Consider the following 57,348-nt stretch of genomic DNA (forward strand, 5'->3'; position numbering starts at 1 on the left):
CGCTCGCCACCGTCGAAGACGTCGGCGTAGTCCTTGGTGAACATCTCCTGCGTGATCGCGGCGTCGATCGTCTGCTGGATCTCCTGCGACGTCGGCCAGATGTCGCGCAGGAACACGTCGTTGCCGTCGGTGTCCTGCCCGAGGGGCTGCTCGTCGAAGTCGAAGTCCATCGTCCCGGCGAGCGCGTAGGCGATGACCAGCGGCGGCGAGGCCAGGTAGTTCATCTTCACGTCGGGGTTGATGCGACCCTCGAAGTTGCGGTTGCCCGACAGCACCGACACGACCGTGAGGTCGTTCTCCTGCACCGCGGCGGAGATCTCCTCGGGCAGCGGGCCCGAGTTGCCGATGCAGGTGGTGCAGCCGTAGCCGACCAGGTGGTAGCCCAGCTTCTCGAGGTAGGGCCAGAGACCGGCCTTCTCGTAGTAGTTGGTCACGACCTGCGAACCGGGCGCCATCGAGGTCTTGACCCACGGCTTGACCGACAGGCCCTTCTCGACCGCGTTGCGGGCGAGCAGCGCGGCGCCGAGCATCACCGACGGGTTCGACGTGTTGGTGCACGAGGTGATCGAGGAGATCACGACGGCACCGTGGTCGAGCACGAACTCGCCGCGGCCCTCGGCCGTCACGGTGACCGGCTTGGTCGGGCGGCCGGAGGAGCCGTTGGCTGCCGACTGCACGGGCACGGAGCCCTCGTCCGCGAAGGACAGGGTGGCCGGGTCGCTGGCCGGGAACGACTCCTCGACGGCCTCGTCCACCTTGGTGTGCGGCGTCGGGTACTGCTCCTCGACGTAGTCGTGCACCGACTTGCGGAACGACGACTTGGCGTCGGTGAGCTCGATGCGGTCCTGCGGCCGCTTCGGGCCCGCGATCGACGGCACCACGGTGGACAGGTCCAGCTCGAGGTACTCGGAGAACACCGGCTCGTGGCTCGGGTCGTGCCAGAGGCCCTGCTCCTTGGCGTAGGCCTCGACGAGCGCGAGCTGCTCGGGGGAGCGGCCGGTGAGCTTGAGGTAGCGCAGCGTCTCGTCGTCGATCGGGAAGATCGCGGCGGTGGAGCCGAACTCGGGGCTCATGTTGCCGATGGTGGCGCGGTTGGCGAGCGGCACCTGGGCGACGCTCTCGCCGTAGAACTCGACGAACTTGCCGACCACGCCGTGGCGGCGCAGCTGCTCGGTGATCGTCAGCACGACGTCGGTGGCGGTCACGCCGGTGGGGATCTCGCCGGTCAGCTTGAAACCGACGACGCGCGGGATCAGCATCGACACGGGCTGGCCGAGCATCGCGGCCTCGGCCTCGATGCCGCCGACGCCCCAGCCGAGCACGCCGAGCCCGTTCACCATGGTGGTGTGTGAGTCGGTGCCCACACAGGTGTCGGGGTAGGCCTGGCCGTTGCGGGCCATGATCGTGCGGGCCAGGTACTCGATGTTGACCTGGTGGACGATGCCGGTGCCGGGCGGGACGACCTTGAACTCGTCGAAGGCGCCCTGTCCCCAGCGCAGGAACTGGTAGCGCTCCTTGTTGCGGCCGTACTCGATCTCGACGTTGCGCTCGAAGGCGTCGGCCGTGCCGAAGATGTCGATGATGACCGAGTGGTCGATGACGAGTTCGGCGGGCGCGAGCGGATTGACCTTGTCGGGGTCGCCACCGAGTTCGGTGACGGCCTCGCGCATCGTGGCGAGGTCGACCACGCACGGCACACCGGTGAAGTCCTGCATGATCACGCGGGCCGGGGTGAACTGGATCTCGGTGGACGGATCCGCTTCCGGGTCCCAGTTGCCGAGCGCACGGATGTGGTCGGCGGTGATGTTGGCGCCGTCCTCCGTCCGCAGCAGGTTCTCGAGCAGGATCTTGAGGCTGTACGGAAGGCGCTGCGAGCCCTCGACCTTGTTGAGGCGGAACACCTCGTAGGAGGCGTCACCGACCTTCAGCGTGTCGCGAGCCCCGAAGCTGTCCTTGCTGGCAGGTGCAGTCACGTCTAACTCCATGCGGCGGTCTGTTCGGGTACGCAGGCCGAGTCTTGCGCACCCCCGTCGCGCCCGCAGGAGGTGGGCTCGATGACGCCCTGCTCGTGCAAACAGTACGCGTGTCCTGTTTTCGATACAAGGGGAGGTGGCCAGGGGGCCCGGCACCACGACGTGATACCGGGCCCCCTGGCCGTGCGTCAGTTCGCGTTCGCGATGAGCGTCCGCAGGTCCTCGGGCGACATGCTGCGCAGGAACGTCATCCCCAGCTCGGTCATGGTCCGGATGGGGCTGACGTAGTGCTTGCCGTCGACCTCGGTGGTGACCACGCCGAGGCCCTGGTCCATGATCCCGCCGCCGATGTTGGTGAGGATCTGTTGCAGCTCGGGCGGCAGCTGTTCACCGGCCTCGTCCGCGGCCAGTTCGCCGAGCTGGTCGGCGCACAGGCTCTCGGTGCGGCCGTCGGCGCTCATCTCGTAGCAGTCGCCGTTCTTGGTCAGCGACAGCGTTCCCCTGCCCTCGGCCGTGAGCTCCAGTGCCGTGAGCGTGGCGCGGGTGCCCCCGGCGACCTCGCTGGTCTCGGTCTCGAGCTTGGTGATCTCGACCCCGGAGGGGGCCGGGGTGCCGAGCTGGTCGAGCAGCACGGGGCCCACGTCGTGCAGCACGCCCATCTCGTCGGGCGGCAGCAGCTCGATGACCCGCTCGAGCTGGCCGTCAAGCGCGGCCTGCACCGTCTGCTTGACCGCCTCGTTCGGGGAGTCCGCGCCGTTGGCGGCGATCGGCTGCTGCGGCCACTGCTCACCGGCGTCGAGCAGCGCGTAGTCGGCGATGCTGTAGAGCAGGCTCGGGTACCACTCGTCGTCGACCTTGACGGTGGCGATCCGGATCGGCTCTCCGGTCTGCTGGACCACCTCGGCGATGTCGATCGTCTCGGTCTCGCGCTGCGCCGGCGCGTCCGTGCCCTCGAGTGCGAGGTCGCGGTACTCGGCCGCGAGCGGGATGTTGCCGACGTCCGAGGTGAGGGTGAGCGTGCCGCCCGTGAGCTTGGTGATCGTCAGGTGATCGTTGACGCGTTCGGCCTGCGAGTCGTCGAACGTGAGGTTCTCGGTCTTGATCTCGAGGCCCGTGAGCTGCTGGGGGTCGGCGCTCTGCTCGAGCACGCCGAGCCGCTTGAGCTCCTCGGTCGCCTCGTTGAGCGGGTCGGTGAACAGCGACACCTCGGCGGGCGTCAGCGTGCCCAGCAGGCCCACGACGTCACCGCTGCCCAGCGCGTTGGCGAAGTTCATCGCCGCGTCGCCCGGCGTGGCCGCGCCCGCGGCCACCGAGTCGCTCTGCCAGAAGGCGAAGTAGCTCGCCACACCGCCGGCCGCGACGACCAGTGCCACGACGAGTCCGATGATCAGCCCGCGCTTGCGCTTCGGAGGAGGGCCCTGCGGGGCGGGATACGCGCCCTGCGGCTGCTGGTACTGGTGCTGCTGCTGGCCCTGCGCCGCACCGAACTGCTGCGCGTACTGCTGCTGCGGATACTGCTGTTGCTGGTACGGCTGCTGGGGGTACTGCTGCTGGTAGGGCTGCTGCGGATAGGCCCCCTGCTGCGGTTGCTGCGGTTGTTGTGGGTACTGCTGCCCGCCGTACGGCTGGCCTCCGGGTTGCTGGGGCCACTGGTCCCCAGGGCCTGGACTGGTCACGGTCGGACACCTTCTCTTTCCTGTTGTGCGCTGAGCTGGTGCGGCGTCCGCGGTGGAGTCCCCGTGCGGGTCCTCCGTGCCGTGAAGGCCACGCCGAGCGCCCCTGCCAGCGCGATGGCCATGCCTGTGGTGGTGAGCAGCGGCCCCGTCGTCGTCACCCCGATGACCCGCTCCGGCTCGCCGGCTTGGACGGTCGCGAGCAGGGCCACGGTTCCCACGACGAGGGAGACGAGCGCGGCGAGTGCGGCGCCGGTGCGGGCGGCGCCCAGCGCCACGAGCCCGGCGGCCGTGGCCGACAGCAGCGGCACCGCGATCCACCCGGTGAGCACCGCGGTGATGACGGCGTTGTCGAGCAGCTTCAAGTGCTCCACCAGGCCGAGCGCCTGGTAGCTGCTGCGCTCGACCGAGCCCGAGCGGAACCACGGCAGGAACGTGCCCGCGACGGCCAGCGCGAGGCCCAGAGAGCAGAGCACCGCCCACACGGTCGTGGCGGCCGGGCGAGCGGGCACGGTGTTTCCCCCTTGGTGAGCTGAACGGTTCGCAAGGTGAGACGTCGCAGGTGGCCTAGCCGTTTCGTCCGGACTGGCCCGGTTTCATCACGACTTGGCCACGTCCGTTATCCCCCGTTATGGGGAAATGTGGCGCGAGATGACGATGTTTCGGATGAGGAGTTTGGTGAGGCTGTGCTCCAAGTGGCACAGTTTCCTTGCACCGAAGGGGAGGTGAAGGCTGTGCCGAATGGGCTCACGCGGTCACGAGGCGGGCGGGGGACCGGCGTTCGCCGGGGCGCCGTCGTCGGCGCGCTGGCGCTGGTCACGCTGATCGGCACGGCCGGTGGCGGGCTCGCGGTGCCGCCTCCGCCGCCGAACCCGAGTGACTCGGAGCTCGACTCGAGCCGCGGCGACCGCAACGCCAGAGCCGGTGAGGTCGGGCAGCTCACCAACCAGCTCGCCGAGGCCGAGTCGCGGCTCAGCTCGCTGCAGGCCGATGTCGAGCTCAAGATGGAGCAGGCCAACAAGGCCCGTGTGGACATGCAGATGGCGCGCGAGACGGCCGACCAGGCCGAACGCGACGCCGTCGCCGCCCGCACCGAGGCCGACGCCGCGTCGGGCGCCATTGAGCAGGCCCGCACCGACCTCGACAGTTTCGTGGCCGGCAGCTACCGGCAGGGCAGCACGATCGGCTCGATCGGCGCCTACCTCGGGTCCGATTCCCCCGACGACCTCCTCGCCCGCGCGCAGCTGCTGGAGGCCGTCAGCGGTAGCCAGCTCGACGCGCTGGAGGGCATGCACCAGGCACAGGTCGAGAAGTCCAACAAGGACGCCGCCGCACGCCAGGCGCTGGAAGAGGCGCGACAGCGCCGCACCGAGGCCGAGCAGGCGAGGGTCGCCGCGGACGAGGCCCAGGCGGCCGCCGTCGAGGCGCAGCAGGGCCAGGCCGCGCGCAACAGCGAGATCGAGTCCGAGAAGTCGCGGGTCGAGCAGCTGCTCTACGCCGCGCAGTCCGAGGTCGACGGTCTCGAGGGGCAGCGCGCCCGCTACAACGACTGGGTCGCCCAGAAGCAGGCGGAAGAAGAGGAACGGGCTCGCGAGGCCGCGCTGGCCGCGAGCAGCAACAGCAGTGGCAGCAGCGGCTCGTCGGCGCCGGTGGCCTCCCCGCCGTCCGCGCCGGCGGGTGCCTCCGTCGAGGCGGCCGTCGCGCGGGCGATGTCGCAGCTGGGAGTGCAGTACGCCTGGGGCGGCGGCAACACGGCCGGACCGACCTACGGCATCCGCGACGGTGGCGTCGCCGACAGCTACGGCGACTACAACAAGATCGGTTTCGACTGCTCGGGCCTGATGATCTACGCGTTCGCGGGCGTGACGTCGCTGCCGCACTACAGCGGCTACCAGTACGAGGCGGGCTACCAGGTGCCGCTGTCGCAGATGCGCCGTGGCGACATGCTGTTCTGGGGAACCAGCGGCATCCATCACGTCGCCATGTACCTGGGCGGCGGGCAGATGATCGAGGCGCCGTACTCCGGTGGGTACGTCCGGGTCGTCCCGGTACGCTACGGCGACATCATGCCGTACGCGACGCGCCTCATCGGGTGAGCCGGACCCCGCCGCCCCTGGCCGGCGTCGTGCTCGCGGGCGGAGCCGCGCGCAGGCTCGGCGGTGTGGACAAGCCGATGCTCGAGGTCGGCGGGATGCCGTTGCTCCTGCGCGTCGTCGCCGCGCTGCACGAGGCCGACCCCGTCGTGGTCGTGGGACCACGCCGCGAGGGTGTGCCCGGAGTGCTCTGGACCAGGGAGGAGCCCGCGGGCTCCGGCCCGGTCGCCGCGCTCGCCGCGGGCCTGAGCCTGGTCGAGCGGGACGCCGAACGAGACGTTGTCGCCGTGCTGGCCGCCGATCTCGCCGCCGTGACGTCCAGGACGGTGGGCCGCCTGCGATCGGCGCTCGGGGAGCACGCCGACGGCGCGGTGCTGGTCGACGACGAGGGCCGGCGGCAGTGGTTGCTCGGCGTCTGGCGGACGCCCGCGCTGCGGGCGGCACTGCCCGCCGACCCGGCCGGGGCGTCGGTGCGCCGCACGCTCGGGGGGTTGTCCATAGTGGACGTCCCGGCGCTGCCGGGGGAGTCCGCCGACGTGGACACTCCCGAGGACCTGTCCTCGCCTTAGAGCTTCACAGCCGTCATACCGGGCACCCGGTTTGCTGGGCGGATACGGTCGCGAACAACCGTGTCCTCCCTGGGGGGTACGGTCACACGGCGTAGAGCGAAGATCACCAGCGAGGAGGTTAGGTGTGACCGAGCCCGGCTACTCCGACGGCGCGGCCCCGGCCCAGCCCGGGACCCCGGCACGGGATGCGCAGTTGTTGGAGCGCACCGTGTTCGAGGTCAAACGCGTGATCGTCGGCCAGGACCGGCTCGTGGAGCGCATGCTGGTGGGCCTGCTCGCCAAGGGGCATCTGCTCCTGGAGGGCGTGCCCGGTGTCGCGAAGACACTCGCGGTCGAGACGTTCGCCCGGGTCCTGGGCGGCTCCTTCTCCCGCGTGCAGTTCACGCCCGACCTCGTGCCCGCCGACATCCTCGGCACCCGGATCTACCGCCAGTCGAGCGAGAAGTTCGACGTCGAGCTCGGCCCCGTCGTGGCCAACTTCGTGCTCGCCGACGAGATCAACCGCGCTCCGGCCAAGGTGCAGTCGGCGATGCTCGAGGTGATGGCCGAGCGGCACGTCTCGCTCGGCGGCCAGACCTTCCCGATGCCCGACCCGTTCCTGGTGCTCGCCACGCAGAACCCCATCGAGAACGAGGGCGTCTATCCGCTGCCCGAGGCCCAGCGCGACCGGTTCCTCTTCAAGATCGTGGTCGAGTACCCGACCGCTGAGGAAGAGCGCGAGATCGTCTACCGCATGGGCGTGACGCCGCCCGAACCCCACGAGGTGCTCAGCCCCGCGGAGCTGGTGCGGCTGCAGGGCGTGGCCTCCCAGGTGTTCGTCCACCACGCACTCGTCGACTACGTGGTGCGGCTCGTGCTCGCCACGCGCACGCCGGCCGAGCACGGTCTCGCCGACGTCGCCGGCTGGGTCTCCTACGGTGCCTCGCCGCGCGCGAGCCTCGGCATCATCGCCGCGGCTCGGGCGCTCGCGCTCGTCCGCGGGCGGGACTACGTGCTGCCGCAGGACGTCGTCGACGTGGTGCCGGACGTGCTGCGCCACCGGCTCGTGCTGTCCTACGACGCGCTCGCCGACGGTGTGCCGCTGGACCACATCGTCACGCGCATCCTCCAGACCGTCCCGCTGCCGCAGGTTTCGGCCCGGCCTCAGGGTGGTCCGGGTCAGCCCCTCGCGGCGGGTGTGCCCGGCAGGTAGCGCGCGGTCATGGGTGCCATCAACGACGACCAGGGCGGCAGGCCCGACTGGGCGCCGCCGATCCTGCGGGGCGACCGGCTCGAGGCCGGGCTGCGCACCCTGGAGCTCGACGTGCGCCGTCGTCTCGACGGGCTGCTCCAGGGCAACCACCTCGGCCTGGTGCCGGGGCCTGGTTCCGAGCCGGGAGAGGCGCGCCCGTACCAGCCCGGCGACGACGTGCGCCGCATGGACTGGGCGGTCACGGCGCGTACGACCACGCCGCACATCCGGGAGAGCATCGCCGACCGTGAGCTGGAGACCTGGGTGGTCGCGGACCTGTCCGCGAGTCTCGACTTCGGCACCGCGGTGTGCGAGAAGCGCGACCTCGTGGTGTGCGCGACGGCCGCGATCGCGCACCTGACGCGCGGCGGTGGCAACCGCATCGGCGCGTTGCTGTCCAACGGCGCCGAGACCGTCCGCATCCCGCCGCGAGGAGGGCTCGCCCACGCCCGCAACCTCGTCCGCAAGGTCGCCGAGCTGCCGCGCGCGACCGAGGGCACGCGTGGCGACCTGGCCCAGCTGGTCGAGCAGCTGCGCAGGCCGCCCCGGCGCAGGGGCCTCGCCGTGGTGATCTCCGACTTCCTCGGTGACCCGGACTGGGAGCGCCCGCTGCGGGCACTCTCGGCGCGCCACGACCTGGTGGGCATCGAGGTGCTCGACCCGCGCGACATCGACCTGCCCGAGGTCGGCACCGTGGTGCTCGCCGATCCCGAGACGGGTCGGCAGCGGGAGGTCAACGCCTCGGCGTTGCTGCGCAAGGAGTTCGCCGCAGCCGCGCACGCCCACCGCGGCCAGGTGGCCCGCGCGCTGCGCCAGGCCGGCGCGGGGCATCTGCTGCTGCGCACCGACTCCGACTGGATCGCCGACGTCGTCCGGTTCGTGGTCGCGCGCAAGCGCGGCTGGTCGGGAGCCGCCTCGTGAGCCTGACCGGATTCGCGTCCCCCTGGTGGTTCCTGCTGCTGATCGTGGCCGCCGCCGTCGTGGTGGGCTACGTCTACGCGATGCGCGCCCGCCGCAGGCGGACCATGCGCTTCTCCAACCTGGCGTTGCTGGAGCGGGTCGCCCCGCGCGGCGAGGGCTGGACGCGGCACGTGCCCGCCGCTCTGCTCGTGGTGTCGCTGATCCTGCTCACGTTCTCGCTCGCGGGCCCGACGGCCGAGCAGAAGGTGCCGCGCAACCGCGCGACGGTGATGCTCGTGATCGACGTGTCGCTGTCGATGGAGGCCACCGATGTCGAGCCGACAAGGCTCAAGGCCGCCCAGGACGCGGCCCGCTCGTTCGCCGAGGGCCTCACGCCGGGTGTGAACCTGGGCCTGATCTCGTTCGCGGGCACCGCGACCGTCCTCGTGGCGCCCACCACCGAACGCGACGGCGTCACACACGCCATCGACAACCTCAAGCTGGCGCAGTCCACCGCCACGGGCGAGGGCATCTTCGCGGCCCTGCAGTCGGTGGAGAGCTTCTCCGCGGTGGTCGGCGGTGCCGACGGTCCGCCACCAGCCCGGGTCGTGCTGATGACCGACGGCAAGCAGACCGTGCCGCAGGACGAGTACGCGCCCCGGGGAGCGTTCACCGCGGCCGGCGTCGCCAAGCAGAAGGACATCCCGGTCACCACGATCTCGTTCGGCACCTCGAACGGCTCGGTGGAGATCGAGGGCAAGGAGGTCCCCGTCGAGGTGGACGACTCGTCAATGCGCGAGATCGCCCGGCTCTCCGGTGGCGACTTCTACAAGGCGGCCACGGCCGACGAGCTCAAGCAGGTCTACGACAGCCTCGGCGAGCAGATCGGCTACGAGACCAAGGACGTCGACGCCAGCAAGCCGTGGGTGGTACTCGGGACCATCGTGCTCATCGGCGCCGCGGGCAGCTCGCTGTTCCTCGGCCAGCGGCTGCCCTGACGCGCGACGTCAGGAACCGGCGAACCCCAGCTGCCGCCACGCCTCGTACACCACGATCGACGCCGTGTTGGTGAGGTTGAGCGAGCGTGACGACGGCAGCATCGGCAGGCGCAGCCGCTCGGTCACCGCCGGATCGGCGAGCACCTCGTCCGGCAGGCCCACGGATTCGGGGCCGAACAGCAGCACGTCACCCTCGGCGTAGGTGACGTCGGTGTGCCGCCGCGTCGCCTTGGTGGTGAAGGCGTAGACCGCGCCGGGCGACAGCGCCCGCCACGCGCTGGGCAGGTCGGCGTGCACGTGCACGTCGGCCAGGTCGTGGTAGTCCAGGCCGGCGCGGCGCAGGTACTTGTCCTCCAGCGAGAAGCCGAGCGGCTCGACCAGGTGCAGCTCGCAGCCCGTGTTGGCGGCGAGCCGGATGGCGTTGCCGGTGTTGGGCGGGATCTCGGGATGGTAGAAGACGATCCTGAACACAGTTGGTGATCTTCTCCCGTTCACTCACGCGTCGGACACGCGCCCTGCGGTGGCCATGTCGGCGAACCACGATTCTGCCGATCCCGATTCCCCACCACAGGAGGACCCCATGGTCTCGCGCCACCACGTGTCCCGGCGGCGGTTCCTCGGCTACGGCGGCGCCGGAGCCGCGGCCGTGCTGCTCGGCACCGGCGCCTGGACGGCGTCGAGCTCCTACGCCGCGCCCGCGCTGCGCGGCAACCCGTTCTCGCTCGGCGTCGCCTCGGGTGACCCGCTGCCCGGCGGTGTCGTGCTCTGGACCCGCGTCGCTCCCGACCCGTTCGCGGCGGACGGCTCCGGCGGGATGCCCGCCAAGCCCGTGCGCGTCGAGTACGAGGTGGCGGTGGACGAGCGCTTCCGGGGTGTCGTGCGCCGGGGCAGTGTCGTCGCCACGCCCGAGCTGGGGCACTCGGTGCACCCCGAGGTCAACGGCCTCGCGCCCGGCCGCGAGTACTTCTACCGCTTCCGCACGGGCGGGGAGATCTCGATGGTGGGCCGCACCAAGACGACGCCCGCCGCGTGGTCCAGCCCGCGCGAGCTGAACTTCGCGTTCGCCTCCTGCCAGGCGTGGCAGGACGGCTACTTCACCGCCTACGAGCACCTGGCCCGCGAGGACCTCGACCTCGTGGTGCACCTCGGCGACTACCTCTACGAGTACGGCGTCGCGAACAACCGGCGGGGCGTGGCCACCGACCCGAAGTTCCACACCGAGACCATCGACCTCGCGCGCTACCGCCTGCAGTACGGGCTCTACAAGGCCGAGGCCCCGCTGCAGGAGGCCCACGCCCGCTTCCCGTGGATCATGACGATCGACGACCACGAGGTGGAGAACAACTGGGCAGGCGACATCTCGGAGAACAACGAGGACCCCGTGACGTTCCGCGCTCGCCGGGCCGCCGCGTTCCAGGCGATGTACGAGAACATGCCGTTCCGCACGGCACAGCTGCCGTCGGGGCCCGAGGTGCACCTGCACCGCAGGCTCGCCTACGGCAGGCTCGCCGACTTCACGATGCTCGACACGCGTCAGTACCGCGACGACCAGCCGTGCGGTGACGGCGCGTCCGCGACCTGCACCGACCGCTTCGACCCGGCCCGGACCATCCTCGGCGAGCCCCAGCGCGACTGGGTGCTCGACGGCTTCAGCTCGTCGCGGGCCCGGTGGCAGGTGCTCGGCAACCAGGCCCCGATGGGGCAGACCGACCGCGACCCCGGCCCGGCCACCGAGGTCTGGATGGACCCGTGGGACGGCTACGCCGCCGAGCGCGACCGCGTGCTCGCCGAGGCGCAGGACCGCGGTGTGCGCAACCTCGTGGTGATCACCGGCGACCGGCACCAGAACTACGCGTGGGACCTCAAGCGCGACTTCACCGACCCCGCCTCGGCGACGGTGGGCAGCGAGTTCGTCGGCACCTCGATCACCAGTGGCGGCAACGGCTCCGATCTCGGCACCGACGGGGCGAACTTCCTCGCCGCCAACCCGCACATGAAGTTCTTCAACTCCCAGCGCGGCTACGTGCGCGTGAACGTGAACCGGCGGCGCTGGCGCAGCGACTTCCGCGTGCTGCCCTACGTCACGACGCCCGGCGCGCCGGTGAGCACCCGCGCGACCTACGTGGTGGAGGACGGCAGGCCGGGCGTGCAGGAGGGCTAGCTCGCCGCGGCGTCCAGCAGCGAACGGACGTCCCCGGGCGGGGGCGTCGGCCGGTGGTAGGCCACGTCCACCCACACGTAGCGGTTGACGCCCTCGAGGACGAGCTCGTCGTCCCGGTGGATCCGGATGCCGATCAGGAGCGAGGTGGTGCCGATGCGCTCGATGCTCAGGCCGACCACGAGCTCGTCCTCGAACCGCGCGGAGCGGCGGTACACCAGGTTGGTCTCGGCGACGACCAGGTCCACGCCGCGGTCGGTGATGTAGGAGGTGGACCCGAACACGACCTTGTAGAACTCGAACGCGGCCATGTCGGCGTAGGCGAGGTAGTTGGCGTTGAAGACGATGCCCTGCTGGTCGCACTCGTGGTAGCGCACGCGCAGCGGCATCCGGACGACCGGGTCGTGGTGAAGATCAACCATGCGGGCACCGTAGCCGCTGTGGCCAACGCCATGCCGGGTTACCAGGCGGTATCGGCGCTGCCCCCGAGACCTGCCCCGCGGCGACCGGATAACCTCACGGCGTCATCAGGCAACATGCTCGCACACGAGGAGTGCTACGTGGGACGGTCCGTACTGGTCACCGGAGGCAATCGCGGCATCGGGCTGGCGATCGCGCGCGGCCTCGCCGACGCCGGGCACAAGGTGGCCGTGACCCACCGCGGCTCAGGCGCTCCCGAGGGGCTGTTCGGCGTGCAGGCCGACGTGACCGACGCCGAGCAGATCGATGCCGCGTTCAAGCAGGTCGAACAGCACCAGGGGCCGGTCGAGGTGCTGGTCTCCAACGCGGGCATCAACGACGACACGCTGCTCATGCGGATGAGCGAGGAGCAGTTCACGCGTGTCGTCGACGCCAATCTCACCGGCGCCTACCGGGTCGCCAAGCGCGCCTCGCGGAACATGCTGCGCGGCAAGTGGGGGCGCTTCATCTTCGTCTCGTCGGTGATCGGCCTGTCCGGCGGCGCGGGCCAGGTCAACTACGCGGCCAGCAAGGCGGGCCTCGTCGGTGTCGCGCGGTCGCTGACCCGCGAACTCGGCTCCCGCAACATCACGGCCAACGTCGTGGCGCCCGGGTTCATCGTCACCGACATGACCAACGAGCTCACCGAGGACCAGCGCAAGGCCGCGCTCGCCCAGATCCCGTCGGGCCGCTACGGCGAGGCCGCCGAGGTCGCGGGCGTGGTGCGCTTCCTGGCCTCCGACGACGCCGCCTACGTCAACGGCGCGGTGCTGCCCGTCGACGGCGGCCTCGGCATGGGCCACTGAGCTCTCGCGGCCCTCGCCGCTGTTTTCCTTACCCACGAACGTTTTCCGCGAACTGGAGGACTCCTTGTCCGGACTGCTCGAAGGCAAGAGGCTGCTCATCACCGGCGTGATCACCGACGCGTCGATCGCGTTCCACGCGGCGAAGGTCGCGCAGGAGCAGGGCGCGAAGGTGGTGCTCACCGGCTTCGGGCGGCTCTCGCTCGTCGAGCGCATCGCCAAGCGACTGCCCGAGCCCGCGCCCGTGATCGAGCTGGACGTGCAGAACCAGGAGCACCTGGACACGCTGGCCGACCGCGTGCGGGAGCACGTCGACGGGCTCGACGGCGTGCTGCACTCCATCGCCTTCGCTCCGGCGAGCTGCCTCGGCGCGCCGTTCATGGACGCACCGTCCGAGGACGTCGCCAAGGCGGTGGACGTCTCGGCGTACTCGTACAAGGCGCTCACCGGCGCGGTGCTGCCGCTGCTCAGCCGCGGCAGCTCGGTCGTCGGCATGGACTTCGACGCGCGCGTCGCGTGGCCCGCCTACAACTGGATGGGCGTCGCCAAGGCCGCGCTGGAGTCGGTGAACCGCTACCTCGCCCGGGACCTCGGTGAGCGCGGCATCCGCGTGAACCTCGTGTCCGCGGGCCCGGTGAAGACGATGGCCGCGAAGTCGATCCCCGGCTTCAGCGAGCTCGAGGACGGCTGGGGCGACCGCGCGCCGCTCGGCTGGGACACCACCGACCCGACGCCGGTCGCCAAGAGCATCTGCGCGGTGCTCTCGGACTGGCTGCCCGCCACCACGGGCTCGATGGTCATGGTCGACGGCGGAGTCCACGCCACCGGTCAATAGCACCACCGGTCCTGCTTCGAAGGCCGCCACGCCACCGGGCGCGGCGGCCTTCGCCGTGTGGGGCAACCACGACCCGGTCCTGCGTGGGGGCGGCCACAGCGGGAAGATGAACCTCGTGAACTACGACGCGCTGCTGTGGTTGTCCTTCGGCGGGCCGGAGGGGCCCGATGACGTCCTGCCCTTCCTCGAGAACGTCACCAGGGGCCGGGGCGTGCCTCCCGAGCGGCTCGCCGAGGTCGCCGAGCACTACCAGCACTTCGGTGGCGTGTCGCCGATCAACCGGCTCAACCTCGAGGCCATCGCGGCGGTCGAGAAGGAACTCGCCGCGCAGGGCGTCGACCTGCCCGTGTACTTCGGCAACCGCAACTGGCACCCGATGGCCGAGGACACGCTCGCGCGCATGAGCGCCGACGGCGTGCGCCGCGCGCTCGTGTTCCCGACCAGTGCCTACGGCGGCTACTCGGCGTGCCGTCAGTACGACGAGGACATCGAGCGCGCCCGCGCCGCGGTGGGCGAGGACGCGCCGGAACTCGTGAAGCTGCGGCAGTTCTTCGACCATCCGTTGTTCGTGCGCTCCTTCGCCGACGCGGTGCGCGCCGCGCACGCGGAGCTCGGCGACGTCGAGGGCACGCGCACGGTGTTCACCGCGCACTCGGTGCCACTCTCGGCCGACGCCGCGGCGGGACCGCCCTCCGAGGGCGGCAACCGCTACTCGCGCCAGGTGGCCGAGGCGGCCCGGCTCGTCGCTGCCGAGGCCGGCGTCGGCGAGTTCGACGTGGTCTGGCAGTCCCGTTCGGGCCCGCCGCGGGTGCCGTGGCTGGAGCCCGACATCGTCGACCACCTCGACACGGTGCACGCCCAGGGCGTCACTTCGGTGGTCGTGTGCCCGATCGGGTTCGTCTCCGACCACCTCGAGGTGATCTGGGACCTCGACAACGAGGCCGCCGAGCGGGCGGGGGAGCTCGGCATGGGCTTCGCCCGCGCCGCCACGCCCAACGCGGACCCGCGCTTCGCCGAACTGGTGGTGGAGCTGGTCACCGAGCACACCGCGAGCACGGCGCCCCGCAAGCTGTCGGACTTCCCGGCCGCGGGGTGCACCGTCAACGGCGCCCCGTGCGCGGTGCGGTGCTGCGAGCCCGTCACGCGGCCCGCGTCCCGAACCAGCTAGGGAATTTCTAGGAGCGGTTGGCCTGGTCGGCGAAGACGCGGACGGCCTCGTTCACGGCGGCGCAGCGCGCGGTGCGCACGGCCTCGGTGAGGGGCCGCAGCGCGTCGGCCCTGCGGGTGGCCGCCGAGGCCGACAGCGCCCCGCCGGGTTCGTCGGCGTGCGCCAGCGCGAGGATCGCGCCGATCTCCTCGGCGCGTTGCAGCACGCGCAGCGCGCGGCCGGGGGTGCCCGGCGGCCAGTCGGGCGCGGGCCGCGCGCGCAGCTTTGCCGACAGCTCTTCCCGCACGCCGGGCCGTTCGCTGGCGACGTCGAGCGACTGCAGGGCACCGGCGCTGTCGCGGATGGCGTCGGTGAGGCCGTGCTCGGCTTCGGCGATCCCGACGTGGGCGACCGGTGCGTCGGTGGCGACGGCGTGCACGGTCCAGCGCATCAGTCCCTCGGCGATCGCCTGCGGCACCACGCCGTAGCCCAGGCCGGGGAAGACGACGGCCTCGCCGGTGTGCAGGGCGGCATCGGTGAACGGGCCGCCTCCACCGAGGCCCCGCACGTCACCGGGAATGGGCAGGACGAGCCGCGCGTCGACGGCGCCGAGCTTGCGCAGCGAGGCGAGCAGCTGGGCGGGGTTCGCGGGAAAGCTTCCCGTCACGGGCAGGTCGAACACCTCGGCCACGGACTGCTCGGCGGCCACCACCTCGTGCGCCTCGCCCCACGCCAGCAGCGCGTCGAGGGCGTTGTCGGAGGCGGCGGCGCCGTGCAGCCACGCCGAGGACCAGACGGCAAGGGTCGCACTGGGACAACACACAGAGATCGAGAGTACCCGGGGCTGGAGCTGCTCCACGTCGACGGCAGGTGTGACCCGGCAGTAGCGTCGGTAGGCGTGACCCAGTCTCCACCCGAAGGCCTGCCCCGCACCGCAGGTGAGCTGCGCTCGGCCGGACACGAGCCGCGCGGCATCAAGACCGAGATCCACGACAATCTGCTGGCGGCCCTGCGCGACGGTACCGATCCGTGGCCGGGCATCGTCGGCTTCGATCGCACCGTGCTGCCCCAGCTCGAACGCGCGCTGCTCGCCGGGCACGACGTGGTGCTGCTCGGCGAGCGCGGTCAGGGCAAGACCCGGCTGCTGCGGACGCTGGCGGGCCTGCTCGACGAGTGGACGCCTGTGATCGAGGGTTCCGAGCTGGCCGAGCACCCGTTGCGGCCGATTACGCCCGCCTCGCAGCGCCGCGCCGCCGAGCTCGGCGACGACCTGCCCGTCGCCTGGTTGCACCGCAGCAGGCGCTACACCGAGAAGCTCGCCACGCCGGACACGTCGGTCGGCGACCTCATCGGCGACGTCGACCCGGTGAAGGTCGCCGAGGGCCGCAGCCTCGGTGACCCCGAGACCATCCACTTCGGGCTCGTGCCGCGCGCCCACCGCGGCGTCGTGGCGATCAACGAGCTGCCCGACCTCGCCGAGCGAATCCAGGTGGCGCTGCTCAACGTCATGGAGGAGCGCGACATCCAGGTCCGCGGCTACACGCTGCGCCTGCCGCTGGACGTCCTGCTGGTCGCCACGGCCAACCCCGAGGACTACACGAACCGCGGGCGGATCATCACGCCGCTCAAGGACCGCTTCGGGGCCGAGATCCGCACGCACTACCCGCTGGAGCTCGCCGCCGAGGTCGGTGTGGTCAAGCAGGAGGCGCGGCTGGTGGCCGAGGTGGGCGACCCGTTGCTGGAGGTGCTGGCGCGCTTCGTCCGGAACCTGCGCGAGTCCAGCGTCGTCGACCAGCGCTCGGGTGTCTCGGCCCGGTTCGCGGTGGCCGCGGCCGAAACGGTCGCCGCCGCGGCGCTGCGCCGGTCGGCGCTGACGGGCGAGCGCCCCGCCGTGGCCAGGCCGGTGGACCTCGACGCCGTGCCCGCCGTGTTGCGCGGCAAGATCGAGTTCGAGCCGGGGGAGGAGGGGCGCGAGACCGACCACCTCGTGCACCTGCTGCGGCTCGCGGTCGCCGAGACGGCCCGTGACCGCTTCGCCGGGCTCGACCTGCGCCCGCTCTCCGAGGCCGTCGCCGACGGGCACCTGGTGGCCACCGGCGAGCGCGTGCCAGGCAAGGACCTGCTCTCCGCGCTGCCGGAGCTGCCCGTGCTGCACGAGGTCGCCCAGCGCGCCGGGGTGTCCTCCGACGACGCGCCCGGCCGCATCGCCTCGGCGGTGGAACTCGCCCTCGAGTCGCTGTACCTCGCGCGCAGGCTCGCGAAGGACGCGGGGGAGACCACGACGGTGTACGGGCCATGACCGCCCCGCTGCCGGACAACTACGCGTACGGGCCGTACCACGACGGACCGGACCCGCTCGCGCCGCCGGTTGACCTGCGCGACGCGATGGACGAGATCGGCCGCGACGTCATGGCGGGCGCCTCGCCCCGTTCGGCGCTGGAGGAGCTGCTGCGCCGCGGCACGCCCCGCACCGCCGGTCTGGACGAGCTCACACGGCGCGTCTGGCAGCGGCGCGCGGAGATCCAGCGGCGCCATCGGCTCGACGGCACCCTGCAGGAGGTGCGGCGCCTGCTCGACGACGCCGTCGAGGCGGAACGCCGGGCGCTGTTTCCCGACCCGTCCGACGACGCGCGGTTCCGGGAGGCGCAGCTGGACGCGCTGCCGTCGGGCACCGCGGCGGCCGTGAGCGAGCTCGCCGACTACGAGTGGACCTCCGAGACCGGGCGGGACAACTACGAGCGGATCCGTGAGCTGCTCGGCCAGGAGCTGCTGGACTCGCGCTTCGAGGGCATGAAGGACGCGCTGCGCTCCACGAGCCCGGAGGACGTCGAGCGCGTCAACCAGATGCTGTCCGACCTCAACGCGCTGCTCTCGGCGCGCGCCCAGGGCTTTTCCGACATCGACGAACGCTTCGCGGAGTTCATGCGCAGGCACGGCGAGTTATTCCCGGAGAACCCGCGCGACGTCGACGAGCTGATCGACGTGCTCGCGGCGAGGGCCGCGGCCGCGCAGCGGATGCTCAACTCGATGTCCGCGGAGCAGCGGGCCGAGCTGGCCCAGCTGTCGCAGCAGGCGTTCGGCGACCCCCGGCTCGCGCAGCAACTGTCCACACTGGATCAGAACCTGCGCGGTCTGCGGCCGGGCGAGGACTGGACGTCCTCGGCGCGCTTCCGGGGCGAGGACCCGCTGGGCCTGGGCGAGGGCGTGCGGGCGATGACCGACCTCGCGGACCTGGACGCGCTCGCCGAGCAGCTCTCGCAGTCCTACCCGGGCGCGCGGCTGGAGGACATCGACCTCGAGGCGCTGGAACGTCAGCTCGGCGGCGACGCGGGTGTGGACGCGCGCAGGCTCGGCGAGCTGGAACGGGAACTGCGCGAGCAGGGACTGTTCGAGCGGGCGCCCGACGGGACGTTGCGCCTGTCGCCCAAGGCGTTGCGGCGGCTCGGCGAGACCGCGCTGGCCGACGTCGTGCGCGCGTTGCGCGGCCGCGGCGGCGAGCGGGAGACGACCTCGGCGGGTGCCGCGGGGGAGCCGGACGGCTCGACGCGGCACTGGCGCTTCGGGGACACGCAGCCGTGGGCGGTGTCGCGCACCGTGCGCAACGCCGTGCTGCGCACGGCCGCGAGCGGGCACTCCGGCGCGGTGCGGCTCGACGTCTCCGACGTGGAGGTGGTGGAGACCGAGCATCGCTCGCGTGCCGCCGTGGCCCTGTGCGTGGACACGTCGTGGTCGATGGTGCAGGAGGACCGGTGGCTGCCGATGAAGCGCACCGCGCTGGCGCTGCACCAGCTGATCTCCACCCGCTTCCGCAACGATGCCCTGCAGCTGATCACCTTCGGTCGCTACGCCGCGCCGGTGGAGCTCGCCGAGCTGGTGGGCCTGGAGGGTGCGTGGGAGCAGGGCACCAACGCCCACCACGCGCTGCTGCTGGCCGGCAGGCACCTGCGCAGGCACCCGGACGCCCAGCCCGTGGTGCTGATGGTGACCGACGGCGAGCCGACCGCGCACCTGGAACCCGACGGCATGGCCGAGTTCGACTACCCGCCGAGCCCGCGCACCCTGCTCAAGACACTGTCCGAAGTGGACAGGCTTGCCAAGCTCGGTACGGCCCTGTCGGTGTTCCGGCTCGGCGACGACCCGCGCCTGGGGGCGTTCGTCGACCTGCTGGCCCGCCGCGCGGGCGGGCGCGTGCTCGCGCCGGACCTCGACGGTCTCGGCGCCGCCGTGGTGGGGGACTACCTCCGCAACCGTCGCTAGCCCCGCGGTGCCCAAGGTGCCCGACTGCCTGCGGTGAAGGGCACCTTTACTGCATTGAACGCAGTAAAGGTGCCCTTCACCGCAATGGGCTCAGGAGGGCCGGACGTCGCGTTGGAGTTCGACGTCGGCCACGCCCGGCACGTCCTGCAGGGCGGCTAGGGCCGCAGGCTCCACGGAACCGGTGACGGTGCCGAGCAGCTCCTGCACGTCCTCGACGGCCATCCCGGCATCCCGCAGGTGCGACACCACGTCGTCCAGCGCGGCGAGTTGTTCGTCGGTCACCGACACGATCACCCGGGTCATGGGGCACCTCCCATCCACCGTCGGACGCGGAGGTCAGGGAGCCTGCACGAGTCCCGCGCCGACATCCGTCGAGGCTACCGGCAATCGGCGCGCGGACTGGCCCAGCCGGGCCCACAGTTCCCACCCGCGCGCCCCGTTCGCCTGCGCCAGCAGCGCCGCCACACCCGCCACGTGCGGTGTCGCCATGCTCGTCCCGCTGATCGTGGTGTAGCGATCGGGCATCGTCCAGCTGGAGTAGACGTCCACTCCCGGCCCCGCGAGGTCCACCGAGTTGTGCGGTTCGACGGTGCCGCAGGAGAAGCCGGCGACGGCCCCCTTCGCGTCGATCGCGCCCACAGCGAGGATCGACGGGCAGTTCGCGGGGTGCCCGACGGGTGCGATGTGACCGCTCGCGCGCTCGCTCTCGTTGCCCGCCGCCGCGACGATGAGCGTGCCCTGCCGCAGCGCGCGCGAGGCGACGGTCTCGAAAATTCGCGAGTGCGGGTCGCCGGGTCGCGTGGCCGCGCCCAGCGACATCGACACCACGGCGCACCGGTTGCTGATCGCCCACTGGAGCCCGGCGAGGATGCCGCCGTCGGTGCCGGACCCGGAGTTGCCGAGCACCTTGCCCGCGTAGATCTCGGCCCCGTGGGCGAGGCCGTAGCCGGGACCGGTCTCCGGCGTGCGCGGCCCGCACGCGGTGCCGATGCAGTGGGTGCCGTGGCCGTGCTCGTCGTCCACGGTCTCGCCGTCTACGAACGAGTTGGTGACCAGCGTCCGCCCGGCCAGGTCGGGGTGCGCCACGACGACGCCCGTGTCGAGCACGGCGACGCGGACGCCCGCGCCGGTCGCCGTGCTGTCCGGGGCGCCGACCGCCCGCAGGCCCCACGTGTAGGCCGTCTCGTCGACCTCGGCGGTCTGGACGGCGGGTGCGGTGTAGGCGTGCACGGTGCGTTCGGGTTCCACGAGCGCGAGGGGGCCGCGCTCGCCCGCCGCGCGGGTGAGCGCGTCGGCCTGGTCTGCCGCCGCCGTGACCACCGCCACGCCCAGGTCGTGCAGCAGCATCCCGTCCGGTGCGCTGAGCAGATTCACCGCCGTGGTGCCGAGCACGTCCGCGGTGCTCGCCGGGCGCAACCCGGCGACCCGTTCGAAGGTGCTCACCGCGGCGGCCGCGGAGTCTTCTTCGAGGAGTACGAGATACCGTCTAGGTCCACCATCGACGCCATTGGTCATGGCCGTCACCTTTTTCGGTTGGGGGATGGGGAAACCCCCTGATGTTACGAGTCAGGTACGAGGCGTGACAACGATCCTGGCGCCGTGTCCCGGGACCATCGTGATGTTGCGGGCTCTGGCCGGTTCGGGCCGCAGCCGAGCGGGCGTGAGATGGAACCGGGACAGCACCGCCTCGAGCACGATCGTGGCCTCCAGCAACGAGAATCCGGCCCCCAGACAGCGGCGGACGCCACCGCCGAACGGGAACCAGGTCCCGGTGGGCGGGCCGTCGCCGAGGAAGCGTTCGGGGCGGAACGCGGACGGGTCGTCGTGGTGGGCGGGATCGCCCTGCACGAGCGTGATCGAGGGCATCACCGTGTGGCCCTTCGGAATGCGGTAGCCGCCGACCTCGATGTCGCGGGTGAGCTTGCGGGCGACCTCGGAGATCACCGGGTGCAGCCGCATCGACTCCTTCGCCACGGCCTCGAGGTACTTCTCGTCGCCGTCGTCGGCGGCTGTGGTGGCGGCGGCCAGCTGTGCCGGGTCGCGCGTCAGCTCGTGGAACGCCCATGCCAGCGCGGTCGCCGTGGTCTCGTGCCCGGCGAGCAGCAGCGTGACCAGCTGGTCGCGCAGCTCGGCGTCGGTGAGCCCGTCGCCGGTGCCCTCGCCGACGGCCAGCAGCCGGGACAGCACGTCGTGACGCTCACCGAGGTCGTCGGCGAGCCGGCGTTCGGCGATCTCGGCGTAGAGCAGCGCGTCGACGCGGCGCTGGGCGTGTGCGTAGCGCTTCCACGGCCCGTAGCGCTGGAGTTTCGGGTTGTGCCAGCCGAGCAGGTCTACCGGACCGACGTCGACGATGCGCCCCAGCAACGTGCGCAGCTCGTCGAGCCGCTCACCCTCGGAGACGCCGAACACGACGCGCAGGATGATCTCCAGCGTCAGTACCTGCATGCGGCCGTGCGAGGAGAACGGGGTACCCGCGGGCCAGCGCCGCACCTCCCGCTCGGTCAGCTCGCTCACGAGCCCGCGGTAGCCGCGCAGCGCGGCGCCGTTGAACGCGGGCATCAGGAGCTTGCGGGCCCGCAGGTGCACGTCCTCGTCGGTGAGCAGCACCGAGTGCTCGCCCATGGCGGGCTTGAGGATCACGTTGCCCTCGCCCGCGTGGAAGACCGACGTGGGGCCGGCGAAGACGGCGCGGATGTGCTCGACGTCGGCGAGCTGGACGACCTGGCGCTCCGGGTAGATCCGCAGCCGCACCACGTCGCCGTAACGGCGGCGCAGCCGCGGCAGCCAGCGGTGCCGGTAGGAGCCGAACAGCATCGTCTGCAGCGCCAGCGGCAGGCGTGGCCCCGGCGGCGGGGCGGTGGCGGTGAGGTCGTCGACTCCCACGCCGGGCGTCGTGGCTTCGGTCGTCACAGGGGTGCTCCTTCGCCGGTGTGCTCCCGACCGATTTATACGCCCGTATAGATCGGGTGTCCAGCGTCACCGCGCCTCCCGGGTACGCTGCGGTCGTGGGCCATCGGCAGGACCTCCTCGCGGCCGCGCGCACGCTGCTCGAGGACAAGGGCTACGCGCACATCACCACGCGCGACCTCGTGGCCGCCTCCGGCACCAACCTCGCGTCCATCGGCTACCACTTCGGATCCAAGGCCGGACTGCTCAACGCGGCGATCGGCGAGGTCTTCGAGGAGTGGACCAGTCAGCTCGCCGACCTCGCCATGGCCGACCCGTCGGCCTCGCCCGTCGAGCGCGGCCACGTCACGTGGGCGGCGCTGTTGCGCAGTCTGGAGAGCAAGCGCAAGCTGCTGCTCTCCTACGTCGAGGCGCTGGCGCAGGCCGAGCGCACCCCCGACCTGCGTACCCAGTTCGCCGAGCAGTACCGCCGCTGCCGCGAGCGGGTGGCGGGACTCGTGGCCGAGTCGCTCGGTGACGGCAGCCGGCCCGACGACCCACGCTGCCGCGCTGTGGCGAGCTTCGTGATCGCGATCTGCGACGGCCTGGCCGTGCAGTGGCTGCTCGATCCCGACGCGGCGCCCACCGCGGAGGAGCTGCTCGCCGGACTCGGCGCGACGTGGTCGGCATCGTTCCCACCAGGCGGGAAAGCAGGCGACGTTTCCGCTTAGTGTTGGGGTATGCAGACTTGGTCATCGGTAGCCGTGCCCCGTATCCCCGGAACCGCCCGCCCGTTGCGGCTCCACGACACCGCGGCCGGTCAGCTGCGGCCCACGGCCCCCGGTCCGGTCGCGCGCATGTATGTCTGCGGCATCACGCCCTACGACGCGACGCACCTGGGGCACGCCGCGACGTATCTGGCCTTCGACCTCGTCCACCGGCTGTGGCTCGACGCGGGCCACGAGGTGCACTACGTCCAGAACGTCACCGACATCGACGACCCGCTCCTGGAGCGCGCCGAGCGCGACCAGGACGACTGGGTGGTGCTCGGAATGCGGGAGACCGCGCTGTTCCGCGAGGACATGGAGGCGCTGCGGGTGCTGCCGCCGCGCGACTTCGTGGGTGCGGTGGAGACCATCCCCGAGATCATCGAGGTGATCGGCAAGCTGCTCGCCAGCGGAGCCGCCTACCGGGCCGACGACCCGGAGTACCCCGACGTCTACTTCGACCACGCGGCCACGGGCCACTTCGGCTACGAGTCCCACTACGACGCCGAGACCATGGCCCGGTTCTTCGCCGAACGCGGCGGCGACCCGGACCGGCCCGGCAAGCGCGACCCGCTCGACGCGCTGCTGTGGCGCATGGCGCGGCCGGGCGAGCCGTCGTGGGAGTCCGAGCTCGGCGAGGGCAGGCCCGGCTGGCACATCGAGTGCAGCGCGATCGCGCTCAACCGGCTCGGCGTCGGGTTCGACGTGCAGGGCGGTGGCTCCGACCTCGCCTTCCCGCACCACGAGTACAGCGCCGCGCACGCCGAGGCACTGGTCGGTGAGCACCCGTTCGCGCGCCACTACGTGCACGCCGGGATGATCGGCCTCGACGGCGCGAAGATGTCGAAGTCCAAGGGCAACCTCGTGTTCGTGTCGCGGTTGCGCGCCGACGGCGTGGACCCCGCGGCGATCAGGCTCGCCCTGTTCGCCGGTCACTACCGCGACGACCGGGCCTGGACCGACGCGCTGCTCGCCGAGGCGCGGGAGCGGCTCGCCCGGTGGCGCGAGGCCGCCGCGCTGGAGGCGGGACCGGACGCGGGGAGCGCCATCGCCCGCCTGCGCGACCATCTCGCCGACGACCTCGACACCCCGAGGGCACTGGCCGCCGTCGACGCGTGGGCGAGTGAGGCGCTGACCCGCCAGGGCGGTGACGCCGAGGCCCCCGGCCAGATCCGCGCCGCGGTGGACGCGCTCCTGGGCGTGGCCCTCTAGCCACGAACCGAGGCCCTCTTCGCCAGCTCCGAAGGGGGGTCTCGCTCGTCACAGCGCCAGTTCGGTGCCGTCCCAGCCGCGGCGCAGCCACCGGTCGTGCGAGGCGAGGACCACCGCGCCCGGCGCTCCGCCGAGTGCCTCGGTCAGCTCCTCGGCGAGCGTGAGCGACAGGTGGTTGGTCGGCTCGTCCAGCAGCAGCACGTGCGGTGGGTCGGTCAGCAGCAACGCGAGCGCGAGCCGCCTGCGCTGACCCACCGACAACCTGCCCACCCGGCGGTCGACGTCCCTCGGGGCGACGAGCCCGAGCGACGACAGCGCGGGCGCGTCCTCGCGGGCCGCCGCCGCGTAGAGCTCGCGCGGCGTGCGCTCGGGATCGGCGAACGACACGTCCTGCTCCAGTAACCCCACGCGGACGCCACGTGCCCGGTGCACGTCGCCGCCCGCCGGGCTGAGCCTGCCCGCCAGCACGGCCAGCAGCGTCGACTTCCCGGCACCGTTGGCCCCGCTGACGAGCAGCCGCGCCGAGGTGCCCACGTCGAGCTCGGCGAGCCGCAGCCTGCCCGGCACGTCGAGGTCCCGCACCGACAGGAGCCGGTCGGCCGGCGGGGCTCCGGTGAGCGTGCCCGCGAACCGCAACGGCTTCGGCGGCTTGCGGACCTGGTCCCGTTCCAGTTCCTCGAGCCGCTGCTGAGCGTTGCGCACCCGCCGTGAGATCTGCTTCTGCACGCGGCCGGTCTTGAAGTCGTAGGCCATCTTCGCGTTGTCCCGGGGGCCCCGGTTGTGGTTGATGTCGCGGGCCGTCACCGCGACCGAGTGCCGTAGCTGTGCCAGTTCGTCCTGCTCCTCGGCGTGCCTTTGCTCCCAGCGGGCGCGTTCGGTGCGTTTGGCCTCCAGGTAGTCGGCGTAGTTCCCGCCGTAGCGCACCGGCCCGCCCAGCGCCGGATCCAGGTCGACGATGTCGGTGCACACCGCGGCGAGGAAGACCCGGTCGTGCGAGGACAGCACCACGATTCCCGAGTGGGCCGCGAGGTGGCGTTCGAGGAACTCCATCGCCGCGTCGTCGAGGTGGTTGGTGGGCTCGTCCAGCAACAGCGTCCGCGGATTGCGTACCAGCAGTGCCGCGAGCGCGAGCCGGGACCGCTGCCCGCCGGAGAGCCGCCCGAGCGGGCGCTCGGGTTCGATCGCGGCGAGCCCGAGCCCGGCGCACACCAGTTTTGCGCGCCGGTCGGCGTCCCACAGGTCGTGGGCCTGCGCCCACTCCAGCACCCGGCCGTACTCCTCGAGCGTCTCCGTGTCACCGGGCTCCGCGGCGAGCCGTTCGCTCAGCTCGTCGAGCCGGGCGGCGGCGACGCGAATCTCGGCGAGCGCGTCGTCGAGCACGTCGGCGACGGTCGCGGTGTCCGGGAACGGCAGCTCCTGACGCAGGAACCCGAGGTCGCCGCCACCCTCGACCGTGCCGGCCTTGGGCTCCTCGAGCCCGGCGAGCAGCCGCAGCAGCGTGGACTTGCCGACGCCGTTCTCGCCGACCAGGCCCAGCCGCTGGCCCGCGCCGGCGGTGAGATCGAGGCCCGTGAAGACGACGCGGTCGGCGTAGGCGAAGGCGACGTCGCGGGCGCGCAGGGAAAGAACCGAAGACATGAGGCAACACCAGCCCTGAGCAAAGAAGGGATCACCCGCCGGGCGGGGGCCTCGGGCGCGGGTGAGGGCGGTGGTCAGCTCTTCATGATGCGGTCAGGGTAACCACGCGGCGGCGGAGCGCGCCACCGAATTACCGGCGTTCGGCGACGTTGACCGAGCCCGGCGCTCGTGTCAATCTGAAGGAACTCTTGCGAAAGGATTCTTTCAGATGACCGAGCCGCCACCGAGGCGTCACGTCCACGACGCCGAACTCCTGCGCGCGCTCGCCCACCCGCTGCGGGTCGAACTGCTCGGACACCTGCTCTCGGTCGGCGGTGGCACGGCCACCGAGTGTGCGAGCGCTGTGGGTTCGACGGCGTCCAACTGCAGCTGGCATCTGCGTCAGCTCGAACGGTTCGGGCTGGTCGAACGGAGCGAGGGCGGCAACAGTCGCGAGCGGCCCTGGCGCGCCACGGCCGTCGGGCTCGACTTCGGCAGGCTCGACGACGACCCCGCCACCCGCGCCGCGCAGCTCGGCGTGCTGGGTGCGAGCCTGGCCGAGGAGGACCTGCTGACCCAGCGGTTCCTGGACACCGTCGGCGAACAGCCGTCGCACTGGCGCGACGCGGCGGTGCTCAACGGCTACTCGCTGCGGATCACTCCGGACGAGCTCACAGCGCTCACGGACGCCGTGGACCGGCTGATCCGGCCCTATGTCAGTGCTATCCGTGCCGACGCCCCCGACGACGCGCGCGTGGTCCACGCCGGGCTGCGTGCGTTCCTGCGGCTCGATGCGCAGGGCAGGCCGAGCGCGTGAGCACAGTGCGGTGGCGGGGTGGTTTCGGGCGGCTGTGGCTCGCCGCATTCTGTTCCGAGACCGCCGAGTGGATGCTGCAGGTCGCACTGCCGCTGCACGTCTACGCCGTCACCGGCTCGGCCGCCTCGACCGCCGCCACCATGGTGCTCGGGCTGCTACCCGCGGTGGTGCTCAGCCCGGTGGCCGGGTTGCTCGCGGACCGGCTGGACCGGAGGCTCGTCGCCTGTCTCGCGTGTGCGGGGCAGGCCGTGGTGGCGCTGCCGTTGCTCGAGGGCGGCTCGCTGGCGGTGGTGTACGTGGTGATGGGCGCGCAGGCCGCGCTCGCCGCGATCGTCGAACCCGTGCGCACCGCGCTCGTGCCCCAACTGGTCGGCGATGACGCGGTCACCGCCGCGAACGGGATGCTCGGTGTCAACGCCAACCTCGCACGGCTCGCCGGCGCGTGGCTGGGTGGAGTGTTGCTCGCCCTCGGCGGTCTTGTCCCCGTGGTGGTCGGTGCCGCGGGGGCGCTCGTGGCCGCCGCCTGCCTGCTCGCGGCGCCGTTCGGCGGGGTGAGCCGGGTGCCCGAGGCGGCCGGGAGACGGGGGCTGGTGCGTGACTGGCTCGCCGGACTGGCCGAGTTCCGCCGCGACCGCGCGCTGCGGGTCACCGCGGTCGTGCTCGCGTTCGTGTCCACCGCGCAGGGCATGTTCGTGGTGCTGTTCGTTGTGTTCGTCACCGACGTGCTCGGCGGCAGCGAGGCCGACGTCGGACTGCTGCGCGGCGTCCAGGCGCTGGGCGGGCTCGCCGCCGGGCTCGTGCTGGCGACGCTCGCCCGCCGCGCGGCGCCGGGAAAGCTGTTCGCGTGGGGCGCACTGACACTCGGGATCTGCTCGGCCGTGATCTGGAACGGCCCCCACGTCACCACGGTGCTCGGCGTCTACGTGGGGTTGTTCGCGGTCGTCGGGTTCCCGGGGGTGCTCTCCGGCGCCGGTTCCCAGGCCGTGCTGCAGACCGCCACCGCGCCCGAGCTGACCGGCCGGGTGCTGAGCACGGCCTTCGCGGGCACCGCGGCGTTCACCGCGCTGGGCATGCTGCTCGCCGGAGCGCTCACCGGTGTGGTCGGACTGCCGGTGCTGCTCGACGCGCAGGCCGCGCTGCACATCACGGGCGGACTGGTTGCGCTCGCGGGATACGGTGGTCGGCGTGCCCAATCTGTACGCAACGAGCGACCTGCACGTCACACACCAGGGCAACGCGGAGTTCGTCGACGAGATCCAGCCGGAGTCGTCCCAGGACTGGCTGCTGGTCGCCGGGGACGTGGGGGAGCGGCTGTCGGCGGTGATCGACACGCTGGCCCGGCTGCGTGAGCGGTTCGCGACCGTGGTGTGGGTGCCCGGCAACCACGAGCTGTGGACCACGGCCAAGGACCCCGACCAGGTCCGCGGCGAAGCGCGCTACGACGAGCTCGTACGCCGGTGCCGCGAGGTCGGCGTGTTCACCCCGGAGGACGAGTTCCCCGTCTGGCCCTACGGCGAGCGCCCGCTGACGATCGCGCCGCTGTTCCTGCTCTACGACTACAGCTGGCGCACCCCGGCCGCGCACGGTCAGCCCCTCGACGTCGCCATGGCGCAGGCCCGCGAGGCCGGTGTGGTGTGCACCGACGAGTTCCTGCTGCACCACGAGCCCTACCCGAGCCGCTCGGCGTGGTGCGCGCGGCGGCTCGAGCTCAGCGAGAAGCGGCTCGAGGCCATTCCGGGCGGGCACGGCACGATCCTCATGTCGCACTGGCCGCTGCACCGGCATCCCACCGAGCCGCTGCACTACCCGGAGTTCGCGATGTGGTGCGGTACCGAGGAGACCGCGGACTGGCACGTGCGCTACCGCGCCGAGGTCGCGGTGTACGGCCACCTGCACATCCCGCGCACCACGCGCCGCGACGGCGTGCGGTTCGAGGAGGTCTCGCTCGGCTATCCGCGCGAGTGGCGCAAGCGGGCGCGCGGCCCCGTGCCCGTGCGGATCATTCTCGGGAATGGTTTCGCCTGAGCACCACCGTCAACGGCGTCACGAGCACCAGCAGCGCGGCGGGCAGCCCGAAACCCAGTACCGCGTCGTGGTGGTAGGGCGCCGTGAACGCCGCCGGGGCCACCGCCATGCCGACGAAGCGCATCGCCTGCACCACCGAGATCGCCCCGCCGCGCCCGCGCTCCTCACCGGAGAGCACGCTCGAGTTGACCGCCACCATGATCAGCTGACCGCAGAAGCCACCGACCGCCCAGCACGCCGCCGCCACCGGCAGCGAGCCGGTCACCCCGATCGCCCCGATCAGCACGGCGCCACCGGTCAGGCCGGCCAGCGCCGATGGTCTCGGGCCGAAGCGGTCGTACACCCCGCCCACGAGCCGTGCGGTGACGATGCCCGCGACGCCGAAGCCGGTCAGTACCAGACCTCGCAGCCCTGAGGACAGCCCGAAGCCGTCCTCCAGCCGGAAGGCCACCAGGAACGACACTCCCGACAGGCACGCCCACCCGACCATGCCGACCAGGCCAGGCAGGACGACGGAGCGGCGCCACGCGTCGCGCAGCCGGGTCGGCCGGGCGCGGTCGGCGGCGCGGTCGGGCGGTAGCGGGCAGGCCGCGAGCACCACGGCGATCACGGCGATGCCCGCGAAGGCCCAGCGCCACGTCGCCTCGGCCGCGAGCCCGCCCGCCAGTGGCGCCGACGTCTGGCCCACGGCCTGCATCGCGCCGAACAGGCCCAGCGCCCTGCCGAGCCGGTCCGGGGGAGTGCCCGCCGCGAGCTTGGCCATCAGCAGCGGCAGGGTGAAGGCGTTGGCGCTGCCCTGCACGCCCCGGCTCACCTGGAAGAGCCAGAACCACGGCGCCACCGCCGAGAGCACCGCCGCCACGGCGTAGACCACGTACGCGAGCCGGATGGTCCGGCCCTGGCCCCAGCGCTCGCCGAGCGTGCCCGACACCAGCATCAACGCGGCGAAGGGCACCAGGTAGGCCGTTAGCGACGCCGCGGCCGCGGTGGCCGACACCCCGAAGCTCGCCCCGATCTCGGGCAGGATGGCGGCCACCACCCCGCCGCCGAACGGCCCGAGCAGTGCGCCGACGTAGAGCGAGCCCCTGGTGAGGCGGGCCCGGCCGGCCGGGCCGGTCAGCGACCCGAGGAGCCGGGCCCGTCGGGCCTGCGGCGCCGCAGGTAGCGCTCGAACTCGGCGGCGATCCGGTCGCCGCTGCCCTCGTCGACGGTGATCTCGGAGTCACCCTTCTCCTCGAGGGTGCGCACGTAGTCGCTGATCTCCTCGTCCTCGTCGGCCATCTCGGAGACCGTGCGCTGCCACTCCTCGGCCTGCTCCGGCAGCGCCCCCAGCGGGATGCCGACGTCGAGGATGTCCTCCAGCTTGTGCAGCAGCGCCAGCGTCGCCTTGGGCGAGGGCGGGTGCGACACGTAGTGCGGCACGGCGGCCCAGACCGACACGGCGGGGATGCCCGACTGCACGCACAGGTCCTGCAGGACGCCGGTGATGCCCGTGGGGCCCTGGTAGCGGCTGCGTTCGAGGCCGAAGCGACTGGCGGCCTCCGCGTCGTAGGCCGTTCCGGTGACCGGAACCGGCCTGGTGTGCGCGGTGTCGGCCAGTAGCGCCCCGAGCGTGACGACCACCGACACCTCGAGCTGCTCGATGTGCTCGAGTAACTCGGCGCAGAACGCTCGCCAGCGCATGTTCGGCTCTGGTCCTTGCACCAGCACGATGTCGCGGTCGAGGCCCTCGGGACGGCACACGGCGAGCCGGGTCGTCGGCCACTCGACCCTGCGGGTCACCCCGTCCACCATGCGGACGGTGGGCCTGCTCACCTGGAAGTCGTAGTAGTCGTCCGGGTCGAGCTCGGCCAGCGGCTTGGCGTCCCAGTTAAGCTGCAGGTGCTCGAGGGCCGTGCTCGCGGCATCCCCCGCGTCGTTCCAGCCTTCGAACGCCACCACCATCACCGGTTTCGGCTGGGGCCGGTTGTCTGTTGCTTCGTCGAAGGGCTTGCTCACACAGCCAGCCTACGGCCCGGCGGCATCCCCTGCGGACCGTGCTGGCCCGTAGGCTGTGAGCTATGCCCACCCCTGTCTCGTCGCCGCTGCTGGACGCCCTGACGTCCCGCGTCGTGGTCGCGGACGGTGCGATGGGAACCGCACTTCAGGCCCATGATCTGTCGCTCGACGACTTCGCCGGCTTGGAGGGGTGCAACGAGATCCTCAACGTCACCCGGCCGGACGTCGTGCGGGGAATCCACCGCGGCTACCTGGAGGCGGGCGCGGACGCGGTGGAGACCAATACCTTCGGCGCGAACCTCGCGAACCTGGCGGAATACGACATCGCGGACCGCATTCTCGAGCTGTCGGAGGCGGGCGCGCGGCTGGCGCGGGAGACCGCCGACGAGTTCGCCGCTCCCGGCAGGCCGCGGTTCGTGCTGGGCTCGGTCGGGCCGGGCACCAAGCTGCCGACGCTCGGGCACGCTCCGTTCACGACCCTGCGCGACGCCTATGTCGAGGAGGTCAGAGGCCTGCTCGCGGGCGGCGTCGACGCGGTGATCGTCGAGACCACCCAGGACATCCTGCAGACCAAGGCCTCGATCGTCGCGGCGCACCGGGCGATGGCGGCCGAGGGCCGCAGGGTGCCGCTGATCGCCTCGATCACCGTCGAGACCACCGGCACGATGCTGCTCGGCACCGAGGTCTCGGCGGCGCTCACGGCGCTGGAGCCGCTGGACATCGACGTGATCGGGCTGAACTGCGCCACCGGACCCGCCGAGATGAGCGAGCACCTGCGCACGCTGTCCCGGCACGCGCGCGTGCCGCTGTCGGTGATGCCGAACGCCGGGCTGCCGGAACTCGGACCGGACGGCGCCATGTACCCGCTGGGCCCCGAGGGCCTGGCGGAGGCACTGTCCGGCTTCGTGCGCGAGTTCGGGGTCGGCCTGGTGGGCGGCTGCTGCGGCACCACCGACGAGCACATCCGGCAGCTCGTCGCGGCGGTGCGGGAGCTGGAGGCCGCTCCGCGACGGCCGGAGCACGAGCACGGCGTGTCGTCGCTGTACCAGGCGGTGCCGTTCGAGCAGGACGCGAGTGTGCTGGTGATCGGCGAGCGTACCAACGCCAACGGCTCCAAGGCGTTTCGCGAGGCGATGCTGGAGGGCCGCTACACCGACTGCGTGGAGATCGCGCGTGGCCAGACCCGAGATGGCGCCCACCTGCTGGACCTCTGCGTCGACTACGTGGGCCGCGACGGTGTCGCCGACATGGCCGAGGTCGCGGGCAGGCTCGCGACGGCCTCGACCCTGCCGGTCATGCTCGACTCCACCGAGCCCGAGGTGATCAGGGCGGGCCTGGAGCGCCTCGGCGGGCGCTGCGTGGTCAACAGCGTCAACCACGAGGACGGCGACGGTCCGGGTTCGCGCTACCGCCGGATGCTGGAGCTGGTCCGCGAGCACGGCGCCGCGGTGGTCGTGATGTGCATCGACGAACAGGGCCAGGCTCGCACCGCCGAGGCGAAGGTGCGCATCGCCTCCCGCATCATCGACGACCTCACCGGCTCCTGGGGCATGGCCGTCGGCGACATCATCGTCGACTGCCTGACCTTCCCCATCTCCACCGGTCAGGAGGAGGTGCGCCGCGACGGCGTGGAGACCATCGAGGCGATCCGTGAGCTCAAGCGCCGCTACCCCGGGGTCCGCACCACGCTGGGCGTCTCCAACGTCTCGTTCGGGCTCAACCCGGCCGCGAGACAGGTGCTGAACTCGGTGTTCCTGCACGAGTGCGTGCAGGCCGGGCTCGACACGGCGATCGTGCACGCCTCGAAGATCCTGCCCATGGTCCGCATCCCGGACGAGCAGCGCGAGGTGGCGCTCGACCTGGTCCACGACCGCAGGCGCGAGGGCTACGACCCGCTACAGCGGCTGATGGAGCTCTTCGAGGGCAAGACCGCGGCGTCGTCGCGGGCCTCGCGGGCGCAGGAGCTGGCTCGGATGCCGCTGTTCGAGCGGCTCGAGCGGCGCATCGTCGACGGCGAGCGCACCGGGCTCGAGGCCGATCTCGACTTGGCGATGGGGGAGAAGCCGCCGCTGGAGATCATCAACGACACACTGCTGGCCGGTATGAAGACGGTGGGCGAGCTGTTCGGCTCCGGCCAGATGCAGCTGCCGTTCGTGCTGACCTCGGCCGAGGTGATGAAGGCGGCCGTCGCGCACCTCGAACCGCACCTGGACGGAGACGACGCCGACGGCAAGGGCCGGATCGTGCTCGCCACCGTCAAGGGCGACGTGCACGACATCGGCAAGAACCTCGTGGACATCATCCTGTCCAACAACGGCTACGACGTGGTCAACCTCGGCATCAAACAGCCCATCACCACCATCCTGGACGCCGCGCGGGAGCACGGCGCCGACGCGATCGGCATGTCCGGGCTGCTGGTGAAGTCGACGGTGATCATGAAGGAGAACCTGGAGGAGATGAACTCGCGCGGGGCCGCGGGGCAGTGGCCGGTGCTGCTCGGCGGTGCCGCGCTGACCCGCTCCTACGTGGAGAACGACCTCTCCGAGACCTACCGGGGCGACGTCCGCTACGCCCGCGACGCGTTCGAGGGCCTGCGGCTGATGGACACGATCATGGCGGGCAAACGGGGCGAGGCGCCTGCCGCCGACCCCGAGGGGGAGGCCAGGCGCGCCGAGCGCAAGGCCCGCCGCGAGCGGTCGCTGCGCATCGCCGAGGCCCGCAAGGCGCGCCGGGAGCCGGACGACGCCGGACCGCCCGCGCGCTCGGACGTCGCCACCGACGTGGCCCTGCCGACGCCGCCGTTCTGGGGGTCGCGCGTGGTCAAGGGAGTCCCCGTCGCCGACTACGTCACCTATGTGGATGAACGGGCCACGTTTCTCGGCCAGTGGGGGCTCCGGGGCGCCCGGGGCGGGTCCGGGCCGAGCTACGAGGAGCTGGTGGAGACCGAGGGCAGGCCACGCCTGCGCGCCTGGCTCGACCGGCTGGCCACCGATGGAATCCTCGCCCACGCGGCCGTGGTGTACGGCTACTTCCCCGCGGTCGCCGACGGCGAGGACGTGGTGGTGCTGGCCGAGCCGGATCCGGCGGCCGCCGAGGTGGCCAGGTTCACGTTCCCCCGCCAGCGGCGCGACCGCAGGCTCTGTCTCGCGGACTTCTACCGGCCCCGGGAGCTCGCCGAGCGGGCCGGCGAGGTGGACGTGCTGCCGTTGACGCTGGTCACGATGGGGCAGCCGATCGCGGACTACGCCACTGAGCTGTTCGCCAGGGACGCCTACCGCGACTACCTGGAGGTGCACGGCCTCGGCGTGCAGCTCACCGAGGCGCTGGCCGAGTACTGGCATCGCCGGGTCAGGCAGGAACTGCGTTTCGCCACCGGAAACCCCGTTTCCGACGAGGACCCGGCCGATGTCGAGGAATTCTTCAAACTGGGTTACCGTGGCGCCCGGTTCTCACTCGGCTACGGCGCGTGTCCCAATCTGGAAGATCGCGCGAAAATCGTCGAACTGTTGCAGCCGGAGCGAATCGGGGTCGCCCTCTCCGAGGAATTCCAGCTGCATCCTGAACAATCGACGGACGCCATTGTGGCTCACCATCCGGAAGCCAAGTACTTCAACACCTAGGAGTGAACGTGAACCGACCGTCCGCAATGGACGGACCTGCCGCCGTGCTGTGGGACATGGACGGCACCCTGGTGGACTCCGAGAAGCTGTGGGACGTCGCCCTGTACGAGGCGGCGTCGTGGCTCGGTGGCGAGCTCTCCGTGGAGCAGCGCGCCTCGCTCGTCGGGTCCAATATGGAGAGGACCACGTCCTTCCTGCTCGCGACCGCCGGCAGGGAGGTCACGCGCGCGGCCGTCGACGAGGTGTCCCAGTGGATCCGGGAGCGCACCAGCGCGCTGTTCGCCGACGAGCTTCCCTGGCGCCCCGGTGCCAGGGAAGCCCTCGTGGCGATCTCCTCGGCGGGGATCCCCTGCGCGCTCGTCACCTCGACCGAGCGCGCGCTGACCGAACTCGCGCTGAACACGATCGGCCGCGAGTTCTTCACGGTCACCGTGTGCGGCGACGAGGTGGACGGCCGGAACAAGCCACACCCCGAGCCCTACCTGCGGGCCGCGCGGTTGCTGGACGCCGACCCGGAGCGGTGTGTCGCGGTGGAGGACTCACCGGTGGGCACCGAGTCGGCGGTCGCGGCGGGCTGCACCGTGCTCGTCGTGCCCAACGACGTGCCCGTGGAGCCCGGGGTGCGGCGGGAGTTGCGATCGTCGCTCGTCGGCATCGACGAGTTCGCCGTCGCGGAGCTGCTGCCCCGCGGGGCGCGCTGACTCGGCGAGGGTCAGGGTTCGAGCCCGGAGGGGATGTCGGCCTTCTTCACACCGACGATCGCCACGTAGTACAGCGGGTCGCCCTTGATGTCGAGGCGGTGCCGGTAACGCTCCGATGAGCGCACCTCGAGCACTCCCGCCTCCTGGCAGCGGCGGATGAGCCGCGCGAAGCCGGAGGTGTCCTCGTCGCCGAGGAACCGGTCCTTGATGGTGAAGGCGATCCAGCCCCCGTCGCCGACGAGGTTGAACGCCGAGCGGAACGCGGCGGGCGGGATGTCGCCGTAGCCGAGCGCGGCCACGCACGACAGGGTGTTGAACTCGTGCCGGGCCAGTGCCGCGGTGTCCTGTTCGGACAGAGCGGTGAAGTCGAGCACGCGGTACTCGTCGTAGACCTCGGGCCGGTCCCGCAGCGCCGCGTCGCTGGCCTCGGTGAGGATGTCGACGCCGACGAGGTGCTGCGCGCCCACGGTGCGCAGCTGCTCACCCACGAGCCCGTTGCCTGCGCCCAGGTCGAGGACCCGCAGTGACGACGCGTCCACGTCGTCGGCCTGAATCTGTTCTTTCAGCAGCTTGCCGACCACGTCGGGTGACCGGCAGTCCAGCACGTCGTGGAAGAGCTGTTCGTAGAGGCCGGGAATGGAGAAGATCCGGTCGTAGTCGTGAAAGCGGATGTCGTGCCACGTGCCGTCGAGCAGGACCGAGCAGTACTCCGAGTCCTGGTCGATTCGTTCGGGATGTTCCGGCAGTCGGATCTGGAGTTTGTTGTTCATCGAAGGACCGCCGTTTTCGTGGGGTAACCTCCTGTTTGCCATATCCCACCTTTCTGTTCTCGATTCGTTCGGGGTCTCGGAATTCAGCAAAGTGGATTTCTGTGGCCAAGTCAACAGGCCACCCGCGCGACAGGCCGCCGTGACGGGCCGCTCGCCGCGGCGTCATCGGTGGATGGAAGGATTCAGTGTGTGAAGACCTTCGATGAGCTGTACGCCGAGCTTGCCGAACGCGCCCGGTCCCGTCCCGAGGGCTCGGGGACCGTCGCCGCCCTGGACGACGGAGTGCACGCGCAGGGCAAGAAGGTGCTGGAAGAGGCCGGTGAGGTCTGGATCGCGGCGGAGCACGAGTCCGATGAGCGGCTGGCCGAGGAGGTCTCCCAGTTGCTCTACCGGGTGCAGGTGCTGTTGCTGGGCCGGGGCGTCCCGCTCGAGGACGTCTACCGGTATCTGTGAGTAGGAGAGGAAAGACCATGCTGCGTGTCGCGGTGCCGAACAAGGGTGCGCTGGCAGGGCCGGCGTCCGAGATGCTCGGTGAGGCCGGGTACCGCCAGCGACATGAGCAGCGTGACCTGACCGTGCTCGACCCGGCCAACGAGGTCGAGTTCTTCTTCCTGCGGCCCAAGGACATCCCGATCTACGTCGGGTCGGGGGAGCTGGACCTGGGTATCACCGGTCGCGACCTGGCGCTGGACTCCGGCGCACCGGTGGAGGAGACGCTCGCGCTCGGTTTCGGCGGCTCCACCTTCCGCTACGCCGCGCCCGCGGGCCGCGAGTGGAAGACGGGCGACCTGCACGGCATGCGCCTGGCGACGTCCTACCCCCGGCTGGTCCGCGACGACCTGGCCAAGCAGGGGATCGAGGCCGAGGTGATCCGGCTCGACGGTGCCGTGGAGATCTCGATCCAGCTGGGCGTGGCCGACGCGATCGCCGACGTGGTGGGCTCCGGCCGCACCCTGCGCCAGCACAACCTGGTGGCTTTCGGCGACCCGATCTGCGTGTCGGAGGCCGTGCTCGTGCACCGCTCGGGCAACGGCGGACCCAAGCCGATCTCGCAGCTCGCAGCCCGGCTGCAGGGCGTGGTGTTCGCGCAGCAGTACATGATGCTCGACTACGACTGCCCGCGCACGCTGCTGGAACAGGCCATGGCGATCACGCCCGGGCTGGAGTCGCCCACCGTGGCTCCGCTCGCGCACGCCGACTGGGTCGCCGTGCGGGCGATGGTGTCGCGCAAGCAGGTCAACGCGGTCATGGACGAACTGGCCGACGTGGGCGCCCGCGCCATCCTGGCGTCGGACATCAGGTCCTGCCGGCTCTGAGCCGCTCATGCCGGGCCCGCACCGGGCCCGGCGTGGGTCAGCGCGGCCGTTGCCGCTTGGGCATCAGGTCGTAGAGCTTGCGGCGGGCGCCGTTGTCGTTGGCGGAGCGCGTGCTCGAGATCTCGGAGATGAAGTCCTCGAACACGAACTCCTGCTCGGCCACCGGCGGGGCCGGCGCGGCGGGAGCGGTCATAGTGTCGAGCACGGCGGCGATCTGGCGGAAGGCGACAGCCTGGATCGTCTCGGGTGCGAACGTGGTCACCGGCATGCCCCGCGCCGCGGCCTCGTTCATCACCACGCCCAGCGGCACGTGCGGCAGCACCGGGATGCCGAAGGTGTGCAGCTCGTCGAGCGCGGCCACCGCGTAGGCCGAGATCGGCCTCCGGTAGAGCCCCGGCACGAGCCCGAAGTAGGCGATCGGGGAACGTTCCACCATGGACTCGACGTAGCGGATCTGCTCCTGCATCAGCCGCAGCGCGCGGATGCTCGTGCGGTCGGGCTGTACGGGCACCAGGATGCCGTGGGTCGCGGCCAGCGCGTTGTTGGTGAGCACGTCCAGCGCGGGCGGGCAGTCGATGATCACGTGGTCGTAGTTGGCGAACTGGATGACCCTCGCCAGCTGCCAGCCCGGTACGCGGAACTGGTCGAGTCTGCGCACCAGGTCGAACATGCCGGGCGACGTCGGGATCACGTCGAACGCCCCGCCCGCGGCGATGTTGCTGCGGGTGTGCGGGACGACCAGTTCCTCGACCGAACCCCGCCACGTCTTGGTGAGTGCCTTCGCCAGGCTCGGCGCCTCGGCGGGCACCTCGGGCATCCCCAAGAGCTCCGTCGTGGCGTGACCCTGTGGGTCGAGGTCGATCAGCAGCACCCTGCGGCCACGCTCGGCGAGCGCGCCGGCGGCGCCGACACTGAGCGCGGTCTTGCCGACCCCGCCTTTCTGGTTGACCACCGAGGTGATCTGCACTAGCGCCAGCTCCCGGATCTCGTGGTTTGGGTGCAGGTTAGTGGATCAAGCCGGACCCTGCCCCGCGAACGGCCGACTGTCCGGCCGAGCTCGCACCAGCAGCGCCTGGGCGCCGGTCGCGACCTGCCCGTTCTCGTCGTGCAGGGCGCTCGTCGCCGTCCCGACCCCGCGCGGTCCCAGCACGGTCGCCGCGTCGAGTCCGATCCACTCGCCCTCGGGCTCGCGGTGAATGTGGACGGTGAGCTCGGAGTTGATGAACAGCCACTCGCGCATGTCGAGCAGGTTCGACGCCCCGTTGCCCGAGTCCGCCACCGCGAACAACCGCTGCAGCGGGCTCGGCTTCTCTCCGTCGACGAGCGCCACCCGCTGCCGCGCCCACACGGCGGTGGGGCCCGGCTCGACGACGCGACCGCGGATCTCGCGCCAGTCCATCGCGTTGAGGTAGCCGTCGTTCCAGTCCTCGGGCCACGGCGCCCTCGGACAGTCATCGGGCGGGGTGAGCGGCTCGGCGGCGCCGGCGGCGACCTCCGCGGTGTCGGAGGTCGCGATGCGCCAGCCCGAGGCCCTCGCCACCACGCGGTCGCCGTGCGCGAGTTCGGCGGAGAGCAACTCCACCGACCGGCCCGGCCGCTCCCGCCGGGCCCGCACCGTCAGCTCCGTCAACGGCGCCGGGCCCAGGATCTCGACGGTCACGCGGCCGAGCAGGAACTCGCGCTCGGCGGGGATGCTCTCGAGCTCGCGGACCAGCAGCGCAGACGGCGGTCCGAAGTGCTGGGAGTCCTTCGACCACGGACCCGCGGTGTGCTCGGTGGCGAGGTAACGACCGTCGCCGAGGGGCAGGTAGAACGCTTCGGGCACGCGGGCTCCTCAGTCGGCGCGGTCGAGGAGTGACTCCTCGCCGGGGTCGGGCTCAGGCCAGCCAGGATATTCGGGAGGCGTGCCGCCGAACGACGGGCACACCGCCTGATGCGAGCACCAGCCGCACAGCTTGCCGGGGTTGGGCCGGAAGTCGCCGGTCTTGCCCGCACGCAGGATCGCCTGCCAGATCGCCTCGAGGGTCCGCTCGAACCGGACGAGCTCGGCCTCGTCGGGCGTGTAGGCGAGCGCCTGCTTGTCGCTGAGGTACATCAGCTTGAGCTGGCGGGGCACGACGCCGCGCAGCCGCCACAGCACCACGGCGTAGAACTTCATCTGGAACATCGCCTTGGCCTCGCCGATCTGGCGGGGTGCGGCGCCGGTCTTGTAGTCGACCACGCGGATCTCGCCCGTGGGCGCCACGTCGAGGCGGTCGATGTAGCCGCGCAGCAGCACCCCGGAGTCCAGTTCGGTCTCCACGTGCAGCTCACACGCCTCGGGTTCCAGGCGGTCGGGGTCCTCGAGTCCGAAGTAGCCGTCGACGAGCTTGGCCGCACCACCGAGCCAGTCGCGCATGGCCGCCTCGGCGTCGCCGTCCCCGGACTCGAACAGTTCCATCCACTCAGGACATTCGGCGAGCAGCTCCCGCCACGTGGGCTCCAGCATCTCCTTCGCCCGCTCGGGCGCGCGCTGTCCCTGCGGGAGCGCGAAGAGCCGCTCCAGGACGGAGTGGACGAGCGTGCCGCGCACCTGGGCCTTGGTCGCCACCTCGGGCAACCGGTCGACGGCGCGGAAGCGGTAGAGCAGCGGGCACTGTTTGAAGTCACTGGCTCTGGACGGGGACAGTGCGGGCCGGCGGCGCGCGCCGGAGCGCGACGAGCCGCCGGGGGACGAGGTGACGGTGGCCGTGGTGGTGCTGCCCTCTGCCATGCCCGGAGCGTATCGGGGACCCCCGACAACGACTGGCAAGGCGGCGCGGCCGGGCGTGGGAGACACGCCACGCGCGGGCGAGGAGGTCACGACCGTCCCACACCGGACGTTCTACCCTCGCCTGGTGGACGCGACGAGCCAGTACCGCCGGGACGAGTCCCGGCGCGCGCCCGCGGCGGAGGGAGGGCTGTTGCTCTTCCGCGTCGGCGGTGTGCCCGTGCTGCTGGCGCCGTCGTGGTGGATCGGCTCGCTGATCATCGTCGTGCTCTACACGCCGCTGGTGAGCAGGTTGCTGCCGGGCGCGAGCTCCGGGATGTCGTGGGTGCTGGCCGCGGCGTTCGCCGTGCTGCTGGGCCTGTCGGTGCTAGCCCACGAGCTCGGCCACTGTGTGGTCGCCCTGCGCCTGGGCATTCCCGTGCGCCGAGTGCGGTTGTTCCTGCTCGGCGGGTTGTCCGAGGTCGCCCGCACCCCGCGCAAACCGGGTCAGGAAGGCCTGGTCGCCGCGGCGGGGCCGTTCGTGTCGATCCTGCTCGCCGCCCTGTGCGGGCTGTTGCTGCTCGCCGTGCCGCCCGGAGGGCCGACGTGGCTGCTCGTGGCGCAGTGCGCCGTCGCCAACCTCGCCGTCGGCGTGTTCAACCTCCTGCCCGGACTGCCGCTCGACGGCGGCAGGATGTTGCGCGCAGGCGTGTGGGCGCTCACCGGCGTGAGGGCGAAGGGCACCAAGGCGGCGGTCTTCGGCGGCGGGCTGGTGGCCGTGGCGCTACTGGTGTGGGCGCTGTGGGGCCTCGCGGAAGGCAGTGAGGACCGCTGGCTGCGGCTGGGCGTCTGCGTCGTGACCGCGTGGTTCGTGGCGCTCGGCGCCTCCAGCGAGTTCGCCGCGGAGGGCAGGCGCGGCTGGCCCGACGGGCTCGAGGTGTCCGATCTGATGCGGCCCGTGCTGCAGCTGCCCGCGGAGAGCCCGGTGTCGGCGGCGCTGTCGGCGTCGGCGGGCCGCGGCGTGGTGCTCGTGCGGGCCGACGGGGTGGCGGCGGGCCTGCTCGACGAGCCCTCGGCGCAGCGGCTGGCCGCCGAGGCGCCGCACGCGCCCGCGGAGTTCGCGGCGGAGCCGATCAGGGCCGAGACGGTGCTGTTGCTCTCCGAGCCCGGCGACGACATCGCCGAACGTGTCCACGAGGTCGCCAGCTGGCAGTTCCTCGTCGTCGACGACGAGGGCAGGCCCGCGGGCGTGCTGCATCGCGAGGACGTGCGGATGGCGATGTCCGGGCACCGGAGGCCGACCCGCTGACGCCCTCGCCAGCGGCTCCTGCGACGATCAACCGCTGTTTCGTCCTAGTCGGACGCCCACGTCGTGAACTGGAGGTTCGGTGTCAGCAGGGCCGTTTCGTGCCGGTGACCGGGTGCAGTTGACCGACCCCAAGGGTCGGCACTACACGCTCGTTCTGGCCGAGGGGGGCGAGTACCACACCCATCGCGGCGCGCTGGCGCACGACGACGTGATCGGCAAGCCGGAGGGCTCGGTGGTCACCTCCGTCGGAGGCACGAGCTATCTCGCGCTGCGCCCGCTGCTGCCGGACTACGTCCTGTCGATGCCGCGCGGTGCACAGGTGATCTACCCGAAGGACGCCGCGCAGATCGTGATGTGGGGCGATGTCTTCCCCGGCGCGCGGGTGCTGGAGGCCGGGGCGGGCTCGGGTGCGCTGACGTGCTCGCTGCTGCGGGCCGTCGGGCCGCAGGGGAGCGTGACCTCCTACGAGGTGCGCGAGGACCACGCCGAGCACGCGGAGCGCAACGTCGAGAAGTTCTTTGGCGAGCGCCCGGCGAACTGGGAACTGCGCCTCGGCGACGTCGCGGAGCACACCGGCGAGGTCGACCGCGTGGTGCTCGACATGCTCGCACCGTGGGACGTGCTGCCCGCCGTGGCGGGCTCGCTGATCCCGGGCGGAGTCCTGGTGGTGTACGTGGCGACGACGACCCAGCTGTCGACCGTCACCGAGGCGCTGCGGGAACAGCAGTGCTGGACCGAGCCGGAGTCGTGGGAGACGATGATGCGCCCGTGGCACGTCGTCGGGCTCGCCGTCCGGCCGGAGCACCGCATGGTGGCGCACACCGCGTTCCTGCTCACCACCCGGCGGCTGGCCGAAGGCGTCACCCCGCCGATCCGCAGGCGGCGCGCGCACCGCGCCTGACACCGATCCCGACGACAGAAACGGGGCGCGCCCGCCGGGCGCGCCCCGTTTCTCTGTTCAGTGCTTCTTCAGCGCTGGCCGCCGGTCAGCCGTTGACGCACCAGGCTCCGTTCTCCTTGGCAGCGGTGAGCTCCTGCTCCTCCCCGCCGGGCAGCGTCACCGGGATCGTGGCGGTGTCGCCCTCGACCCGGATGTCGCCGTTCTGCGAGTAGGTCCCGTCGGGGATCTGGTCGACGGCCGCGGGGTCGATGCTGTCGGGGTCGCAGCTGACCTCCTTGGCCAGCTCCGCGTTCTTCGTGGTCAGCGACTCGAGCGCCCTGTCCGCGAGCTCCTGCACGACGGTCTCGTCATCGCCTGCCGAACCGCTGTCGCCGGGCGCGTCGCCCGAACCGTCGGAGTCCCCGGAGTCCCCGGGGTCCTGCGACTCGCCCGCGCCGGGCACCTGCGGAGCGCTGGACTGCTGGCCGCCGTCGGTGCCGGGGTTCTGGCCCTCGGCGCCGTCCTCGTCGTCACCGCTGGTGAGAAAGAGGATGAGGGCCACGACGCCGCCGATCACCACGATCGCCGCGATCGCGATGCCGACGATCAGGCCGGTCTTCTTCTTCGGCGGCTCGCCGTCCGGCCCGCCGGGAAAGCCGGGAGGCTGGTCACCGAACTGCCCGAACTGGCCGGGTTGACCGAACTGGCCGAACTGACCGGGTTGGCCAAATTGTTGTTCTCCGCCGGTGCCGCGGAGGCCGCCCTCCTGGGGTGTTGGTCCACTCGGTGGGAACTGCCCGCCCTGCTGCGGCTGCTGACCCCACAGGCCCTGCTGGCCGTGCGGCCCGGGCTGCCCCGGTCCTCCCGGAGGTGGCGGCGGATAGGTCACGTGCTCCCCTTAGCGGTCGCTGGCTGCGGAAATCCCTGGTCGGGCCCGTGGATGCGAGTTAGATGCTAGCCACGCCCCGCGGGGTTCCCTCCTGGTGGTTCACCGGACCGGTTTGTCCATTTCATGGAGCTCTCACGATCTGTGACCGGGTGAGCCCAGGAGGCGGAAATCGGGCTGTTGAGCGGATCGGAGTCGGTTCGCGCAGTAGTGGGTAGCCCGTCGCGGCCGCGCGACGCGCCGATCCTGTGATGTGGTTAGGGCTTTTCATGTCGGTGATCGCCGGTACCGTGGGAAGAAATGCATTCCGAGGAGGTGCCGAAATGCAACACGACCTTCCCGGAGGTCGGCATGAGGAGGCCGACCCTTCAGAAACACCCGGATCCGGAGCCGGCGGCGGTCCGACGAGCGAGCAGGTGCGGCAGATCCGCTTCCTGGAGGAGGAAGTGGCGCTGCTCCGCCGCAAGCTCACCGACTCGCCGAGGCAGAACCGCGTCCTCGAGCAGCGACTCGCCGAGGCGACGGAGCGGGTGAGTCAGCTCACGGAGCGGAACAACAAACTCGTCGAGACGCTGCGTGAGGCCCGGAGCCAGCTCCTGGCCCTGCGGGAGGAGGTCGACCGGCTCGCCCAGCCCCCGAGCGGTTACGGCGTGTTCGTCGAGGCCTTCGAGGACAGCACGGTCGACGTCTACACGGCGGGCAGGCGGATGCGCGTGTCCGTGTCGCCCGCGGTGGAGGTCGAGTCACTGCAACGCGGGCAGAGCGTCCGGCTCAACGAGGCGCTCACCGTCGTCGAGGGCGGCACGTTCGAGCGCACGGGCGAGGTGTGCGCTCTGCGTGAGGTGCTCCTGCCCGACACCGAGGGCGGCAGCTCGCGGGCGCTGATCGTCGGGCACGCCGACGAGGAGCGCGTGGTGTGGCTGGCGGATCCGCTGGCTGAGCAGACGCTCAAGCCGGGCGACTCGCTGCTGGTCGACTCCAAGGCCGGCTACGCCTACGAGCGCGTGCCGAAGGCCGAGGTCGAGGACCTCGTGCTCGAGGAGGTCCCCGACGTCCGCTACGAGGACATCGGTGGGCTCTTCCGGCAGATCGAGCAGATCCGCGACGCCGTGGAGCTGCCCTTCCTGCACTCCGACCTCTACCTCGAGTACCAGCTGCGGCCGCCGAAGGGCGTGCTGCTCTACGGCCCTCCGGGCTGCGGGAAGACGCTCATCGCCAAGGCGGTGGCCAACTCCCTGGCCAAGAAGGTGGCGCAGGCACGGGGCGGTGACGACGCGGCCGACGCGAAGTCCTTCTTCCTCAACATCAAGGGCCCCGAGCTACTCAACAAGTTCGTCGGCGAGACCGAGCGGCACATCCGCATGATCTTCCAGCGAGCTCGGGAGAAGGCGTCCGACGGCACTCCCGTGATCGTGTTCTTCGACGAGATGGAGTCGATCTTCCGTACCCGTGGCAGCGGGGTGTCCTCCGATGTGGAGACCACCATCGTCCCGCAGCTGCTCTCGGAGATCGACGGCGTCGAGGGCCTCGAGAACGTGATCGTGATCGGTGCGTCCAACCGTGAGGACATGATCGACCCGGCCATCCTGCGACCCGGCAGGCTGGACGTGAAGATCAAGATCGAACGGCCCGACGCCGAGGGCGCCAAGGACATCTTCTCGAAGTACCTCACCTCCGAGTTGCCGATCCACTCCGACGATCTGCTGGAGTTCGGCGGCGACCGGCAGGCCACGATCGACGCGATGATCCAGCACACCGTCGAGCGGATGTACGAGGAGACCGACGAGAACCGGTTCCTGGAGGTCACCTACGCCAACGGGGACAAGGAAGTGCTCTACTTCCGCGACTTCAACTCCGGCGCGATGATCCAGAACATCGTGGACAGGGCCAAGAAGTCGGCGATCAAGTCCGTGCTGGAGACCAAGCAGCCGGGTCTGCGCGTGCAGCACCTGCTGGACGCGATCGTGGACGAGTTCGCCGAGAACGAGGACCTGCCCAACACCACCAACCCGGACGACTGGGCCCGGATCTCCGGCAAGAAGGGCGAGCGGATCGTCTACATCCGCACGCTCGTCACCGGCAAGAACCAGGACTCCGGCCGGGTGATCGACACCGCGACCAACACCGGCCAGTACCTGTAAGCCGGGCACGACCCGACGAGGCTGCCTCCGGCACGTGCCGGAGGCAGCCTCGTCGGCGTGGCGCACCACCACATTTCGTATAACGCCCTATACGCTGTGGGTATGGACGAGCTTCGGGAGGACCGGCTGCGCGCGCCGGTCACGGCGGCCGATCTGCTGCGCTGGCTGGAAGGCGCGGCCGAGGCGGTGCGTGCGGGCGAGGTGGACGCCGACGAGCTGATCGCGGTGCTGGGGGAGTTGCGGCAGGCGTCGACGGCGTGCGCGAACGCGTCGGACTGGACGCTGCTGGCGGCGAGGGAGGCGGGCGCGAGCCTGCGGCAGATCGCGCCGGTGTTCGGCAAGGGCTACGTGCGGGCGCCGGCGGCGCGGCTGGAGAAGCTGCATCGCGAGGTGCTCTCGGCCGACCAGTTCCTCGAGCTGATGCGCCGCCGCGCCGCCGAGTAGATGTATAACGACCTATACCGCTCGGCGTTGACGCGCGCACGCGTGTTCTCCGGAGGCGAACTACGGTGGCGATCGTGAAGAACGACGCACGGATCGCCGTGGGCCTCGCCGCGCTGGGCAGGCCCGCCTACATCAACCTCGGCCGCACGGCGGAGCTGCCCGAGGGCCGCGACGTCGCCGCGATGCGCGCGGCCACGGACGCGGTGCTCGACCGCGCTTACGCGGCCGGGGTGCGCAGGGTGGACGTCGCGCGCTCGTACGGCCGCGCCGAGGAGTTCCTGGCGGGCTGGCTCGCCGATCGTGGTCACGACGACATCGTGGTGTCGAGCAAGTGGGGCTACGCCTACGTGGGCGGCTGGCGGCTCGACGCTCCGGTGCACGAGGAGAAGCAACACTCACTCACGCGGTTCCGCGAGCAGTGGCGGCAGACGAGCGACCTGCTCGACGGCAGGCTCTCGCTCTACCAGGTGCACTCGCTGACGGCGGACAGTCCGCTGTTCGGCGACGAGCCGTTGCTCGAGGCGCTCGCCGAGCTCGCCGCCTCCGGGGTGCGGGTGGGATTCTCCACATCCGGTCCCGCACAGGCGGACACCATCCGCAGGGCGCTGGAGCTGCGCGTGGCGGGGGAGCCGGTGTTCACCGCCGTGCAGTCGACCTGGAACGTCCTGGAGGCCTCGGCGGGGCTGGCGCTCACCGAGGCACACGATGCCGGCGCACTGGTGCAGCTGAAGGAGACGCTGGCCAACGGCAGGCTCGCGGTGTCGCCACCGACGGCGCTGGCCGAGATCGCCGACGCGCGCGGCGTGCCCGCCGACGCGGTGGCATTGGCCGCCGCGTTCGCGCTGTCCTGGGCCGATGTCGTGCTGGTCGGACCCGCCGGTGTGGCGCAGCTGGACGCCAACCTGGCCGGTGCCGGACTGGAGCTCACCGACGACGAACTGGCGGTGCTCGCCGACTTGCGGGAGGACCCCGTCGACTACTGGGCCCACCGTGCACGCCTCGCGTGGCAATGACTACTGTCTGGTCCCTGTTCGAGCCGAGGGGACGTTGAGGGGACGAGGGTGCGACGAGCACGGGTAGCGGTGGCCGTGACGGCGTTCGCGGCGGCGAGCCTGGCCGGGTGTGCCGACCGGCCCAACGATCTGGGCTCCTACTACGACGAGCCGGAGACCACCGCGCAGACGCCGGAGCCCGCTCCCGCGGCCACCTCGTCGTCGTCCGAGCCGCCGAGCCCGCCGCGCGCGGATCCCGCCGTACTGGGCGCGGAGGCCGACTCCGCGGTCCTCACCGACGAGGACGTGGCCTCGGAGGGCGTGCTGCCCGCCGGGGCGCCACAGAGCGCGCAGGGCTGCCTCGCGGAGGTTCCGCTGGAGCTGGTCGCCGCCGAGCGCCGTGACGCGCGGTGGGACTACCCGACGGGCTCGACGCTCGCCCAGCTCGTCACGGTCTACGCCGACCGTCCGGCCGCCGATGTGCTCGGCACGCGGGTACGCTGCGACGGCGCCGAACTGGAGCTGCCGGTGGCGCAGGACGTCGACGCGCACACCGCGTGGTGCGCCGATGGCACCTGTACGGCGCTGTTCGCGAGCGGCAACGTGCTCTCCGGCATCCAGGTGAGCGCGACCGACGACGCGCGCGCCCAGGCCGCCGTGCAGCGGCTGGCTCCGATCGCCGCGGCGAAGCTCGGTTCCTGAACCGCCGGCAGCCGCCGGGCGTCCGTTCGATGACGGAAAGTCACCGGTTCTTTCCCTTCTGTGCAGCGCACTGACCGGCCGGGGTACGGTCATCCACTCAACGTCGTCACGACGTGTCGCGTCACAATCGAGGAGGGTCCATGCCACAGGCCGAACCGGCCACCAAGAACCCCGACAAGGGATACGTTGCGCTTCTTGGCTGGAGTCTCAACGCGGTGGAGGCTCTCGACCGGTTCGACCGACGATACGTCGTCGTAGCGCCGGACTGGGCCGAGGAGTACTGCTTCGAACACGACATTCCTTATGTGCTGTGGAACTTCGAGCGGCTCAACGACCGTTCGATGGAGATCGCCGAAACGCTCAAGCGGGAGGGCGTCGACGTCGCGATTCCACTGTTCGAGGAGACCGTGGAGTGGGCCGGGGCGATCAACTCCGTCCTGCTCGACAACCCGCGCCTGTTCGGTCAGGCCATGCTGCTGCGCGACAAGGCGCTGATGAAGCGGCGCGCGCAGCTCGGCGGCATCCGCGTCGGGATCTTCGAGGAGGCCCACGACCGCGGTGACGTGATCCGGTTCCTCAAGCGGGTCAACCAGACGCTGCTCAAGCTCGACGGTGACCCGAACGACCCGATCCACCTCAAGGCGTTCGACAAGGCGGGCTCGCTCGGGCATCGCGTGATCCGCACGCCGGACGAGATCGACTCGATCCCGGACGACGAGTTCCCCGTGCTGATGGAGTCGCACCTGGACGGCTGGGAGTTCGCCGTCGAGGCGTGGATCCACCAGGGCAAGATCAAGTTCCTCAACATCTCCGAGTACGTCCGGCTCGGGTACTCGGTCTTCGTGCCGGCGACCCCGGAGCTGGAGCGGTTCCGGCCGCAGATCACCGCCCAGATCGAGAAGCTCATCAAGACCTTCGACATCGAGTTCGGTTTCGTGCACCCGGAGTACTTCGTGACCAGCGACGGAGAGATGTACTTCGGCGAGGTCGCGTACCGTCCGCCCGGCTTCAAGGTTTTCGAGCTGATGGAGCGGGCATACGGGTTCAACGCCTACCAGGCACTGGCGCTGGCGTTCGACCCGAAGACCACGGAGGAGGAGATCGAGGCATTTTTCCCGCGTGAGGTGGTCGACGCGTCGGGCGTCGCGGGCTGCTTCGGCGTCTATCCTCGACGGCGGGTCGTCAGCGATCTCCAGATCCCGGAGGACACTGAAGACGACGACTACTACGAGTCACACGATCTGTCCGCTCCGTTGGAAGAGACGGTCACGAAGAGGACCGCGTTCGGCACCCATTGGGGTCTGCTGTACTTCTTCGGGGACGACCCGTACCGAATGCGCGAAGTGTTGAAGAAACAGGAAGAGCTCGACTTCTACGTCTGACGCCCCGGCGCGGGTGCGAAAGACCGACCCGAGGATGGCCTTTGAAACGGACCGCCGACGTCACCGGCGAGGTCACGACGCTCGACAAGCGCGTGGCCTCGCTCGATGACGCCACTCAGGCCCTGGCCGAGACCCGCGACTTCGGCAAGCCCGCGAAGCTGCGGCGCGTGCTCGAGGCGCTGCGGCGGGTGCTGCTGCAGTCGGGTGGCGCCGCGGCGGTCCAGGCCAGGGCGCAGACGCTGGAAGAAGCGGGCGTGTTCCAGGGCACCGACTGGGCTTCCCCGGAGATCCTGCTGCCCGCGCTGGTGGGGCCGGGACTGCACGCGGGCGAGGCGGACACCGTCGTGATGGAGGCGACCAGCGAGCTGCGCATGCTCGCGGTCGCGCGCGGGGATTTCGCGCATCCGACGATGTCCGCCGAGGACGCGCGCCAGTTCCTGTCCCAGGTGCTGGCGATGAACCTGGAGCTATTGTTCACCCCGCCCAGCGAGGCGGAGCGGGTCCGGCAGGGCCGTACCGCACAGCTGATCAGGGACCTGTTCCGCCATCTCGCCGACGAGATCGGGTACGACACCGTCCTCGACAAGCTGGTGGACGAGATCTGGCGGGTGCTGCGCCAGCGCCCGATCCAGGTCGAGCAGATGCGCTCGCTGATCACCCGGATCTCGATCTACCGAGGGGATCCGGACGTCGATCTGGGCTCCGCGTCGGGTCAGGGCATCGACCGGCTGATCACCAGCTTGTTCGGGACCACCGAGGCGAGCAGGGACGATCCCGGCGTCGACGTCTTCCGTTCCCGGCTGGAGGCGATGGACACCGGTGGCGTGCAGTCGGAGGCCACCGGGTTCGCGCGCGCCATGCACGACACCGGCCTGGTGTCGCCCTACCACGCGGAGCTGCTCCGCTACCTGGTGAACGAGAGCGACTACCTCCTCGGGGAGGCGCTCGGGCTGTCCGAGACGGGGCGCAACTGCCTGCTGCGCTACCGCGACCTGGTGCACCGGCTGATCGAGGAGGCCGTGCACCCGTCGACGGCCCAGTGCGTGTACGGGCTGGCGTTGCTGCTGGACCGCGGCATCCTGCACGAACCGCCGGTGGTGCCGGCTCTGTGGCGTCAGCTGGCCCTCGAGCTCGCGCCCGCGGCCAGGGAGCGGCTGCTGCTCGTCTTCGGTGACCAGCCCTCGCCGGAGGCGAGGCTGACGGCGGGTGCGCTGTCGATGCTGGGCCAGCCGCTCGGCGTCGGGCAGGGCGACAACCCGACCTGCCAGTCGGCCCGCGCACTGTCCATGTGGGCCTACAACGACCCGGACTATCTGCTGCAGATGGTGGTCTGGGCGGCCCGCGACGACGAGATCATCATGCATTTCGAGGGCCAGCCGATCTCGTCGAGGGAGAGCGAGGGCGGGGTCGCGACCACACTGCCGATGGACCTCGATCCCGTGTCCCTGCTCGTGGTGCCGCACCTGGATCGCATCTACGCGGAGATGGGCAGGCGCTGCGCGGGCAGGCCAGGGGACCCGCACCGGTGGGTCAACCCCGAGTTCCACGGCTGGTGGGCGTTTCGCGGGTTCCGGATCAACGTCGACGTCCAGACCGGCAACCTCATCGACCTCGACGAGTTCCTGCGGCAGTTCCACGCGAGCTACCACCCGGCCTACAACGGCGGGCAGCCGCTCATCCACCCGCAGCCCGCAGGTGTGGCGGTCACCGACAGCGCGGCGCGCTACGTCGGCTGGCACGCGATCACGATCCTGCGGGCGGCGCCGGATCCCCAGGACGTCATGCGGGTGTACTTCTTCAACCCGAACAACGACAGCGGCCAGGACTGGGGCGACGGTGTGGTGGTCTCCACCGCGGGCAACGGCGAGCGCTTCGGTGAGGCGTCGCTGCCGTTCGACCAGTTCGCGTCGCGGCTCTACATCTTTCACGCCGACCCGTTGGAGCACGGGCGGTCCGAGGAGGTGCCCGCCGAGGACATCGAGCGGATCGTGGGCTACATCGAGCGCAGCTGGGGAGCGGACCGCCTGCCGGCGGGCATGCTGCAGGCGTCGCGGAACCCGGAGGCCTGAGGCTGCTCAGCCGTGGCGGCGGAACCACTCGAGGATGCCGAGCCTGCCGTCGGGCACCAGCGGGCTCTCCGGGTCCTCGGCCCACCGCCGCAGGTCGGGAAGCGGTAGCCATCCGCCGTCGACGATCTCCTCGGCCTGGTGCACCACCGGCCCGTCCCAGGCGGCCTCGAACGCGAAGTTGTGGCACCGGATCGGCGGCTGGTCGAAGACGTAGGTGAACTGGGGAGCCAGCGACACGCCCGAGATGCCGAGTTCTTCGGCGAGTTCGCGGGCTGCGCACTCCGCCGGTGTCTCGCCCGCCGCCACGACGCCGCCCGCCCAGCAGTCGTGCAGCGACGGGAACACATCCTTGTCCGGCGAGCGCTGGTGCACGTAGGCGAACCGGCCGTCGGTCGAGCGCACCAGCACGACCGACGCGGCGTGCCAGAGCCCCTCGGCCCGGACCCGGGCCCTCGTCGCACGGCCCGTGGGGGCGCCGTCGGCGTCGTAGATCGCAACCAGCTCGTCACCGCCCACCGGGGGATCCTCGCACGAAGCACCGTAGGCTGGGTGACATGCGGCGGATCATGGGAACCGAGGTGGAGTACGGCATCGCGGTACCGGGCGACGCGACCGCGAACCCGGTGCTGACCTCTACTCAAGTCGTGCTGGCCTACGCGGCGGCCGCGGACATCCCGCGAGCGCGCCGTGCGCGCTGGGACTACGAGGTGGAGTCGCCACTGCGCGACGCGCGGGGATTCGACCTCGCCGGGCCGGGCCAGCAGGGCCACGACCCCGACGTCGAGGATCTCGGCGCCGCCAACGTCATCCTCACCAACGGCGCCCGGCTCTACGTCGACCACGCCCACCCCGAGTACTCGGCCCCCGAGGTCACCAACGCGCGGGACGCGGTGATCTGGGACAAGGCGGGCGAGCGCGTCATGGAGGAGGCGGCGATGCGCGCCGCCACCGTGCCCGGCCAGCCGCAGCTGCAGCTCTACAAGAACAACGTCGACGGCAAGGGCGCCAGCTACGGCACCCACGAGAACTACCTGATGGCGCGTGCGACGCCGTTCACCTCGGTGATCGGGGGACTGACGCCGTTCTTCGTGTCGCGCCAGGTCATGACGGGTTCCGGCCGAGTCGGAGTCGGCCCGCAGGGCGAGGAGGCCGGCTTCCAGCTCTCGCAGCGCTCCGACTACATCGAGGTCGAGGTCGGGCTCGAGACCACTCTCAAGCGCGGCATCATCAACACCCGCGACGAGCCGCACGCCGACGCGGACAAGTACCGCAGGCTGCACGTCATCATCGGCGACGCGAACCTGGCCGAGTACTCGACGTTTCTCAAGCTGGGCACCACGGCGCTCGTGCTGGACATGATCGAGGCCGGGGTTCGCTTCGACGACCTCAAGCTGGACGAGCCGGTGCGCGCGGTCCACCAGATCAGCCACGACCCGACGCTGAAGGTCAAGGTCGAGCTCGCCAACGGGCGCAAGTACACCGGTCTCGACCTGCAGTTCGCCTACCACGAGATGGCCTCGCAGCACCTCGAGCGCGAGGGTGCGGACGAGCAGTCGAAGGAGGTCCTGCGGGTCTGGGGCGAGATCCTGGACGCGCTCGCTCGCGATCCCGAGGAGTGCGCCGACCGGCTCGACTGGCCCGCGAAGCTGCGGCTGCTGGAGGCCTACCGCTCGCGCGACCAGCTGGGCTGGGCCGCGCCGCGGCTGCACCTGGTGGACCTGCAGTACTCCGACGTTCGCCTGGCCAAGGGCCTGTACAACCGGCTCGTCACGCGCGGCTCGATGAAGCGCCTGGTCAGCGAGGACGAGGTGCAGGCGGCCATCACCACGCCGCCGTCCGACACGCGCGCCTACTTCCGCGGCCGCACACTGGAGAAGTACGCCTCGTCGATCGCGGCCGCGTCGTGGGACTCGGTCATCTTCGACGTCGGCAAGGAGTCGCTGGTCAGGATCCCGACCCTCGAGCCGCTGCGGGGCACCAAGGCCCACGTCGGCAGGCTGCTCGACGAGGCGGCCACGGCGGAGGAACTGGTCGAGGCGCTGACCGCTTCCGACTGAGTCCGCCCGCGACGCGAAGATCACCGCACGGTCAACGAAACCGCCGAATGTCGTTGGCTCTGGGTAGGCTTAGGGTCAACGGCCACACCGGGAGGCGAGTATGGCTCAGGAAAAGGTTGAGAAGCACGGCGGCGGCGATTCCGACGACGATGTCGACGGTGGTGCCCCGGCCGGTCAGGAGCGCCGCGAGAAGCTCGGCGAGGACGTCGACACGATCCTGGACGAGATCGATGACGTGCTCGAGGAGAACGCCGAGGACTTCGTGCGTGCCTACGTGCAAAAGGGCGGGCAGTAGGCGGGCGCGCGCCATCTCGTAAGCTTGTTGATCACTCCGACTTCCTGCCCCTTTTCGTCGATGGGAACTACGAGCACGCATGGAACACACTCCGCGCAACTCGGGCTTCGCCCTGCCCTCCGCATACCTGTCGTCGACCTCGTCGTCCTTCAGCGACTTCCTGCGGGCGCAGGCGCCTGAGCTGCTGCCCAGCAAACGCCCCGAGGGCTCGCTGGCGCCGGGCAGCGCGCTGGAGCCGCCCCACGGCACGACGATCGTGGCCTCGACGTTCAACGGCGGGGTGCTGATCGCGGGCGACCGCAGGGCCACCAGCGGCAACTTGATCGCCTCGCGGGACCTGGAAAAGGTCTACGTCACCGACGAGTACTCGGCCGTCGGCATCGCGGGAACCGCGGGCATCGCGCTCGAACTGGTCCGCCTGTACACGGTGGAGCTGGCGCACTACGAGAAGATCGAGGGCGTCTCGCTGTCGCTGGACGGCAAGACGAACAAGCTGGCCAACATGGTCAGGGGCAACCTCGACATCGCGATGGCGGGACTGGCGGTGCTGCCGCTGTTCGTCGGCTACGACATCGAGTCGACCGACCCGAAGCGAGCGGGCCGGATCGTGTCCTACGACGTCACGGGCGGCCGGTACGAGGAGAACGCCGGTTACCACGCGATCGGCTCCGGTTCGCTGTTCGCGAAGTCGTCGTTGAAAAAGCTGTACGACCCCGATGCCGACGCCGACAGCGCCGTGCGCGCCGCGATCGAGGCGCTCTACGACGCCGCCGACGACGACACCGCCACCGGTGGACCGGACCTGGTGCGCCGGATCTTCCCGACGGTCGTGACGATCACCGCCGAGCACGGTGCCGTCGCGGTGCCGAGCGAGGAGACCTCGGCCATCGCGTCGGCCGTCGTCGAGGCGCGTGCCGAGCGGCCCGGCCGCTACCAGAGCTGAGCCGCCGAGTTTTCCCGAGCAGCAGTACGACAAACAGAGCGGAGCCAACGCAGTGACGATGCCGCTGTACGCCTCACCCGAGCAGTTGATGCGCGAGCGTTCGGAGCTCGCGCGCAAGGGCATCGCCCGGGGACGGAGCGTCGTCGTGCTCAAGTACCGGGGCGGCGTGTTGTTCGTGGCGGAGAACCCGTCGCCGACGCTGCACAAGGTGTCCGAGATCTACGACCGGATCGGCTTCGCCGCGGTGGGCCGCTACAGCGAGTTCGAGAGCCTGCGCCGTGGCGGCATCCGGCACGTGGACCTGCAGGGCTACCAGTACGACCGGCGCGACGTGAGCGCGAGGGCGCTGGCCAACGTGTACGCCCAGACGCTGAGCACGATCTTCACCGAGCAGCTCAAGCCGTTCGAGGTCGAGATCTGCGTGGCGCAGGTCGGTGCCAGCACTGACGAGGACGAGCTGTACCGGCTCACCTACGACGGCTCGATCTTCGACGAGCCGCGGTTCGTGGTGATGGGCGGGCAGACCGACGCGATCAGCACGAAGCTGAAGGAGACGTTCGAGGACGGCATGGACCTCGCGGCGGCGCTGCGGGTGGCGTCCGAGGCGTTCCGGTCCAGCACCCCCGGCAACAACAACGGCGAGGGCGAGCCGAGCAAGCTCGAGGTCGCCGTACTAGACCGGGAGCGGCCGGGACGCAAGTTCCGGCGGATCACCGGTGCGGCGCTCGACGCGCTGCTGCCGAGCAAGGACGAGCCCGCCGAGGACGCCGACGGCGACTCCGCGGACAAGACGGGGGAGAACGGGGAGTCCACGGAGTCGAAGGGCTCCGCGGACGGCAAGACCGAGTAGTAACTCTCCCCGCGTGGCCAGGGTCGTCGCGCTGGTCGGCTATCCCGTCAAGGGTTGTGCGGGCATGGCGGTGTCGGATGTCGGCGTGACGCCGGCCGGGCTCGAACACGACCGCAGCTTCATGGTCGTGGACGAGGACGGCGTGTTCCGCAGCCAGCGCCGCGACCCCGGTCTCGCTCTGATCGCCCCGGACATCACCGACGACGGCGCGCGCCTGACGCTGCGCGCCCCGGATGTGCCTGCGCTGTCGCTCGACGTGGACACCACCGGTGCTCGCCGTGCCGTCGAGCTGTTCGGCGCACCGCTGCGGGGAATCGACCAGGGCGCCGCGGTGGCGGAGTGGCTGTCGGCCGTGCTCGGCGTGCCCAGCAGGCTGGTCAGAGTCCCGCCAGAACACGACCGCGTCACCAGTGGCGAGACGGAGAGCGCCTCGGGCTACGCCGACAGCAGCGCGATCCACCTGCTGTCCACGGCGTCGCTGAACGTGCTCGATCGCAGGCTGGCCGCGCGCGGCCACGATCCCGTGCCCACGAACCGGTTCCGGCCCAACATCGTCGTGGATGGCTGGGCCGACGCCCACGCGGAGGACCGCGTCCGGTTGCTCACCGTGGGCGAGACCGAGTTGGCGTTCACCAAGCTCGCCATCCGGTGCGCCGTCACGACCGTCGAGCAGGAGACCGGCAGCCGCGCCGGTCCCGAGCCGCTGCGCACGCTCGCCACGTACCGCCGGATGCCGGACGGGATCGCGCTCGGTGTGAAGTTCGCCGTGCGGCGTCCCGGCAAGCTCTCCGTCGGTGACGAGGTCGTTGTGGTGACCTGGCGGGACTAGAGCCGGTAGATCGTCAGCGCACTGGGCCGCGACCGGAACCGGAAGACCCGGCCGAGCGGGCCGACTTCGCCGTCGGTGGCGACCCGGCGGTTGCCGTCGAGCAGTTCGATGTCGAGCGCGGACATGTCCGACTGCCGGTAGACGCGGCTCGCGTTGAGCGTGTTGGTGAGCGCGGCCAGCAGGAACCGGGCCCGCGAGTAGGGCAGGTCGGCACGCAGGTAGCGCACGTCGAGCAGACCGGTGTCGAGAGAGGGCCTGCGGGAGGGCCAGAAACCCTTGGGCGCGTAGGTGCCGTTGCCGACGAACACCATCCAGATCGTGGCGTGCTTGCCGTTGAGCAGCACGTGCAACGGGCGGGCGCTGCGCAGTGTGCGCACCATCGCGAGCGCCGCCGCCGGCCACTTGGGGTGTCGCTCCTCGACCTTTTCCCTCAGCCGCACCATTTCCGGATAGCCGCCGAGGCTCGCGGTGTTGACGAACCAGCGCCGGGCCGAGCCCGCGCCTCCGTCGATCTCGACCTCGCCGAGGTCGATCCCCACGGCCTGGCCCGCCTCGGTCGCGGCGTCGGCGTCGGGCATCGAGCGCACACCGACGTCGCGCGCGAAGTGGTTGAGCGTGCCGGCGGGGATGAGCGCGAGCGGCAGACCGGTCTCCGCGGCGATGGACGCCACGGCGGCGACAGTGCCGTCACCGCCGGCGACCGCGAGCGCGCGCACCTTGCCCTCGCGCCGCTCGATCTCGTCGGTGAGCTGGGTGCGGATATCGGTGCCCGGATCCGGGTAGAGCAGGGTCGCCTTCGGCCAGGCGAAGCGGACCTCCTCGGTCGGGTCGAAGTCGGCGTTGCCGGAGGTGGGGTTGACCACGGCCAGCATGTCCTCGCCGTCGACCATCACGGGCGCGTCGGCGCGGTGTGCCGTGTGGCCGGGCTTGTCGGCCCTGACCGGCCACCAGTGCTGGGTCGCGAGTGCGGACGCGACGCCGATGAGGGCGCCGCCACCGACGTCGGTGGGCCAGTGCACGCCGGTGTGGACGCGGGAGTAGGCCACGGCGGCGCCGAGCGGGACGAGCGCGAGCCCGGCGACGGGCGACTCCATCGCCACCGCGGTGACGAACGCGGTGGCCGAGGCCGCGTGACCCGACGGGAAGGACGACGACGTGGGACGTTTGACCAGCCTGCGAGGCTCGGGCACCGCTTCCGCCGCCGGTCGCCTGCGCGGGAACAGCGGCTTTCCGACGAGGTTCGCGGTGGCGCTGGCGCCCGCGAGCGCGGCCACGCCACGCAGCGCGCCACGGCGGGTCGCGCCCTTGCGGGTGGCGAGGACGAGCGCGACCGCCCACCACAGCCGTCCCTTGTTCGCTGAGCGTGACAGCGCGGTGAGCACCTCGTCTGCCGGGGTGCGAGGGAGGGAGGCGCTGCGGGTCATCAGGCGGTGGTCGGTGACCCCGACCTGGCGCAGTCGCGACTTCAGTTCGTCCAACACGGTGTCCTAAGGTACCGACACAGTCTCGGCGATCGATTCATTCACCGCCCTGCGCGTATTAACGCCTACCCTTGAAGGATGCAGCGGCGGATCTTTGGGATCGAAACCGAGTTCGGGGTCACCTGCACCTTCCACGGGCAGCGCAGGCTCTCTCCCGACGAAGTGGCGCGTTACCTCTTCCGCAGGGTCGTGTCGTGGGGACGGTCCTCGAACGTCTTCCTGTCCAACGGCTCGCGCCTGTACCTCGACGTGGGCTCGCACCCCGAGTACGCGACCGCCGAATGCGATGACCTGACGCAGCTGGTCACGCACGACAAGGCGGGTGAGCGGATCCTGGAGGACCTGCTCGTCGACGCCGAGCGCAGGCTGGCCGACGAGGGCATCGGCGGCGACATCTTCCTGTTCAAGAACAACACCGACTCGGCGGGCAACTCCTACGGCTGTCACGAGAACTACCTGGTGACGCGAGCTGGGGAGTTCTCGCGGATCGCTGACGTGCTGCTGCCGTTCCTCGTGACCCGGCAGCTGATCTGCG

Annotated in this window: 52 protein-coding genes and 1 pseudogene (2 of these 53 cut by a window edge); 34 read left to right on the top strand and 19 right to left on the bottom strand. The window is 71.1% G+C overall.

Annotation, left to right across the window (positions count from 1 at the left end; all coding sequences use genetic code 11):
• The 3 genes from acnA to JHE00_RS01085 all read right to left on the bottom strand — a co-directional run.
• Window positions 1-1,973 carry the 5' portion of an aconitate hydratase AcnA gene (acnA, locus tag JHE00_RS01075; protein WP_307831765.1) on the bottom strand. Its footprint begins 838 nt before the window's first position, so only the first 1,973 of its 2,811 coding nucleotides appear in the window; the start codon lies at window positions 1,971-1,973; its stop codon lies beyond the left edge, outside the window.
• A gap of 188 nt (window positions 1,974-2,161) precedes the next feature.
• The gene (locus JHE00_RS01080) at window positions 2,162-3,649 is read right to left on the bottom strand and encodes a flagellar basal body-associated FliL family protein (RefSeq protein WP_307831766.1); all 1,488 of its coding nucleotides are present in this window, start codon (window positions 3,647-3,649) and stop codon (window positions 2,162-2,164) included.
• The gene (locus tag JHE00_RS01085; protein WP_200313814.1) at window positions 3,646-4,158 is read right to left on the bottom strand and encodes a hypothetical protein; all 513 of its coding nucleotides are present in this window, start codon (window positions 4,156-4,158) and stop codon (window positions 3,646-3,648) included. Before JHE00_RS01085 ends, JHE00_RS01080 begins: the two co-directional genes overlap by 4 nt.
• A gap of 213 nt (window positions 4,159-4,371) precedes the next feature.
• Here JHE00_RS01085 and JHE00_RS01090 point away from each other — a divergent pair, with 213 nt between their 5' ends.
• From JHE00_RS01090 to JHE00_RS01110, 5 genes are all read left to right on the top strand, one after another.
• Entirely contained in the window at window positions 4,372-5,742 is a 1,371-nt protein-coding gene (locus JHE00_RS01090; RefSeq protein ID WP_372440336.1) for an NlpC/P60 family protein, read from the top strand.
• Window positions 5,739-6,308, top strand: coding sequence for a molybdenum cofactor guanylyltransferase (gene mobA / locus JHE00_RS01095; RefSeq protein ID WP_200313818.1), 570 nt, complete (start codon window positions 5,739-5,741; stop codon window positions 6,306-6,308). The genes JHE00_RS01090 and mobA overlap by 4 nt, the downstream gene beginning before the upstream one ends.
• A 124-nt stretch (window positions 6,309-6,432) precedes the next feature.
• Complete coding sequence (locus tag JHE00_RS01100) at window positions 6,433-7,500, top strand: AAA family ATPase (protein WP_200313820.1); 1,068 nt, start codon at window positions 6,433-6,435, stop codon at window positions 7,498-7,500.
• A gap of 9 nt (window positions 7,501-7,509) precedes the next feature.
• Window positions 7,510-8,460, top strand: a complete 951-nt coding sequence (locus JHE00_RS01105) for a DUF58 domain-containing protein (RefSeq protein WP_200313822.1) — start codon at window positions 7,510-7,512, stop codon at window positions 8,458-8,460.
• Entirely contained in the window at window positions 8,457-9,437 is a 981-nt protein-coding gene (locus tag JHE00_RS01110; RefSeq protein ID WP_200313823.1) for a VWA domain-containing protein, read from the top strand. Before JHE00_RS01105 ends, JHE00_RS01110 begins: the two co-directional genes overlap by 4 nt.
• A gap of 9 nt (window positions 9,438-9,446) precedes the next feature.
• Here the strand turns inward: JHE00_RS01110 and JHE00_RS01115 are convergent, their stop codons facing one another.
• Window positions 9,447-9,908: a tRNA (cytidine(34)-2'-O)-methyltransferase gene (locus JHE00_RS01115; protein ID WP_200313825.1), complete on the bottom strand. Its 462-nt coding sequence runs from the start codon at window positions 9,906-9,908 to the stop codon at window positions 9,447-9,449.
• A gap of 109 nt (window positions 9,909-10,017) precedes the next feature.
• Here JHE00_RS01115 and JHE00_RS01120 point away from each other — a divergent pair, with 109 nt between their 5' ends.
• On the top strand, window positions 10,018-11,598 hold the full coding sequence (locus tag JHE00_RS01120) for an alkaline phosphatase D family protein (protein WP_200313827.1): 1,581 nt from the start codon (window positions 10,018-10,020) through the stop codon (window positions 11,596-11,598).
• On the opposite strand, the gene JHE00_RS01125 is transcribed toward JHE00_RS01120, so the two are convergent.
• A complete protein-coding gene (locus JHE00_RS01125; RefSeq protein WP_200313829.1) occupies window positions 11,595-12,017 on the bottom strand; it encodes an acyl-CoA thioesterase in 423 nt (140 codons plus the stop codon). The genes JHE00_RS01120 and JHE00_RS01125 overlap by 4 nt on opposite strands.
• Before the next feature lie 138 nt (window positions 12,018-12,155).
• On the opposite strand from JHE00_RS01125, the gene fabG reads away from it, so the two are divergent.
• The 3 genes from fabG to JHE00_RS01140 all read left to right on the top strand — a co-directional run bounded on the left by fabG (window position 12,156) and on the right by JHE00_RS01140 (window position 14,860).
• On the top strand, window positions 12,156-12,860 hold the full coding sequence (fabG, locus tag JHE00_RS01130) for a 3-oxoacyl-ACP reductase FabG (protein WP_307831767.1): 705 nt from the start codon (window positions 12,156-12,158) through the stop codon (window positions 12,858-12,860).
• 64 nt (window positions 12,861-12,924) lie between these two features.
• Complete coding sequence (gene fabI, locus JHE00_RS01135; protein ID WP_200313833.1) at window positions 12,925-13,692, top strand: enoyl-ACP reductase FabI; 768 nt, start codon at window positions 12,925-12,927, stop codon at window positions 13,690-13,692.
• A gap of 115 nt (window positions 13,693-13,807) precedes the next feature.
• Window positions 13,808-14,860, top strand: coding sequence for a ferrochelatase (locus JHE00_RS01140; RefSeq protein ID WP_200315727.1), 1,053 nt, complete (start codon window positions 13,808-13,810; stop codon window positions 14,858-14,860).
• Window positions 14,861-14,867: 7 nt separating this feature from the next.
• Here the strand turns inward: JHE00_RS01140 and JHE00_RS01145 are convergent, their stop codons facing one another.
• Window positions 14,868-15,662, bottom strand: a complete 795-nt coding sequence (locus JHE00_RS01145) for an Rv1486c family protein (protein ID WP_200313835.1) — start codon at window positions 15,660-15,662, stop codon at window positions 14,868-14,870.
• 75 nt (window positions 15,663-15,737) lie between these two features.
• Here JHE00_RS01145 and JHE00_RS01150 point away from each other — a divergent pair, with 75 nt between their 5' ends.
• Both JHE00_RS01150 and JHE00_RS01155 read left to right on the top strand, forming a co-directional pair.
• A complete protein-coding gene (locus JHE00_RS01150) occupies window positions 15,738-17,138 on the top strand; it encodes an ATP-binding protein (protein WP_200313836.1) in 1,401 nt (466 codons plus the stop codon).
• Window positions 17,135-19,096: a vWA domain-containing protein gene (locus JHE00_RS01155; RefSeq protein WP_200313838.1), complete on the top strand. Its 1,962-nt coding sequence runs from the start codon at window positions 17,135-17,137 to the stop codon at window positions 19,094-19,096. The genes JHE00_RS01150 and JHE00_RS01155 overlap by 4 nt, the downstream gene beginning before the upstream one ends.
• Window positions 19,097-19,186: 90 nt before the next feature.
• On the opposite strand, the gene JHE00_RS01160 is transcribed toward JHE00_RS01155, so the two are convergent.
• Genes JHE00_RS01160 through JHE00_RS01170 form a run of 3 tightly spaced genes read right to left on the bottom strand, consistent with a single transcriptional unit; the run spans window position 19,187 to window position 22,006 of the window.
• Window positions 19,187-19,399 carry a hypothetical protein gene (locus JHE00_RS01160; RefSeq protein ID WP_200313840.1) on the bottom strand — a complete coding sequence of 71 codons (213 nt, stop codon included), beginning with the start codon at window positions 19,397-19,399 and terminating at the stop codon, window positions 19,187-19,189.
• Window positions 19,400-19,432: 33 nt separating this feature from the next.
• On the bottom strand, window positions 19,433-20,611 hold the full coding sequence (locus JHE00_RS01165) for a S8 family serine peptidase (RefSeq protein WP_200313842.1): 1,179 nt from the start codon (window positions 20,609-20,611) through the stop codon (window positions 19,433-19,435).
• Window positions 20,612-20,662: 51 nt separating this feature from the next.
• Window positions 20,663-22,006 (bottom strand): cytochrome P450, encoded by a 1,344-nt coding sequence (locus JHE00_RS01170; RefSeq protein WP_200313844.1) that lies wholly within the window; start codon window positions 22,004-22,006, stop codon window positions 20,663-20,665.
• A 95-nt stretch (window positions 22,007-22,101) separates the two neighbouring features.
• Here JHE00_RS01170 and JHE00_RS01175 point away from each other — a divergent pair, with 95 nt between their 5' ends.
• Both JHE00_RS01175 and mshC read left to right on the top strand, forming a co-directional pair.
• Window positions 22,102-22,713, top strand: coding sequence for a TetR/AcrR family transcriptional regulator (locus JHE00_RS01175; protein WP_200313846.1), 612 nt, complete (start codon window positions 22,102-22,104; stop codon window positions 22,711-22,713).
• 9 nt (window positions 22,714-22,722) lie between these two features.
• Window positions 22,723-23,961, top strand: coding sequence for a cysteine--1-D-myo-inosityl 2-amino-2-deoxy-alpha-D-glucopyranoside ligase (mshC, locus tag JHE00_RS01180; protein ID WP_200313848.1), 1,239 nt, complete (start codon window positions 22,723-22,725; stop codon window positions 23,959-23,961).
• A 48-nt stretch (window positions 23,962-24,009) separates the two neighbouring features.
• On the opposite strand, the gene JHE00_RS01185 is transcribed toward mshC, so the two are convergent.
• Window positions 24,010-25,599: an ABC-F family ATP-binding cassette domain-containing protein gene (locus tag JHE00_RS01185; protein WP_200313850.1), complete on the bottom strand. Its 1,590-nt coding sequence runs from the start codon at window positions 25,597-25,599 to the stop codon at window positions 24,010-24,012.
• Between the two features lie 208 nt (window positions 25,600-25,807).
• Between JHE00_RS01185 and JHE00_RS01190 the strand changes: the two genes are divergently transcribed.
• The 3 genes and pseudogenes from JHE00_RS01190 to JHE00_RS34840 all read left to right on the top strand — a co-directional run bounded on the left by JHE00_RS01190 (window position 25,808) and on the right by JHE00_RS34840 (window position 28,420).
• The gene (locus JHE00_RS01190) at window positions 25,808-26,395 is read left to right on the top strand and encodes an ArsR/SmtB family transcription factor (protein WP_200313852.1); all 588 of its coding nucleotides are present in this window, start codon (window positions 25,808-25,810) and stop codon (window positions 26,393-26,395) included.
• 71 nt (window positions 26,396-26,466) lie between these two features.
• Window positions 26,467-27,498, top strand: a pseudogene (locus JHE00_RS01195) (MFS transporter); the annotation flags it as partial.
• An 82-nt stretch (window positions 27,499-27,580) separates the two neighbouring features.
• On the top strand, window positions 27,581-28,420 hold the full coding sequence (locus JHE00_RS34840) for a metallophosphoesterase family protein (protein ID WP_307831768.1): 840 nt from the start codon (window positions 27,581-27,583) through the stop codon (window positions 28,418-28,420).
• Here the strand turns inward: JHE00_RS34840 and JHE00_RS01200 are convergent.
• Complete coding sequence (locus tag JHE00_RS01200) at window positions 28,395-29,456, bottom strand: MFS transporter (protein ID WP_372440337.1); 1,062 nt, start codon at window positions 29,454-29,456, stop codon at window positions 28,395-28,397. The genes JHE00_RS34840 and JHE00_RS01200 overlap by 26 nt on opposite strands.
• An 80-nt stretch (window positions 29,457-29,536) precedes the next feature.
• Complete coding sequence (locus JHE00_RS01205) at window positions 29,537-30,418, bottom strand: PAC2 family protein (RefSeq protein ID WP_372440338.1); 882 nt, start codon at window positions 30,416-30,418, stop codon at window positions 29,537-29,539.
• 62 nt (window positions 30,419-30,480) lie between these two features.
• On the opposite strand from JHE00_RS01205, the gene metH reads away from it, so the two are divergent.
• Together metH and JHE00_RS01215 are read left to right on the top strand one after the other, a co-directional pair.
• Window positions 30,481-34,038 carry a methionine synthase gene (metH, locus tag JHE00_RS01210; RefSeq protein ID WP_200313854.1) on the top strand — a complete coding sequence of 1,186 codons (3,558 nt, stop codon included), beginning with the start codon at window positions 30,481-30,483 and terminating at the stop codon, window positions 34,036-34,038.
• 26 nt (window positions 34,039-34,064) lie between these two features.
• Window positions 34,065-34,739 carry an HAD family hydrolase gene (locus JHE00_RS01215; RefSeq protein ID WP_200315735.1) on the top strand — a complete coding sequence of 225 codons (675 nt, stop codon included), beginning with the start codon at window positions 34,065-34,067 and terminating at the stop codon, window positions 34,737-34,739.
• 11 nt (window positions 34,740-34,750) lie between these two features.
• On the opposite strand, the gene JHE00_RS01220 is transcribed toward JHE00_RS01215, so the two are convergent.
• Window positions 34,751-35,551 (bottom strand): class I SAM-dependent DNA methyltransferase, encoded by an 801-nt coding sequence (locus JHE00_RS01220; RefSeq protein WP_200313856.1) that lies wholly within the window; start codon window positions 35,549-35,551, stop codon window positions 34,751-34,753.
• 147 nt (window positions 35,552-35,698) lie between these two features.
• On the opposite strand from JHE00_RS01220, the gene JHE00_RS01225 reads away from it, so the two are divergent.
• Both JHE00_RS01225 and hisG read left to right on the top strand, forming a co-directional pair.
• Window positions 35,699-35,962, top strand: coding sequence for a phosphoribosyl-ATP diphosphatase (locus JHE00_RS01225; protein ID WP_200313858.1), 264 nt, complete (start codon window positions 35,699-35,701; stop codon window positions 35,960-35,962).
• Window positions 35,963-35,979: 17 nt separating this feature from the next.
• Window positions 35,980-36,825: an ATP phosphoribosyltransferase gene (gene hisG / locus JHE00_RS01230; RefSeq protein ID WP_200313861.1), complete on the top strand. Its 846-nt coding sequence runs from the start codon at window positions 35,980-35,982 to the stop codon at window positions 36,823-36,825.
• 37 nt (window positions 36,826-36,862) lie between these two features.
• Here hisG and JHE00_RS01235 read toward each other — a convergent pair whose 3' ends face one another.
• The 3 genes from JHE00_RS01235 to JHE00_RS01245 are packed head-to-tail and all read right to left on the bottom strand — an operon-like array spanning window position 36,863 to window position 39,577.
• Window positions 36,863-37,792 carry a ParA family protein gene (locus tag JHE00_RS01235; RefSeq protein WP_200313863.1) on the bottom strand — a complete coding sequence of 310 codons (930 nt, stop codon included), beginning with the start codon at window positions 37,790-37,792 and terminating at the stop codon, window positions 36,863-36,865.
• 45 nt (window positions 37,793-37,837) lie between these two features.
• Window positions 37,838-38,650 carry a thioesterase family protein gene (locus JHE00_RS01240; protein WP_200313865.1) on the bottom strand — a complete coding sequence of 271 codons (813 nt, stop codon included), beginning with the start codon at window positions 38,648-38,650 and terminating at the stop codon, window positions 37,838-37,840.
• Window positions 38,651-38,659: 9 nt separating this feature from the next.
• Entirely contained in the window at window positions 38,660-39,577 is a 918-nt protein-coding gene (locus tag JHE00_RS01245; RefSeq protein ID WP_200313867.1) for a RecB family exonuclease, read from the bottom strand.
• Between the two features lie 187 nt (window positions 39,578-39,764).
• Here JHE00_RS01245 and JHE00_RS01250 point away from each other — a divergent pair, with 187 nt between their 5' ends.
• Together JHE00_RS01250 and JHE00_RS01255 are read left to right on the top strand one after the other, a co-directional pair.
• Window positions 39,765-40,862 (top strand): site-2 protease family protein, encoded by a 1,098-nt coding sequence (locus JHE00_RS01250; RefSeq protein WP_230422878.1) that lies wholly within the window; start codon window positions 39,765-39,767, stop codon window positions 40,860-40,862.
• Between the two features lie 79 nt (window positions 40,863-40,941).
• The gene (locus JHE00_RS01255; protein WP_200313871.1) at window positions 40,942-41,763 is read left to right on the top strand and encodes a tRNA (adenine-N1)-methyltransferase; all 822 of its coding nucleotides are present in this window, start codon (window positions 40,942-40,944) and stop codon (window positions 41,761-41,763) included.
• Window positions 41,764-41,848: 85 nt separating this feature from the next.
• Here JHE00_RS01255 and JHE00_RS01260 read toward each other — a convergent pair whose 3' ends face one another.
• Entirely contained in the window at window positions 41,849-42,631 is a 783-nt protein-coding gene (locus tag JHE00_RS01260; RefSeq protein WP_200313874.1) for a flagellar basal body-associated FliL family protein, read from the bottom strand.
• Window positions 42,632-42,951: 320 nt separating this feature from the next.
• On the opposite strand from JHE00_RS01260, the gene arc reads away from it, so the two are divergent.
• The 6 genes from arc to JHE00_RS01290 all read left to right on the top strand — a co-directional run bounded on the left by arc (window position 42,952) and on the right by JHE00_RS01290 (window position 50,358).
• Window positions 42,952-44,769, top strand: a complete 1,818-nt coding sequence (gene arc / locus JHE00_RS01265) for a proteasome ATPase (RefSeq protein ID WP_200313877.1) — start codon at window positions 42,952-42,954, stop codon at window positions 44,767-44,769.
• 102 nt (window positions 44,770-44,871) lie between these two features.
• Window positions 44,872-45,213, top strand: coding sequence for a hypothetical protein (locus tag JHE00_RS01270; protein WP_200313879.1), 342 nt, complete (start codon window positions 44,872-44,874; stop codon window positions 45,211-45,213).
• Between the two features lie 74 nt (window positions 45,214-45,287).
• Window positions 45,288-46,226, top strand: coding sequence for an aldo/keto reductase (locus tag JHE00_RS01275; RefSeq protein ID WP_200313881.1), 939 nt, complete (start codon window positions 45,288-45,290; stop codon window positions 46,224-46,226).
• Window positions 46,227-46,274: 48 nt separating this feature from the next.
• On the top strand, window positions 46,275-46,907 hold the full coding sequence (locus JHE00_RS01280; RefSeq protein WP_200313883.1) for a hypothetical protein: 633 nt from the start codon (window positions 46,275-46,277) through the stop codon (window positions 46,905-46,907).
• Window positions 46,908-47,047: 140 nt separating this feature from the next.
• A complete protein-coding gene (locus tag JHE00_RS01285) occupies window positions 47,048-48,289 on the top strand; it encodes an ATP-grasp domain-containing protein (protein WP_200313885.1) in 1,242 nt (413 codons plus the stop codon).
• A 41-nt stretch (window positions 48,290-48,330) separates the two neighbouring features.
• Entirely contained in the window at window positions 48,331-50,358 is a 2,028-nt protein-coding gene (locus tag JHE00_RS01290) for a hypothetical protein (protein WP_200313887.1), read from the top strand.
• A 6-nt stretch (window positions 50,359-50,364) separates the two neighbouring features.
• Here JHE00_RS01290 and JHE00_RS01295 read toward each other — a convergent pair whose 3' ends face one another.
• The gene (locus JHE00_RS01295) at window positions 50,365-50,874 is read right to left on the bottom strand and encodes an NUDIX domain-containing protein (RefSeq protein WP_307831769.1); all 510 of its coding nucleotides are present in this window, start codon (window positions 50,872-50,874) and stop codon (window positions 50,365-50,367) included.
• Window positions 50,875-50,912: 38 nt separating this feature from the next.
• Here JHE00_RS01295 and dop point away from each other — a divergent pair, with 38 nt between their 5' ends.
• From dop to JHE00_RS01320, 5 genes are all read left to right on the top strand, one after another.
• Window positions 50,913-52,415: a depupylase/deamidase Dop gene (dop, locus tag JHE00_RS01300; RefSeq protein ID WP_200313889.1), complete on the top strand. Its 1,503-nt coding sequence runs from the start codon at window positions 50,913-50,915 to the stop codon at window positions 52,413-52,415.
• Between the two features lie 100 nt (window positions 52,416-52,515).
• A complete protein-coding gene (locus JHE00_RS01305; RefSeq protein ID WP_110335685.1) occupies window positions 52,516-52,710 on the top strand; it encodes a ubiquitin-like protein Pup in 195 nt (64 codons plus the stop codon).
• Window positions 52,711-52,789: 79 nt separating this feature from the next.
• Complete coding sequence (gene prcB, locus JHE00_RS01310) at window positions 52,790-53,653, top strand: proteasome subunit beta (protein WP_200313891.1); 864 nt, start codon at window positions 52,790-52,792, stop codon at window positions 53,651-53,653.
• Between the two features lie 52 nt (window positions 53,654-53,705).
• Complete coding sequence (gene prcA, locus JHE00_RS01315; RefSeq protein WP_200313893.1) at window positions 53,706-54,503, top strand: proteasome subunit alpha; 798 nt, start codon at window positions 53,706-53,708, stop codon at window positions 54,501-54,503.
• Window positions 54,504-54,516: 13 nt separating this feature from the next.
• Window positions 54,517-55,332, top strand: a complete 816-nt coding sequence (locus tag JHE00_RS01320) for an MOSC domain-containing protein (protein ID WP_200313895.1) — start codon at window positions 54,517-54,519, stop codon at window positions 55,330-55,332.
• On the opposite strand, the gene JHE00_RS01325 is transcribed toward JHE00_RS01320, so the two are convergent.
• On the bottom strand, window positions 55,329-56,756 hold the full coding sequence (locus JHE00_RS01325; protein ID WP_200315739.1) for a bifunctional phosphatase PAP2/diacylglycerol kinase family protein: 1,428 nt from the start codon (window positions 56,754-56,756) through the stop codon (window positions 55,329-55,331). The genes JHE00_RS01320 and JHE00_RS01325 overlap by 4 nt on opposite strands.
• A 135-nt stretch (window positions 56,757-56,891) precedes the next feature.
• Here JHE00_RS01325 and pafA point away from each other — a divergent pair, with 135 nt between their 5' ends.
• Window positions 56,892-57,348: the start of a Pup--protein ligase gene (gene pafA / locus JHE00_RS01330; RefSeq protein ID WP_200313897.1), read on the top strand. The gene runs 902 nt beyond the window's last position; 457 of the gene's 1,359 nt are visible here — the first part of the coding sequence; the start codon lies at window positions 56,892-56,894; the stop codon falls past the right edge of the window.

The organism is Prauserella cavernicola (assembly GCF_016595675.1).
In the GTDB taxonomy this organism is placed as follows: domain Bacteria; phylum Actinomycetota; class Actinomycetes; order Mycobacteriales; family Pseudonocardiaceae; genus Prauserella_A; species Prauserella_A cavernicola.

Bases quoted from the DNA above. Each gene is read 5' to 3' on its own strand.
- prcB (WP_200313891.1), top strand. From the start codon at position 52,790: ATGGAACACACTCCGCGCAACTCGGGCTTCGCCCTGCCCTCCGCATAC.
- JHE00_RS01270 (WP_200313879.1), top strand. From the start codon at position 44,872: ATGGACGAGCTTCGGGAGGACCGGCTGCGCGCGCCGGTCACGGCGGCC.
- JHE00_RS01125 (WP_200313829.1), bottom strand. From the start codon at position 12,017: ATGGTTGATCTTCACCACGACCCGGTCGTCCGGATGCCGCTGCGCGTG.
- JHE00_RS01185 (WP_200313850.1), bottom strand. From the start codon at position 25,599: ATGTCTTCGGTTCTTTCCCTGCGCGCCCGCGACGTCGCCTTCGCCTAC.
- JHE00_RS01245 (WP_200313867.1), bottom strand. From the start codon at position 39,577: ATGGCAGAGGGCAGCACCACCACGGCCACCGTCACCTCGTCCCCCGGC.
- arc (WP_200313877.1), top strand. From the start codon at position 42,952: ATGCAACACGACCTTCCCGGAGGTCGGCATGAGGAGGCCGACCCTTCA.
- JHE00_RS01160 (WP_200313840.1), bottom strand. From the start codon at position 19,399: ATGACCCGGGTGATCGTGTCGGTGACCGACGAACAACTCGCCGCGCTG.
- JHE00_RS01105 (WP_200313822.1), top strand. From the start codon at position 7,510: ATGGGTGCCATCAACGACGACCAGGGCGGCAGGCCCGACTGGGCGCCG.
- JHE00_RS01285 (WP_200313885.1), top strand. From the start codon at position 47,048: ATGCCACAGGCCGAACCGGCCACCAAGAACCCCGACAAGGGATACGTT.
- hisG (WP_200313861.1), top strand. From the start codon at position 35,980: ATGCTGCGTGTCGCGGTGCCGAACAAGGGTGCGCTGGCAGGGCCGGCG.
- JHE00_RS01190 (WP_200313852.1), top strand. From the start codon at position 25,808: ATGACCGAGCCGCCACCGAGGCGTCACGTCCACGACGCCGAACTCCTG.
- mshC (WP_200313848.1), top strand. From the start codon at position 22,723: ATGCAGACTTGGTCATCGGTAGCCGTGCCCCGTATCCCCGGAACCGCC.
- dop (WP_200313889.1), top strand. From the start codon at position 50,913: ATGCGGCGGATCATGGGAACCGAGGTGGAGTACGGCATCGCGGTACCG.
- JHE00_RS01305 (WP_110335685.1), top strand. From the start codon at position 52,516: ATGGCTCAGGAAAAGGTTGAGAAGCACGGCGGCGGCGATTCCGACGAC.
- metH (WP_200313854.1), top strand. From the start codon at position 30,481: ATGCCCACCCCTGTCTCGTCGCCGCTGCTGGACGCCCTGACGTCCCGC.
- JHE00_RS01325 (WP_200315739.1), bottom strand. From the start codon at position 56,756: ATGACCCGCAGCGCCTCCCTCCCTCGCACCCCGGCAGACGAGGTGCTC.
- JHE00_RS01165 (WP_200313842.1), bottom strand. From the start codon at position 20,611: ATGACCAATGGCGTCGATGGTGGACCTAGACGGTATCTCGTACTCCTC.
- JHE00_RS01155 (WP_200313838.1), top strand. From the start codon at position 17,135: ATGACCGCCCCGCTGCCGGACAACTACGCGTACGGGCCGTACCACGAC.
- JHE00_RS01215 (WP_200315735.1), top strand. From the start codon at position 34,065: ATGGACGGACCTGCCGCCGTGCTGTGGGACATGGACGGCACCCTGGTG.
- JHE00_RS01220 (WP_200313856.1), bottom strand. From the start codon at position 35,551: ATGGCAAACAGGAGGTTACCCCACGAAAACGGCGGTCCTTCGATGAAC.
- JHE00_RS01120 (WP_200313827.1), top strand. From the start codon at position 10,018: ATGGTCTCGCGCCACCACGTGTCCCGGCGGCGGTTCCTCGGCTACGGC.